Below are 57671 nucleotides of genomic sequence, written 5' to 3'. Positions count from 1 at the left end.
CTTTAGGTAATCCCAGTGATGTTGCGGCGTTGCGTGCAGGGGTGCGTGCGGGTGTGATAGATGCGATCGCTATTGACCATACACCCTACAGCTACGAAGAAAAAGTCCAAGCCTTTGCCGAAGCACCTCCAGGGGCAATTGGTTTCGAGTTAGCATTATCTTTGCTGTGGCAGTATCTCGTTGAAACTGAGGAATTTACAGCTTTAGAATTATGGCGGGCATTGAGTAGCAGTCCAGCTGAGTGCTTGGGGCAAAAAGTCAGTGCGATCGTACCTCATCAACCAGCGGAACTTACTTTATTTGATCCCCAGCAAACCTGGAAAGTCGAACGGAAAAGTCTTTATACACTTTCACAAAATACACCTTGGTTAGGACAACAACTCAAGGGTCATGTTGTGCAAACCTGGTGTTAAAAATGTAAAACCCTCTGAGAGCTATGACCTTTTAGGAAGGTACTAATGCATTGGTATTTCAAACTTATAGCCGTTCCCGCATGGGTAAAGTGCAGAAAAAATAATTAACCACAGATGAACACAGATACAAGGTAGGACACGGCATTGCCCATTGGTGTCAACTTAACGTAAAAGCCTTTTTTACAAAAGCTGAACTAGAAGATGCAAATTTGACCAATGCAGGACTTACGCACGGGTCATGAAAGAACGTAGACGCAAAGGGGCTTGCCGCAGGCTACTACAGAGACACAGAGAAGCCAGTGCGCCCTTGCGGTTCCCCGACTTGTTCGCGCAGCGTCTCCCTTAGGAGAAGCAACTGGCGCAACACGGGGGAATGAGAGTTTGAGAGGTTTTTTGCGTAAGTCCTACAATGCTAATGTGACCGGAGCAACTTTTACAGGAGCAGACTTAGAGCGGGTAATTGGGTTGCGTCGCTAAGGTGCTATCGCTACTGATTAAGCACCTACATCTAAGTCTGACTCCAATTCATTCTCAATTCTGACAGATGACACCTTTCTTCTTTTTTGTTAAACTTTTCTATCACCTGTATGTGAAGAAGTCAACGTCAATAAATAGCCGTCTGGCCCGGTCAAGGTAAATGAACTGTGGATTCTGCCTGGTTCGATCTCAGAAACAGTCAGTCCCCACTTCCTAAAAGTATCTCTGGTGACGGAAACATCATCTACCATCAGATCAAAAGGCGCATTCATTCCAGGAGCGATCGCCTCTGAAGTTGTTCTCAAAACTAAGTGCGTTCCTCCTCGTAATTCTAAAACAGCTAATTGTTCTGATTGGGTGATTAGCCGCAGCCCTATCTTGATAAAAAAATCGCTAGCCTCCGGTACATTACTCACATATAATCTCACATGACCAATCGCCACTGGGGGACGGGTATCCTTTTCTTTTGCAATAGTTTCTGGTAGTGACATAGCTTTAATCCAAAAATATTTAGTTACCGTTCAACTCTGTTGATTTTAGTAGGTTTGCCATCTCCCAAATCAGCTTGGTCAAATTTGCCCAAAACGGCCAAATTTATCTCAACTTTTGATAGATGATCAACTTCTACTTTAGCATTTTGGAATTGTGGCAACTCCATCAGCTTTTACCTGGTAAAACTTGCCATCAAATCTAATCATTTCTCCATCAAGAGAGTTTACTATTCCCAAACCCAAATTAGCGGATTTTTTCAACTGCTTAAAATTAGTATTACCGTCAAAAAATTATCCTGCCAGAGCGCTAATTGTAGATGTTGAAAATAGGATATTTAATAACGGATTTTACTAGCATAATGATAGCTAATAATACAGCGATGGCTAAAATATTTATCCATAAATAACGCTTGAGCTTTATCGGATAAAACAGATAAAATTTATTAATTTTAAATTCTCTCATACTTCACACCAGAATCCATAGACGCCTAAAGGGCGACTTCTCGTAGTTAGGTAGGAGCTTGACAGCGACTAGCTTACAACACACCAATAGATACAAGCATTCATGAAACAAATCTTTTTGCAAGGTGCTTGATTCTTTTGGCTGTCTGTGATAGATTTCTTTTTACATTCTATAAAATACTATAAATTTATTGAGTTACCGTAGTTTATAAAATTTTGTTAACCTAGTTACAGGATTTGCAGTTAAGAAGAAATAGTTAATCTATCGAGCTTATCTATTGCAAGCAGTACATTGCGAACCAACGAACTAGAAATTAATCTCTAAGCCAGGGCAACCTTATGAGCAAAATACGTGCTGTGATTGTTGATCCCAATGTGCCGGGGCGTTTGGCACTGAGTGAAGTGACTGCACCAAAGCCTGCTCCAGATGAAGCTTTAGTGCGGGTAGCAGCAATTTCCCTGAATCGGGGAGAGGTGAAACGTTCAACTTCTGCTGAGGCTGGTTGGCAGCCTGGTTGGGACTTGGCAGGTGTAGTGGAAACCCCCGCTGCGGATGGTTCAGGGCCTCCCCAAGGGGCGCGTGTAGTTGGCTTTCGCCATGCCGGTGCTTGGGCAGAACTCGTGTCTGTTGCCACCAACGCCTTAGCAGAACTGCCACCATCGGTATCCTTTGCTCAAGCTGCCACACTGCCTGTAGCAGGTTTAACCGCTTATCATGCTGTGCTTAAAGGCGGTTCGCTGTTAGGTCGCCCAGTTCTGGTTACAGGTGCATCAGGAGGTGTTGGTTACTTTGCTATCCAATTGGCGCGGCTGTCAGGGGCGCACGTCGTGGCACACATTCGGCAAGCTGGCTATGAGACTCTGGTCAAGGAAGCAGGGGCACAATCGGTGGTGATTAGCGAAGACCTCTCACCCGCAAGCGAGTATGGTCCCTATCATCTAATTATAGAGTCAGTGGGTGGTAAGACTTTGGGAGTAGCCCTTAGCTTACTGGCACAGGATGGAAAAACTGTGTTGTATGGAGTGTCTGGGGGAGCAGAAGTGACATTTAACGCTGCCCAATTCTTTGGGACTGGTAGTGTAAGCCTGTATGGTTTACGTCTGTTCGATGAACTGAGATTTGAATCAGCCGCAGTCGGTCTAAAACGGCTTTTGAGTCTAGTAGAAGCAGGTCAGTTGCGTCCTCACATTGATTTAGAAGCTTCTTGGACACAAATAGCTGATGTAGCGCAACAACTACTCGACAGGCGTTTTCCTGGCAAAGCTGTGTTGCACATTTCCAATTGAGTATTACGAATTATGCTGACTTCTGGTTCAAACTAGATCAGCTTGTAGCCGCTAGTAATCTCAAGATAGATCGCCCAAAAGGGACATCACATCCACATTATCCATCCTTAGTTTATCCACTGAACTATGGATACTTGGAAAATACTCGCTCTGGAGATGGAGCTGATATTGATGTCTGGATAGGTAGTTTGTCTGGTAAAAAAGTCACCGCCGTCATCTGTAGTGTTGACTTGGAAAAACGGGATACAGAAATCAAAATACTTCTGGGTTGTACATCAGGGGAAAGCCAAGTCATCTTGGATATCCACAATACAGGCTCTCAATCGGCAATATTATTGGGTTCGCAAGTAAATTACATTTTTGAGCGTAACTGTGTATGAGTTTAGAACTAAAACTATCAGGTAAAACAGCGATCGTCACCGGAGGAAGTGCCGGAATTGGTTTAGCCACCGCCAAAGCACTCTATAGTGAGGGTGTGAATGTAGCGATGTCTACGACGGGCTACGCCTACGCAGCCCGCAATCAAGAAAGACTAGAAAATGCAGTAGCTGACATCCAGTCTCTACCCACACTAGGGGCGAAAGTAATTGCTATCAGTGCCGACCTGACTAAAGCAGAGGATGTTGAGAAAGTTGTTGCAACAACATTGGCCCAGTTTGGTCAGATTGATATCTTGATTAATAATGCTGGGTCAGCCCGTGCTGGGTCTTTCCTGGAATCGACTGATGATTTATTTTTGGATGCTTGGAACTTAAAATTATTGGGCTACATCCGCCTAGTTAGAGCCGTCGTCCCCCATCAAAAAAGTCGGGGTGATGGCCGGATTGTCAATATAGTTGGTGGTGCAGGACGGACACCTCGTCCTAACTTCCTAGCTGGTGGCACAAGTAATGCAGCTCTGCTCAACTTCACAAAGGGCATTTCTAAAGAATTAGCCGAGTACAAGATTCGTATTAATGCCATATCGCCCGGTGCTACAGCTACTGAGCGTGCCGAGACTTTAGCCCAGCAGAATGCCCAAGCGCAAGGGATCACCGTCGAACAAGTGAAGGCACAAAATATCCAAAGTATTCCTTTGAAAAGAATCGCCCAGCCAGAAGAAATTGCTGCGCTGGCGTTATTTTTGGTGTCTGATCTTGCTGCATCGATTACAGGAACAGAGATTATCGTTGATGGCGGATCTACCCCTGGTGTTTAGCAGTTCAAAGGAATCATTCAATTTTAGATTTTGAATTTTGGATTTTGGATTGAAAGAAAAATCTAAAATCCAAAATTGAATGACTGCTGACTACCTAAATAAAAATATTAGTCTTTGCAAGGTGACTTATAAAATCTCTTTTTTCTCTCTGCGCCCTCCGCGTCTCTGCGGTTAAAAAATCTTTTATTTAACCACAGAGGCACAGAGAAGCCAGTGCGCCCTTGCGGTTCCCCGACTTGTACCCCTGCAGGGAAGCAAGCTACGCGCAGCGTCTCCCTTAGGAGAAGCAACTGGCGCGACACAGAGTTAAGAGGTTAAAGAGGAGTTTTTTGATCCAAATTTTCACCCACCTTAAAAAGACTAGTCTCAAACATAAACTTCTTGGAGATAAAAAACATGGGTTCTCAATACTTTGACATCAAACCAGTTGCAGGACGTATCGGTGCTGAAATCATCGGTGTTAATCTGAGTTCTAACCTCAGCGATGACATCATCAGCGATATTCGCAAGACTCTAGTCAAACACAAAGTGATCTTTTTCCGTGGTCAGCAACAACTCGATGCTGCTGGACAGGTCGCCTTCGCTCGTCGTTTCGGTGAAGTCACTACAGCCCACCCCACTGTACCAGCGCTGCCAGAAAATCCAGAAGTCTTAGACCTGAATTATGGTCGTACCACTTCCCGCGCCAATAGCTGACATACCGATGTGACATTCGTAGACCGTCCTCCTCTCGGCTCTATCTTACGAGCGCTTGACATTCCCCCGACTGGTGGCGACACAATCTGGGCAAACTCTGTAACTGCCTACCAAGATTTACCTACCCATCTGCGTAATCTCGCCGACCAACTCTGGGCAGTACACAGCAACAAATACGACTATGCAACTGCATTCGACCTACCTGAAGATGCCAAGGCTTACCGGGCTGTCTTCACCTCGACTGTATACGAGACTCTGCATCCAGTTGTACGCATCCATCCCGAATCTGGGGAGCGGGGGCTATTCATCGGCGGATTTGTGCGTCAGTTCCGTGGCTTATCAACAACTGAATCAGATGACATTCTCCGACTGTTACAAGCCTACATCACTCGTCCTGAGAACACAGTCCGTTGGCGTTGGCAAGTTGGTGACGTAGCCTTTTGGGACAACCGAGCCACTCAACATTATGCGATCGCAGATTATGACGACCAGCCTCGCCACGTTCAACGAGTCACAATTGTTGGTGACCTTCCAGTTGGCATCGATGGTAAACAAAGTGAAGCTATCAAGGGAGACGCTTCTCAGTACAACCGACGTGAGGCTGTGACTGCGTAATACTTGAGCATCTCGGCTTCGCTCGATGAAGCCGGCGTCGAAGTAGCGAAGTCGAGGTAAGCCGTTGGTTGGCGCAGCCTCTCCAAGAGTTGTATTGGGCATTGGGCATGGAGAATAGGGGATGAGTCTTTGATACTCGTGAACGAGTGTTTAATACTCGCTGACGAGTCTTTGATACTCGCGGATGAGTTTTTAATACTCGCGGATGAGTGTTTAATACTCGTGAACGAGTCTTTGAACTCCGTGAATGAGTCTTTGATACTCGTAAACGAGTCTTTGAACTCCGTGAATGAGTCTTTGAACTCCGTGAATGAGTCTTTGATACTCGTAAACGAGTCTTTGAACTCCGTGAATGAGTCTTTGATACTCGTAAACGAGTCTTTGAACTCCGTGAATGAGTCTTTCAACTCCACTCCCCTGCCTTCTCTCCCTGCTCCCCACTCCCCTTTGCTGGCACAGAGGGCTGAACGAGGCAAATTTGACATGGTTTTCCTCGCAGATGGTTTCGCTATATGGGATAGAAGTTCTGATTGAACAATTGGCAGTGTTTTTGAAGCGACGGCTCTGATTTCCTCAAACTTTATCTGATTTGTTAGGTTTTAACAATACAATCAGGTCGTCTCTAGGGAAACTTTTTATAGTGTTGGGCATCCTAACGGTTCTACTATCCTCCTTTGTTTTAACGTTTCACAACGTTACTGTCCGAGTTTTGTTCTCAGAACATCTCGTACTCGGTTTATTTTTACTCGGTGGATACGTTAAACCGGATTTGCAGAATTCATTCTTGCTGATGTTCATGCGAATGCTGCTTGTAGTTCCCCTCATGGCATCTCTATCATTCAAGCTATATCCATCTGCTCTTAAAGAATTAAAAGACTTATTCAATCGCGATGCCTCCGGCGCACTACATGAACGCAGGGATATTCTAATCCAAGCTCTTGGCTGTGGGGTACTGATGTTTGTGTATATTGCCTCACTCTACATTGCTATTGGCTTGATTCCCACAGGCATTGCCTTGACCCTGTTCTTCACCTATCCCGTATTTACAGCGCTGCTGTCCTGGAGGTTTTTTGGCGATCGCCCCACATTGTTCCGTTGGCTAGTGATCGGTATTATTCTAGTGGGAAGCGCTCTCACCATTCCCCAATCTTCTGCCACCTACAGCAGTCATACCATTGCGATCGGCATTTTCGCTAGTGTTAGTGCTGGGATCGTTTACGCCTTTTATTGCATCATTGCTCAAAAATGTTTAGAAAAATTCCATCCAGTTCCCTTTACCTGGATCAGTTTTGCCTGCACTCTACTGCTCTCCGGTGCTAGCTTACTGTTCTGGCCAGCTAAAAGCACCCAACTTGACTGGACACCCCTATGGATTGGCAGCATATTTTCGGGTCTGGTCAGCTTTATTGGACACACTCTAAACAATGTGGGGATTCGGATGGTTGGCGCATCTACCGCCTCCATAATTGGCTCTAGCAGTCCAGCATTGACGGCACTAATTGCATGGGTAACGATTAGCGAAACTTTAAACGTGATTCAGAGCGTGGGGATTGGTATTGTCACATTGGGGATTGCGTTACTTAGTGCCGAAGGTTTTGTTAAATCGCTCAAAAATAGGAATTAAATTGTGATCAAGCTGGGGACTGGAGAGCGGGGATTGGAGCTTTTAGAATATTTTATGTAATATCAATTATCCAAAATCAAGCTACAGATGCTCTCCTGTAAATCCAGAACAAATTTGACTTTGTTAATTACGAATTTATATAAGATATGCCTTCCTCCGCTGTCCTTTTTGATTTAGATGGGACATTAACAGATCCCAAGCTTGGTATCACTCGCTGCATTCAGTATGCTTTATCTGAACTCGGTTACAAAGTACCAGATGCTGACGAATTGCATTGGTGTATTAGTCCACCACTGAAAGACAGCTTTTCGCAGTTACTGAAGACCTTAGATGGCACAGTAATTGAACAGGCTATTTCACTATATCGTCGTCGCTTTGCCACCATTGGATTATTTGAAAACTCCCTTTATCCCCAGATTCCAGAAATCCTAAAAGCCATTCGTTTTGCTGGTTATAAAACTTTTGTTGCGACTTCCAAGCCATACATTTATGCTATGCGGATTATTGAATATTTTGGCTTGCCGTTGCTTTTTGATGGTGTTTATGGTAGTGAACTTGACGGAAGTCGAAGCGTTAAAGGCGACTTAATTCACCATATTTTATTAACAGAAAAGCTTTTAGCCTCCACTGTGGTGATGGTAGGCGATCGCTCACATGACATCATTGGAGCCAAGCACCATCACATTGCTTCAATTGGCGTTACCTATGGCTATGGAACTGAGGAGGAATTGAAAGCTCATGGTGCTGACTTGATTGCTCATTCTCCAAGTGATATTCCCAGACTTATAATTCGTAAATAATGCCGCCATCTTTAACACTTTTCCATAGTTTACTTCTGTTTAGTACCGCTTTCATTGCAGGCGGGTTAAACGCTGTAGCGGGTGGTGGAAGCTTTATCACCTTTCCAACTCTTGTTTTGATTCCTCTAGGTGGAATTATCGCCGATCGCACCAACCGCCATCGCATCCTGACTATCGCCTAGATTCTGGGGATGCTTCAGTCTTTGGCTCTGACTTGGCTGGCATTGAATGGTACTATTAACGTCTGGCAGATTGCACTTCTTGGTGTGCTGCAAGGGATAATCAACGCCTTCGATATTCCCACCCGACAGGCATTTCTACCAGAAACAGTCAGTAAGGAAAATCTTGGTAATGCGTTGGCGCAGCCCGCCGTAGGCATCGCCTTGTACTCCTCCCTGGTTAGCGTTTCAGTAATGCTTGGCCCTGCGGGAAGCCGCTTTGCGTCTACATTAAAAAAATTGACTTTGATAACAGATTTTTAGCCTTAACCCAAGCGTATCGATTTAGGGACTTCCAAATAAAAAAATGTCCCAAAGCTGACGCAAAAACCCTCTCATTTCTCCTCTCTCTGTGTCGCGCCAGTTGCTTCTCCTAAGGGAGACGCTGCGCGTAGCTTGCTTCCCCGCAGGGGTACAAGTCGGGGAACCGCAAGGGCGCACTGGCTTCTCTGTGTCTCTGTGGTAGCCTGCGGCAAGCCGCTGCGTGTCTACGTTTATTTGGATAATTTATTTCTTGGAAGTCCCTTATGCTCAGGGTGCAATTACGTGTTACGAATTAACAATTACGAATTAGAGCGAAGCGATATGACTACCGTAAATGATCCTACTACTGTAACTGAAGTAACTGATTTGTACCTCAAGTATGAAGAAGCCCTTTGTAATAACAATTTGGAGGTGATGGATAGCTTGTTTTGGGATGCGTCAGAAGTGGTGCGGTTTGGGATCACAGAAAACCTCTATGGCAGCGACGAAATTCGTAACTTTCGCGCCTCTCGTCCAAGCCCGAAAATAGAGCGAGAAATCTCAAATCTCAAGGTTGTAACCTTTGGCAAAGATGCAGCAACAGTAACTTTAGAGTTTCGCCGCAATATTAATGGTGTAGAACGTTTCGGGCGACAAAGCCAGACTTGGTATAGATTTCCCGAAGGATGGAAAGTGGTTTCAGCCCATGTTTCATTATTGCCAGTGGGAATTTCAAAAGTATGACTAGCATTACCGAAATTGCCCTAAATATCTATCGCATCTCAACCTATGACCAAAAAATAGATATGCAATTCATCCAGTTTCTAGTGAAGGACGAAGAATCATTATTGTTTTATGCTGCGTGAAGTTTTAGTTGGCCTCCAAAATGGCATAGACGAATAGATCCGATAAAGTAATTTTGGCTCAAATATCCTCGGATTATTGCCACATAAATCTGCGTGATAGCAAAAAGAGGCTATTCTTACACTGGTGTCGATATCTCTGAAAAAATGCTAGCTGAGTTGCACCAAAAGCTAGAGGGTGTGTCTCACAAACTTACAGCAATCAAGGGAGATGCAACTTCTCTACCATTTGCTGACAACTCTTTCGATGTGGCGTTGACAGTTCATGTGTTTCACTTGGTTTCAGCTTGGAAGCAAGCATTAGCAGAAATTCGTCGCGTCCTCAAGCCAGGAGGAATTTACCTCTACACTCACGGTAATATGAATTTCAGCAAAGTTAATGAAGATGTAAATCAGGGTAGGTTCGATTTTCAGCAACGTTGGCAAGATATTATTGCTAGCTATGATTACCCTTTACCTGGCTATGGTGCAACACAAGAAGAGGTTTTAGGTGAGTTGCGCGAACAAGGAGCAAATTTGGAAACAGTGGTTGCAGCCAAATGGCAATCTGAACTGACTGTAGGTAAATTGCTTGAATATTATAGAAACAAGGTTTATGGCAATACCTGGCACATCCCGGATGATATCTTTGCCCGTGCAATTCAAGATTTGCAAGACTGGGCTTTGCAACACTACGGCTCTTTAGACTACGATTTGTCTGGTGAAAGTAAGTTCAAGATTGTTGTAGTAAGCAACTGGGCTTAATACAGTTTTGCGTAGAAGCGTAGCGTTTTGAATGTAGGGGAACACATTAACATTTGTTTGGAATGCATTGGCATTGTATCGGGATACATTAACAATGCAAGCCGATGCATTAACAATGCAAGCCAACAAATTAAAAATGTAAGCCGATGAATTAACAATGCGGCCGACGCGTTAACAATGCAAGCCGATGCATTGGCATTGCAGGGTATTACCAAATTTAATTCGCTATGAATTAATGAAAAACTTCTTGCAACAAGCAACTTATCAGAAGCAGAGAAGTCAAAATTCAAGGCGTAGCCGCGGTTTTAGATCCTCTTGTTCTCATACAATTTCTTTGTGAGGCTGCGCCAAATTTTCTTTCTTTCTTTTTTTCTTTCTTTGTGTCCTTCTCTACGAGACGCTACGCGAATGCGCCCTTTGCGATTTGTTCCTTATATAGTCCCGAAAATGTTGGGTTTCGTCCCTCAACCCAACCTACACTGGTTTTGGTTTTTGGCTTTAACTGAATGGTATTGGATTTTAGATTCTCTCCTCCCCATCTCCTTTATTCCCAGTCTCTAACAAATAAAGTAACGCCTCCACTAAAGCCTGATTTTGTTCATCGGTGCCAACAGTAATACGTAATTTATCATCTAGTCCAGGCTGCTTGAAGTAGCGGATTAAAATTCCCCGGTCCTTCAGTTTTTGATAGAGATATTCTGCATTTTCTTCTCTTGGCTTTACCAGCAAAAAGTTAGCTTGAGAATCCCAAATATGAAAACCTAACTGTTTTAAGTCTGTTGCTAGCTGATTCCTTGATGTTTTAATCTTTGCGACACAAGCATTTTTATAAGCTTGATCGGTGATGGCAGCAGAGCCAATTGCACAAGCGATCGCATCAATGTTATAGCTATCCTTCACCTTAAACAACCCCTGCAACAGTTTGGGATTCGCCACCCCAAAGCCCAGCCGCAATCCCGCCAATGAGTACCCTTTAGAAAGTGTGCGAATTACGATGACGTTTTCGTATTCCTTTACTAAAGCCAATGCATTCTCTTCGGTAAAATCTACATATGCTTCGTCAATCACTAAAACGCCAGATAACTGGCTGGCTAATTTTCGTAGATCATTTGTTGCCACTACATGCCCCGATGGACTATTAGGCGACGCAATGAATGTCACAGAACCATCGACAGCAACCAGTTCTTTTAAAGGTAAATTGTAGTCCTCGCTGTAGGGAATCTCAATAATTTCCGCAGCTTGCATTTCTGTTAATGTGCGATATAGGACATAAGTTGGCATCGGATAAACTACTTTCTTGCCAGGTTCTGCACAGGCTCGAATTATCACACTCAACAATTCGTCACTGCCATTTCCGACAATGATCCAATCACTAGGAACTCCTAAAACTTTGCTTGCAGCTTGCCCGAACTCCCCACCGAAAGGTTCTGGATACCGGCGCAGCCACTCGCCATCGATATTTTTTAGCACAGCTAGTGCCGCAGGAGAAGGAGGATAGGGGTTCTCGTTACTGTTGAGTTTAATGATCTGTGTACCGCGTTGGGGCTGCTCACCGGGAATGTAGCTAGCCATTGCATTAACATTGGAGCGAAAGTAGTTAGTCATAGGGCACTTGTACTGAGCGGCGTCGAAGTATTGGGTGCGTATCTTAAGCAAATTTCAACCCACAATTTCTGACGATATCGTTTTTTGTCGTTTACATCAAAAAATACGGCTTACAAATTATGAATTATGAATTATCAAGAGATGCCAGATAAATGGAATCCAGAGACTCTTAACGAGGTGACACAAGCCTTTAAGCTTTTCTTACTGCCCAATGCCCAATGCCCAATGCCCAATGCCCAATGCCCAATGACAAATCATTACCGATATATTATTTTTTACAAACCCTATGGCGTTCTCAGCCAGTTTACAAAAGATGCTCCCACACATAGCACCCTGAAAGATTATATTGATGTACCTGATGTATATCCTGTAGGACGCTTAGACTGGGATAGTGAAGGGTTACTGCTGTTAACGAACGATGGGCAATTGCAACATCGCCTCGCCCATCCGCGTTTTGGTCATAAACGTACTTACTGGGTACAAGTAGAGCGAATTCCAGATGCAGATGCAATAAAAAGGTTGCAAACAGGTGTGGAAATTCAAGATTACCGCACTCAATCGGCAGAAGTTAGGCTCTTACCAGAAGAGCCAGAGCTACCTGAACGCACCCCGGCGATTAGATTTCGCAAAAATGTACCGACAGCTTGGCTGGAAATGACTTTGACAGAGGGAAAAAACCGCCAAGTACGGCGCATGACTGCGGCTGTAGGGTTTCCGACTTTGCGACTGGTCAGGATCAGCATAGGCCACCTACAATTAGATGACCTACAATTGGGTCAATGGCGCGATCTAACTACATCTGAGCTCCAATTTCTGCATAATTTCAGTAAATCGAAAAGTTTTCCTCCAAAGGCGAATGCTCTCTAACAGGAATAGGATTTTCTATTGTGAGCCAGCGATTTCCAGTCTGAGGGGCATTTTGCACATTTGGGATGCGATGTCTACGACGGTCTACGCCTACGCATTCTGGCTATATCAACCAAAACTTTGAACAATATAAACTAAATTGAGATTTACTTAGAGTACTCCAAATAAAAAAATGCCCAATTGTCATTGCGAATGGAGCAAAGCGTAATGAAGCAATCGCAAAGACTTTGAGATTGCTTTGCTACACTACGTTTCGTACCCTACGGGAAGGCTCCGCCTACGCAATGACGGATTTTGGATCATTTATTTTTTGGAACACTCTTAGTGGGCATAGAGATTTCCCAAATTCCTTGAATCCCACCGTATTCCAGAACATAAATCTTATTGCCGATAATCTCAGTATCAATGGGATTGCTAAAGCCTTGGACAATGCGCTTGGCTTGAAGTTGATAGTTGGTAGTTCCTACTTTAATCAATTTCAAATCCAACAGATCTTGGCTGGGATCTTTAAAAGGGCCTGCTAGTGTTTCGCCAGTGGGGTCGCCTGGTGTCCAACCCAATACGAATCCATTTCTGTTGAATTCCGGACTCATTGCTCCTTGTGTTTCAAAAATTAACCCCAAAGGAGAACGGTGTGCTGTAAAAGTGCTAAAAGTTTGCCCAAGAACATTAGCGTCTTTGACTTTGCCATCTATAGGATCGCGGAAACTGTCTGCGTCCGGTCCCAAATTACGAATTGGTTCAGTCAGGGTGATGTTAGGCCGAGCCGGAAAGCTTGGATCGTTATAATAGTAGCCTTTTGTAACTGCGCCAAATTTAGGATTTAGCAAAAGGTCTTTGAGAGGATTATAATTCGGGAATTGTTGGGGATTGTCTGTCCCGCCTATACGCCAGGGAAAGCCGTAATGATGACCTAGACGTAGCCAATTTAATTCTTCTGACATGTCGCGATCGGGACCATTTTCGGTGCCAAACAAATCTCCATTAGACGCAAAGGCCATATCGAAAGTATTGCGTGTTCCTTCTGCAAAAATATAGCCAGATGTCTTTAAGGTTGCTCGATTGTTTGCAAGAAAGAGATTTTGGCCATTACTAGGAAGGCGGAGTATACAGGCGGTTAATCCTACTTCGCGAGTATTGGGATATAGACCACCAGCAGACTGAACCTCACCATGATCGGTACGAGAACCGCTATTCACATAGATAAACTTACCATCTGGGCTAACAACCACGCCGTTGAAGCGATGGTCATAGGCTGTTTTGCTTTTGGGATAGCCTGCACTCGTAGCCAAAACAGACCAGATGCGAACTCCTGTACCTGAGTTAATTACGCCTTTAACAATAATTGCTTTGGTCTGGTCATTCACAAGGTCTGCATTGCCAACTAAATAAATTGTCCCGTCAGGACCAATAGCCATACCTTGAGTTTCACCTACCTTATGATTACTAGAGTTGTACACAAGTGTACTAGTAGATAAGGCTAAATTAACTTGATAAATCTCACCATTTCTTTTTAAGTAATAGAGGGTATTGTTTCGTGGATCTTTTGCAATCCGAACAGAAGGAGAGATCGTCGATAACGTAGACATAATCTTGCGAATCTTAATATCAGAACGCAAGGCTTGAGGTGCAGCATTTACTACACTAGTGCCATTATTTAACATCACTATTGTAAATAACAGTGTTTTGGCAACTAAAAAGCACCCTTTGAGAACCAAATTATCAGCAAATCTACGTCTAACTTGGTTGAATGATTTAGTGCTATTCATTATTTTCTTCATAAAATAGTCAGATGATTTTGTGGCTAAATCTTGTTAATCAGGGAAAAAGCTTTAGAAATTACCGGATGAAATGAGCAATGGGTACTGACTTGCTAAACAATACTTCTCGGTTAAGCACTTTTAACTCGGAATCGGGTTTTGGGAAAAGGTTAAAGGGTAAGGGTTAAAGGTTTTTTCTTCTCCCTTTCCCGTTACCCTTTTCCCTTTAACCGAGAAGTATTGACTTGCTAAATAATCTCTTGTTGGGTAAAGGGGAACACGGCAACGTGTTCCCCCTTACCAAGAGGAAAAGTATCCTTGAATCTGCCTTCTGATGTCAGGACTTTCTTAAGTTGACAACGTTCTTATGCCAAACTGACTCCTAGCGTATAAGTAAAATCTGGGTTAGAGGTTCTACCAGAGAAAGTTCCGCCATTTTCAGGCAAGAAAGCAAATTTACTCACTGAAATGGAGTACGTACCTGCACTCAGTGAAGCGGTGATTAATGACTCCAAGTCACGAGGAACGCCATTATCATCGTTACTTTGTAATAAAGTTCCAGCACTGTTAAACAGACCGAGAACTGTATCTCCGGATGTCACCGTACTGATAGTGACAGTTCCCGGATTTGCTAAAGAAAATGTAAAAAAGTCGAAATCGTTATTGCCCCCCGGTTGAAGTGTTACTAACTGGGCTGAAAGATTAACGTCTGAGCATGATGATAAGGAACCCAACGCTTCAGCGTTGCCGAGTGTGTTGTTTGTACCTTCTCCAGCATTTTCCCGCTCATAAAAAAGTGAAGTTGTTACTACTAAGTGTGAGACCCACTACCCCCTGCACAATACCTATGATTTCATCTTGCTCTGCTCCCGGTTTGTCTAAGAATATTCGTGTGTTGCTTCCAACAACTTGCAGACGGTAGTCCTGTGGAAGTCCATTGAGTTCAATTCGATCTTGGCTAGGGTCGAAGTCAGTAATAGTAGCCAAGTCCCCAAAACCAGGATTCGCAGTATTGTTATCGTCGTAGAAAGCATTTACAGCATCCCCCAAGATAAATCTGTCTGCCCCAGGCCCGCCAGTCAAGTTATCAGTTTCCCCTAATCCAGGTGGAAGCGGACTACCAGGGAAAACACCGATGAGGATGTCGTTTCCAGACCCTCCATTGAGTATGTCATTGCCTGGCCCGCCCTGTAGACTATCATTGCCGTCACCACCATTGAGGATATCATTGCCATTATTACCATCTAGAGTGTCATCGCCTCCTCCACCATTCAAAGTGTTGTTAGAAGTATTACCAAAAAGGAGGTTGTTAAGACTGTTACCTGTCCCGCTGATGTCGCTACTTTCCGTCAGCCTCAGATTCTCTATATTGGCGCCTAGTGTGTAGGTGACAGAAGACCGGACGATATCTGTGCCTGAATTAGCAGCCTCAGTAATGATGTCAGTAGCAGTGTCAACAATGTAAGTGTCGTTGCCTGCTCCCCCATTCAAGGTGTCAGTACCTGTGCCGCCATCAAGTGTGTCATTGCCATTATTACTGGATAATCGGTTATTTTGATTGTCGCCAACAATGATGTCATTTGCATTTGTGCCGATGACATTATCAAAGTTGACTACAGTAAATGGCAATCTTCCCAAACCAGGAACGTTATTGGCAGCCAAACTTTGGGTTTGCAGGTTAACGGTGATAAATACCCCAGGCAAAGATTGAGATGCATCTATGGTGTTGTTGGCAACATTAGCATTAGCAATAACCTTTTCTACTTTAAAGAGTTGGTCTTGCCCTAATCCACCAGCTTTTTGAATGGTTCCAACACCTAACAAGGTAATAGTTTGACCTAGTTGACTGTAGTCTGCGGTATCAAAGCCATCTCCACCATTAATGCTGTCGTTACCCAGACTGCCTTTGAAGGTGTCGTTTCCTGCACTACCGATTAAAGTATCGTTTCCTGTGCCTCCATCAAGTGTGTCATTGCCATTTCCACCGATTAGACTGTCGTTTCCTGTCCCACCAGCGAGGGAATCGTTACCATCTGCACCATTCAAGGTGTCGTTACCGGAGGTACTATTGGCATTACCACCAATAGCCCAACCAACTATCGTGTCATTTCCCGAAGTCCCAAAGAGATTGTCAGGACTTGTAGTGCCGAAAATAAATGCCATGTTATTTCTCCTGAATTTCTCACGAATACGTAAGTTCAGCCTCAATCAAAGAACTATTCATCAGTTCAATGTAGATTACTTGCTATTTGGGTAATCCTATTTACAAAACATTAATTATTGATTTGGTTACGGATTTCCAAATAAAAAAATATCTAACTATTTATTGTGGGCTGGGTCGAAAAACCCGGCTTTGGTTACGGGCGAACGAGACACCTACTTTACAAAATTAGACAATTTATTTCCTGAAAATGCCTGAATGGATTACCCAAACGGTAAGTAATTAGGTCAAATATTTTGTTTTTTTCTCCAAATTTTTTTTAACCCAGCTGTAATTATTTAATTATCATGAGCGAAAGGTTATGTAAACTTCTTTACCAAATCTTCAAAATCTTAAATAAATGCAATTTATAATACATTGAAATCTGCTTGTAACCTTTAATCAAATATTTTTTCAAAACTACTGATTTTTTGGTAAATTTTGCGATACTTTTCAGCTTAAGGTGGTATTGTCGTTAAGTTAGATTTCAATATCAAATTTTTTGGTAAAAAAAACACTTTTATATTACAGAAATGCTTTGTCAAATAGATAATTTAAACTTATAGCTTACTTTAGAGAACTTGGTAGCTTAATAATACTTAAGCTTTACATAAATTTTATAAATTTTTACAGCTATTTTCAGGTAAATAGACCACGCCCTATAGGCACAGCAATGCTCATACGTGTCAACTTAAGATAAAAGCCAGTCTAGAATCAGCTTTTAGAAATTGTCTCGTCAAGAGTCTCTGACTGGGAATACCTAATGAGAGCTGGAGCCTCTTAACTAGTGGCAGAGACGCAATGAGGCGACTTACTTAAATAAAAACTGCTGTAAAAAGTCGTTTTGAATACTCGAATCCTTGCTTTTCTCTCGTTCCTATGCAGAGCATGGGTACGAGGAAAACTAATAACTCCTAACTCAGCACTGATTATGACTCAAGAACAACAAACTGCAATTGAAGGGATCTATGAAGTCTGTATCGGCATCCCAGAGCCAATTTCTGCAATTCAGTATTGGGAGCAATTTGGCTATCGCATTGGTCAAGTGGGTGAATTAACCGCAGATGTAGCCAATCAATTATATGGGGTGAATTCATCTTTACGCTCAATCCGCCTCTGCCATCAAAATTCAGATCATGGTTTGATTCGGCTGATGGTTTGGCAAAACCCCACGCATCAAGGTTTGGGAACAGCGTCGATGAAAATTAAAGGAAATCGCTGGGCAACAAGTTTAACGGCGGATGTTTTAACTATCTTAAATCATATAGAGGATGCAAAAGCCGCAGGTTTGTCTATTAGGCACACTAACCCTTATTGGGAAGTCATCTACAACAAAGAGAGGAAAAGCCGTCCTTTTATTGAGCCAGCAGTTGGTGTGCGAGAAATGCTGCTACTGCAACCCTTAGCTCGACAGGTTTTATTTCAACGGTTTGGCTATACACTGCCAGATTACGGACAAGTTAACCATAATGCTGCTCTCAAGGCTAGTCAGTTTACCCATATGGGAATCATCGTTCAGGATGACAGCAAAGAAACCCTAAAGTTTTATGAAGAAGTTTTGGGTTTGCTGCGTGTGCGTGATGGTGTCGAAACTAGTTATGAATCTTCGCCAGCAGGTCGAGAAATTTTTGACCTTAACCCTGGTGAAAAGTTTATTGTCACTACCTTTGATGATCCCCGTTCTTCTAAGTCTGACCTGATGGCTGCACGCAGTGGTAGGCTTTACATCATTCGATTCCCAGAAGATATTAATTTAGAATCGTGCTTTGAGGCAGCCCAACCAGGTAGCTTGGGTATGTCTTTATATACCTATCGAGTTAAGGGAATACAAGAGTATTATGATCGCATTAAAGCAAGTACTGTACAAAAAGTTACAGACATCATTAGTAATGAGTTTGGCGAGACGAGTTTCTCCTTTGTTGCACCAGATGGCTACTTCTGGACTTTGCTAGAAGGTAATTAACTAGTGCCAGAGGGGCAGGGGGCAGAGGAGCAGGGGAGAATAACTAATACTTCTCTACGAGAGGCTGCGCCAACGGCTTACCTCGGCTCCGCTCGGCACAAGTCGCTCAGTACAAGTGCTCAATACCCCATGATTAATGACTATTGAGCAATCCAATTTTTATCTTTAAACACTAAACAGGTAAATTGAGAAGCCAATATGCCTTTTTGCTTGCTGAATCTACCGAAATCAGAAAGCAATCAAGCCTTTTGGGTAAGCAGTATGCATTTTTACTTGCTGAATCTACCGAAATTAGAAAGCAATCAAGCCTTTTGAGTAAGCAATATGCCTTTTTACTTGCTGAATCTACTGATATCAGAAAGCAAACAGGCAATCATAAGCAACCACAGCTTTACCCCATAACGACAGTATCTCCTATTTATGTTGATATCAAAGAGAATATTGATACAGTAAAAGAAAATCCTACAGTTGGCTGACAATTCTTTTGCGATCGTATCAAAGCAAGTACTGCACAAAAAGTTACAGACATCATTAGTAATCAGTTTGGCTAGATGAGTTTCTCTTTTGTTGCGCCAGATGGCTACTTCTGGACTTTGCTAGAAGCTAAGTAGCCATGATTGGTTAATTTGCCGGACATCATATGATTATCTGGACTTGATATTACTTTTCAGATACATAGATTTTCAGTTGAATGCTTTCTCTCAAGCTACTAAGGTAAGCTAGTAGCGCATAAATAAAAATCACAATTCCGACCATTTCCAAAGACTCTTCAACAATTATGCCAGTTAACGCTATTATGGTACGTCGCCCAAAATCTATTCTCAAAACTCCACCCACCATTTCCATACCTAAGCCTCCACCCACATAAACAATTGCGGCAATCAGAAATAAATACCGAGTCTTGTAAGGGAGATGGAGCAAAAATTTTAGATATTTAAATGCAAAAACTCCCACTAAAACAATACCAGGGATAACCCAGGTTTCAAAAAATACAGGATTGAGATGAAGCGATTCTCGCACTGACGGAATGATCAAAATCTCGTGAAAACTAAATGCTTCATCCAAACTCAAATATAAAAATATCAAAGATAGAGTTTTCCAGTAAACAAAATAGCGGTCTTTCGTCTTCATAGCGGTAATTACTTTAAGTAATCCCGAACAAAATAATAGAGTGAATGAAGAATACCAGGCAGGAATATTAAATTCTCCATCTAGGCTAAATAGTTCGTAAAACCATTTGGAAGCTGGGAGGGGAAACTTCGAGAGCCAGAAATAGCCACTTAGAATCCCTGCTAAGGTGAGGCACATAACTGTGACACTTAAACGTCGAGCAACTGTTTTAGCACTGATATGAATTGGTAACTCCACAATATCGCTTGATACTTGCTGCATAGGAATATTGAGCTAATTTTCTCTATGTCGAATAATTAAGAGGAAATTATCTCATGTAGCCAAATGATATAAGCGAACTGTTACAGAACTTTCACTACCGAAAACCCTAGATTTTGAATGGAATTGCTAATACAACTGTATAAAATTTATCTCAATAATACCCTGTAAGTGGGGCAGCCACTTTAACATTACCACAAGCCCCATTTGTCGATTTTCTCGGCTTGGCGATCGCGATCGTTTCAGCCATTTTAGCTATTTGCTTAGGCATCAATGCTGCATGGCTTATTTCCGGCTCCCCTTCTCCCAAATTTGGGAGAAGGGGCTGGGGGATAAGGGTTTTTTCTTTTCATACCGAAAGAACTACAGTTTTCAAGGTGGACGCAGTTTAAATCTTGCTTTCAAACTATTTTCATGTGATAATCACTATTAACTCCGGCAAATTTACAGATTTACCGGAGTTAATAATTAGAGTTTGATAATTCAGGTTTTTCTCAGTTTAAAAGCTATAAACATACCAGTCTCTAGCTTGAGGGCTGCTATCTATAAAAAGTTTGCTGACCTCAAAGGTAAGAAAATCGGCTATGTCAAAGCGACTACAGATCATTACTTCCTGATTAAGATGTTGGCACAAGAAGGATTGACGCTCAAAGATGTTAATGCCGTGGCGCTAACTATTCCAGACGGACTCTCTGCCTTCACCAGAGGTGATTTAGATGCCTGGGCTACCTACGGTTACGCAATCCAGCAAGCCCAGAAAGACGGAGCCAAAGTACTCAAATCAGCGAAAAATATTCTCTCAGGCAATTTTACGATTGTCGCAGCGCCGAGTGCGATCGCAGACTTCCTCTGCCGCATCCAAAAATCGCAAGATTGGCAAGCATCGCATATAGACGCGTGGTCAAAGAATTATGCAAAAGCAATCGGAGTTGATGAAACCCTTGTCCTCAAAGAGGCCAAAGAGGGGTTAAAACAGCGGCGATCACAAGTGCTGCCGATTTACCCACAAGCGATCGCTTCCCGGCAAGATGTAGCCGACACATTTTATCGTGCAGGCGTCATCCCAACGAAAGTTAACGTGAAACCTTTATGGGATGGAAGCTTCACTAATGCGATTAATCAATGCAAATAGTCACTCAAGGGTTTTACTGACAATCGGAGCCTCTAAATTATACATCCTTGTAATGGTTAAAATCTTTCTATCTTATATCGTTGGGATAATGCCTAACCTACAAAAGTTAACTTAAACTCAGGTGAAATATGTCAATTCAAGACACAGTATCTAATTGGGAACAACTGTTAGAAATTGCTCAAAAAAATACCCCTGCTCGACGGGTGCGTAGACCAGGACAGTCCCCTTCTACCGCTCCCATCCCTAGCAGTCTTCATAAACTGCCTCCAGAGACAGAACCACCAGTACTGCTCTACCGGGATACTAACTCTTGGTGTCCATTTTGCGAACGGGTTTGGTTTGCTCTCGAAGAAAAAGAAATTCCCTTTGCGACAGAGTTTATCGACTTGACTAACAAACCTAAATGGTATACCGACCTAGTTCCGACAACCCTTGTCCCGGCTGCCAAAATTGAGGGAAAGTTAGTCTATGAGTCCAAAGACATTCTGTTAGCATTAGAAGAACGATTTGGGCCTACCTTGCTTCCTGAAGACCCACAGGAAAACGCCGTTGCTAGGCAGTGGCTTGAGGATGCTGAAACCAATGGTGTACAAATCGCCTACAAATTCCTCAGACAAGCCCCTGAAGATCCTCATGAATTAGCAAGTTTAAAGGCAGCTTTTGAAGCAAAATTAGACGAACTGGAGCAACTTCTCGGAAAGTATCCTGGCCCCTACTTTTTGTCAACCTTTAGCGTCGTAGATATTACTTATAGCCCCCATTTAGACCGATTGGCAGCTAATTTACCCGTTTATCGGGGATATCAACTCAAGGGAAATCCCCGGTATCCTCGCATCAACGCTTGGTTTGAAGCACTCAAACAGCGTCCCGCCTATCACCGCGTCAAATCGGATGATACGACCAACAATTTACTCTTGCGTCGCAGATGGGGCGTGACACCAATCGGCAATCCCTTAGCCCCTGACCCAGCAGTTAGCCAAGAAATCCAATTTCGGGCAGAAGCGGCTGAGAGGTTGACTGATAACCGAGAAGTTGCTTTAGGAGACATCCTGAAAAACTCCGGGGTGCAAGCATTAGCGGTCAATGACGACACAACAGCCGTTAAAGAAGCGGTTGATTTTCACCTCAGATTGCTGGCTGACTATCTCATCAATGCGAATGGTGCAGCATTACCGTGGGGGCGCGTGGGCGGCAAAGACAATGCCGATCCGATTGTGTCTGCGGTTGGAGCGATCACACTCGCCTATGTGAGAAATCGCATCTGTGCGCCACGCGATATGAGTGCTGGTGCAGCAACTGCATTCCGGGCAGCAGCAGATAAGGTGTTGGCATCTCTTTATTAGCGATCGCTGGTGATATGATGTCCAGTAAATTACTTGTGATTCCTGCGTGACCTCTCAAAAGCAACCCCTCCCCTACTAGCAGGGGAGGGGAGCCGGAGATTGTAACTTTAGCTAGAATTTTGGTGTTGCTGATTGAAAGTAGGAATTAGTCTGATATCACTCCAGATATACCTTGCTGAAACCATTGCTGTACAAGAATTACAGGCAATCGCATCTAATTAGACAGTTTCGGTACGATCACCCCAAATACCAAATTTCCTATCTGTCATATCTGCCGTTTCTGTCATATCTGCCGTTTCTGCCGTTTCTGCGATCGCCAACTGAGAACTCAGCTCGGCAACCATTTCTCACCCAAATACGATTACCCCTATAGCCCCAATTTCCTCTACAACTGGTGTCAGACAATTGCCTAACAAGCCTCACTCTACCTCTAGTAGGTATTGAACAAGTATTCCTGTGATTATTCTGGCTTGAACAAGTGATTATCTCCTGAGCTGAAGCGGGAGCTGCAACGCCCAAAAGTGTACCTATACTAATGCTGGCAACCATGAAGGTGACAGCAACTATGGGAAGACGCATTACCATATTCAATGTTAGACCTCTTCAAAAATTAAAAAATAAAAACTATAGTAATTGTAGCGAACTGTATTAAAAGCCAATTTTCAAATCAGATTAAATGCAAATAATCTTTACATTTTCAACAGCATTAGATGTAACATTTACCATCAAATAAATAACCACTATTGAAGTTTTAATTTAGCTTTTCAAGGATTTAATCTGGTAGTAACCCAATCTCCGAAGATATTTAATAGATTTATTTCAAGGATAATAATGGCATTGATTTAAGCAGATTTATACCAAAAAAAAAGGAGAGTATTGCTACTCTCCTAAGATAATATGAGCGAGAATTTCTTTTCTTAATGATAAAAGCGAGCTTGACGTTCACGCAATTCACGAACATGTCGTTCATGAGCTTGACGTTCACGCCATTCATGAGCGCGTTGTTCACGAGCTTGACGTTCACGCAATTCACGAGCGTGTTGTTCACGGACTTGACGTCTGTATTGAACTTTACTGTTATTAAAAGCTACAGTATTACGATTAAAATGATCATGCTCAAATTTAAATTCAGCAGCATTAGCATTTTGAGAAAAAGCAGCAATTGAAGCAGCTGCTAATAAGCCTCCAAGTAGAATAGATTTAAAGCAGTTCATATATCCTTTAATGTGCCTTGCATTACTTGATTTGTACATTCTCAATGTAATCGGAATAATCAGACACACGCCTGTGATAAAAGTCATGTTTAAATAGTTACTTTTGTCACTACTACTAGGATTTATATTTGATTTTTGAAATCGGATAACGGTCAAAACCTGACCTGAGATAGGTTATACCCTCAGTATGCCTAGTAAAACTCAAGTCGGATTCCTATATTAGAGGTGATTATTCAAAACCATCCCAAGCGATCGTAGGATAGAGTATTGGTCGTTTCAATCCCTAATAGGGATTTTAGGTAATTGCAATTTGCGATCGCCGCCCTACCCGATGCTAGTGATGAACAGTTTCAATCCCTAATAGCATTTTAGGTAATTGTAATAACGGAAGCGGCCGAATTACTGGGATTCACCAGTTTCAATCCCTAATAGGGATTTTAGGTAATTGTAATAAGTCTGGTATTAAGTCTGATATCGCTTCGTTCCGTTTCAATCCCTAATAGGGATTTTAGGTAATTGTAATCGCTGGTTTCTGAAAGCCTTGCCATGTTTGATTTTCAAGGTTCGGTTGCGCGAATGGACAAATCCTAACACCAGGAGTTGTGATTTGGCTAAAGGCAAATGGCTGAAAACTAGTCCCCATAAGGTGCGCGGATGGTTTAGAAATGCGTAGGCGTAGCCCGCCGCAGGCATCGCTCTTAAGTGCTTGCATATAGGGCAATTCAGCCATTTTTGTAGTCACCCCTTCCCCAACACCTACCCATCCGCGCATTCAGCAAAAAAACTTATCTGATTGGAAAGCTGCTTACTATAGATATCTTACTCGATTAGGTTAGCTGACTTCAGGGTAATGCCTGGGTTTGGCTATGCCTACGCAATACCAGCACCCCCCATGACCAACTTTATTTGGCAGCGTCTTCAAAATCTGTTATCGCATAACCAAACTCCCTAAAAGCTGTTTTAATCAGAACTTCTTTCGTTGCTCTCTCCAGTGAAGAATTGCGTATGAGGTCTGTCAATTCTATGAACAGTAGAGAAAACATAAAACGATCTTGGCGGTCAACTTGTTTCAAGCAGGACGATATAAACTGATAAAGCTCTGTTTTTCTAGGTTTGGTTTGTTCTTCCCATATTTGTAAACCAAGCCGGAAGGTTCTCAAGCGGATTTCATTTGTATTGAAGGACGCGTCTTTGTAGCGGACTGATACGCGTTGGGGTAGTTCCATGAGTTTTAGCTATACATATTCAATGTAAAGTAATTATTCACTTATATTTTGGTTCAACCGGAAAAATCTGATATTTAGCTTGAAAATAGGTGACAGGGAAAGAGATTTTCAATCTGATATCTCCGTTGAATTGCCCATAATAAGAGAACCTCACCCCGCCTGTAGCTTTAGCTACAGGCTCCCCTCGCCTACTAAGGCAGGGGCTAGGAGAGAGGTTACGTAGGAATCACAAGTAATTCACTAGACATGAGATGAGTATCAGGTAAAGGCGAAAAGCCTACATCAATTTAGAGGATGCCCCAGAAATGGAGTAAGCCTTGACCAGAAAAAGCTTCAATCAAAATCGCAGATAGAAAACCAATCATTGCAAGACGACCGTTCCAATTTTCACTCTGAGGAGTGAAGCCAAAACGCACAGCATTAGGATCTTCTGAAACAATAGGTGCAGGATTCTTAAAACCTGACATGAGTAAAACTCCAAAGTTCAAGTGTTGTAGCAGTTGTAACTGTCTGTAAAGTAATGTAACAGATGTTTAAGAAAATGCAACATTGAGTGAATAAAGAAAAGCTGAAGAAAAATCTGCTCGACATATCTTCTCCCAGTCCGGTTTTACAGGCGGTGAGTACTAACAGTTCTGCTTGCAGGTTGAGGTTAAAAACATCATGCGATCGCAAAAAGCCATTTTGTGGCATTCCCTTGTCGTCAAATAGCGATAACACTACTCCTGATATCAGTCTGGCGATCGCAGTAATTAGTGAGTTAAACTGCGTTTGATTAGGGAAATTTGCATCAGATTATACTCAGGGAGTACTTGAAATTTTATGCCAGTAGCCATTCACGCCACACAGAAAGCACTATTAAAGGTTTTTAGTAACGACTTTGCATTTTCCATACCGGCTTATCAGCGTCCTTATGCATGGACAAAAGACCAAGCAAGTGAGTTGTTAACTGATTTGTTGTCTTTTTTAGGGGATGGTTCAGAAGCTATAGCTGATGCCAACCCTTATTTTTTAGGAAGTATAGTTCTGATTAAAAGTGAAGATGCTCCTAAAGCAGATGTAGTGGATGGTCAGCAACGTCTGACGACTCTCACAATTCTTTTATCTGTTTTACGAAGTTTATTCATTGAAAAGAATGCATCAAGACTTACAAAATATATTTATCAAGAAGGTGATGAGTTTGAAGGAACAGACGATTGTTATCGCCTCAAGTTACGAGAAAGAGATGAAGATTTCTTTCGTGAGTATGTACAATGCGAAAACGGGTTAGATAAACTTCTTAAACTTGATACTTTCCAGTTAACAGATAGTCAAAAAAATATTAAAGCCAATGCAAGTTATTTTCTTGAGCAATTAGGTCAAATTTCTGAACAACAGCGAATTCGTTTTAGTCAATATTTAATGACGTGCTGTTTCTTAGTAGTTGTTTCTACGCCTGATCTTGACTCTGCTTATCGTATATTTTCTATTCTAAATGCGCGTGGTCTAGACCTCTCGCTCAGTGATTTCCTGAAATCAGAGGTTCTTGGAGCAATTCCTCAATCTCAACAGGAGAAATACACAAAAATCTGGGAATCTGAAGAAGAAGATTTAGGTAGAGAGAGGTTTCAAGAACTATTTGCCCATATCCGCATGATTGATCGTAAGGCTAAACCGCGTAAGACAACTCTCAAGGAATTTCGCGAAGATATATTGCCTAAGATAGAGCCACAGAAATTTATTGAGGAAGTATTAAAGCCTTATTCTGATGCTTTAGAAATTATCAATACGGCAAATTACCGAAGTGATAAAGATGCAGAAACGATTAATTCTTTGCTTCGATGGTTGAATCAAATAGACAACTTTGATTGGATTCCCCCAGCAATTCTCTATTTTTCTAGAAATAGCCATAATCCTGGTAAATTAAACCAGTTTTTTACTTATATTGAGCGATTAGCAGCAGGCTTATTCATTTTGCGGGCAGACATTAACGACCGGATCGGACGGTATGCAAAACTTATTACCGCTATTGAAGGAAATGTCGATCTATATGCACTTGAGTCACCCTTACAGCTAACTCCTCAAGAAATCAATCGAATCATTAAAACGCTTGATGGAGATTTATATCTTATCAAGCGAATTAGGCAATATGTTCTTCTGCGCCTTGACTCTACGCTTTCTCAAGGGGAAGCGAGGTACGACTATTCAGTTATTACAGTTGAACACGTACTTCCTCAGAACCCAAGTTTAGGCAGTACGTGGCTTCAGTGGTTTCCGAATGAAGAAGAACGCATCCAGTATGTACATCGCATAGGTAACTTGGCGTTACTCTCTCGAAACAAGAATGCCGAGGCGCAAAACTACGATTTTGATAAAAAGAAAGAAAAGTATTTTGTTGGCAAAAAAGGTATTTCTCCTTTTGTTCTGACAACCCAAGTTTTACAACAATCTGAATGGACTCCAGCAGTTATTGAGCAGCGACAAGAAGATTCTTTGCAAAGCCTGAGAAAAATATGGCGGCTGTAAGTGCGATCGCTAATCTTGTCGATTGGGTTGACGCTAGAAAGTATCGACTTGCAAAAGTCAATTTTCTGAAAATGAAAACACAGATGGATACAGATAAACACTAATGATTTATCCGTATCCATCTGTGATTATCTGGTTTCAATACCTGGGAATTAAACGATTAGACTTGTTGTATTCCGGGACGACCATCTTCAACCAGAAATGAAGCCCGCTTACTAATCGTGCCAAATGGAGTTGTGACGTTTGATAAAACTAGATAGTCTGTCTTGCAGGTTGTGGGAGTCAGCGCACAGCGAACATATCCCCGTTGACCGTTGAAGAACTTAATGTGTGGGTTATCGGGTAAGTAAGCTTCAACTGCTGGGCTGCTGTCTGCCCCATCTCCACCGGAGGTTATTGAAGTACAGACGAATTCACTGCCGACTGTAGCAGATTCTGGATTATTAAAGTCAGCCTTTAAATTCATTGCCCAGTTGGAATGGATATCGCCTGATAAGACGATTGGATTAGATGGTTTGCGCTTTTCTAAGAAACGCATGAGGCGATCGCGGGAAGCCACATAACCATCCCACTTATCCATACTGTAGGTTCCGCCTTCCCCTGGTTTCATGTCTATCTGAGCAACTACAACTTGCTGGGCCAAAACGTTCCACTTAGCCTGCGAGCTATTTAGACCACCATATAGCCAATTTTCCTGACGCTTGCCAGTAATCGTTGCATTCGGATCTAAATTTTCTGGGCAACGTTCTTTAGTACCATCACCACATGGCTGATCGGTGCGATATTGGCGGGTATCTAGGACATGGAAGGTAGCTAAGTTACCAAAGGAGAGCCGACGGAAAAGTTGCATATCGGGGCCAACAGGACGCGAGAAGGGGCGCAGTGGCATATGTTCGTAGTAAGCCTGATAGGCAGCAGCCCGCCGTTGGAGGAAGATTGCCCGATTCTGATCTGGTTCAGTATCAATTTCTGAGATGTCGTTGGCGTAGTTGTTTTCCACCTCATGGTCATCCCAGGTAACAATCCAGGGAAACGCTGCATGAGCTGCTTGCAGATTGGAATCGGTTTTATAGAGGGCGTGACGGTTGCGGTAATCTTCCAAAGTCACAATTTCTGCACTGTTATGCTGTCTGGGGCGATTCTTTGAGATTCCTCCTTCATAGATGTAGTCGCCAACATGCACTACCAAGTTGAGGTCGTCCTGGGCAATATATTTGTAAGCAGTATAGTACCCCTGCTCATAGTGCTGACAGGAGACAAGGGCAAAGTTTAATTTATCTAAGTAGCCACCTGCTAGAGGAGCTGTACGAGTCCGACCAATCGGGCTAGCCTCTTGGCCGACAATAAACCGATACCAGTACCAAGTATCAGATTGCAGTCCCTCTACCACAACTCGAACTGAGTGAGCTAGTTGTGGAGTTGCCAGTACCGTACCTCTGGAGACAATGCGCCTCATGTCGGGATCGGTAGCTACTTCCCAGCGAATTGGCACATTAGCAGATGGCATTCCACCTCCGTTTAAGGGTTCGGGAGCTAGACGAGTCCAGATCACTACGCTGCTAGGATAAGGATCACCCGACGCTACACCCAAAGTGAAAGGATAATTAGAAAATCTGCTTCTAGCGTAGACGCCTAGCGGCTTGTCGGCAGACATCGCTCTTTGATCAGAAAATTGGTTAGCGATCGCCAAACCAGACAATGCTCCTGCCCCGATAATTAAATTGCGTCGTTTGATTCGACTGTGTAGGAACTGCTCAAAATTCCGGTAATCTACCATTCTCTACTCCTGACTAACAGGTAAGTTAAAACGCAGCAACAGCTAACACGAAGAAGGTAGGGTGGTCTTAGGCAAACTTCGTAACTAACTCCCTTACCAAAATCAGGTTTTAATTCCCAATTTTTTCTTCTGGCATCAATGTCTTAGATGTTGTTTTGCCACATCAAAGCATATTAGGAAGAGATTAATCCTTGGCAAAGAAAGCGTTAATATCAACTTAACCAAGGTTAAAATCTAACCTTTTTCATTGATGTTACTTTTTTCTTCATCATCCAGCCCAGACTACAAGCAAAGAGAGTACCAATTAAGGGCGTAGGTTCAGGTATTTGTGTATACGAAACTCTACCTAATATCGGTTCAGCATCTGGGGAGGTTCTAGAGAAAATTGTAAAATCATCACCAATGATTTCGTAACTTATAGAACTGGAAGGATTAGATTTATCGTTGAACAGATAGTCTAATCCTAAAGATGTTTGTCCGGTTAATAACGTAGTTGGAAATACCAGGGGAAATTCTGGATATTTGGTGTCATCTTTTTCAGTATAAACAGTAGAGTCACCGTCAAATTGGAACGAGAGCGACTTAATGGTGGCTACGGGATTATTTTCATTACTGAAAGTTGAGTCATCAAAGCTAAAAAAGCCATTTCCCTTAGTTACGGGACTATCAACTGTGAAAGCGTAATTAATAATTGCAGCCGATGCATATTTTGCATTTACAGTAGCAAAACCTAAAGTCAAAGTAGCAGCAAGCACTAATCGTGGAACCAATTTCATCTCAGTATTCCTCACCATAAACTTCTGTTGCACACTGCAAGGTATAGAAATAGTTTGTTTCTAACTTACTTATTTCCAAATGGGTATTCATCACTGATTAGAACAGTGATGAAAATCAATACTTTTTCCCTTTTTCAGAAAAATCAATAAGTCTCCAATTATTTGGAGTCACCCTATTTTAGAATCAGGAGTTTAAGCAAACTTTAATTAGAGGTAAAATAAAACCGAATTTAAATTTTCCAATCAAAGACTTAATTAATAACTAATACCAATTATTTGTGAAACCGAATAAAATCAGGCTTGTCCAGGCTTGGGGCTTCAGCAAATTGTTCTATTTAACCTCACAGGTAATCGGTATAAGATATTTAAGTTAAAAATTTTGAAGTGATTGTTAGACATAGAGTTTCAGCCCTATCCTTGAAGGTTGGTAGCGCTGATCCGAAAGGTAAAAAGAGTTGGTGCGTTAGCCTACGGCATAACACACCCTACGAGAATACTGGTCAATCTCTTATTGTTCTAGCATTTGGAAGAATCGGGTAAAGTAATCTGGAAAGGTTTTCGCTGTACACCCAGGATCTTTAATTACAATTCCTGGAACCTTCAACCCAGTGACAGCAAAAGCCATCGCCATTCGATGATCGTGATAGGTTTCAATCGCCGCTGGGGTAATCGGGCCAGGCTCAATTTTCAGTCTATCTGCAAATTCTTCAACCTCAACTCCTAGCCGACGTAACTCTGTAACCACAGCTCGTATTCGATCGGTTTCCTTATATCGAATATGTTCCACATTGCGGATGGTAACAGGTGAACTGGCAAAGGGGGCGATCGCTCCTAATGTTTGCACTAAATCTGATATATCATTCATATCAATGTCGATGCCTTGCAATCGCTTCGGCCCCGTTACTTCGGTGTAATCATCGGAGTCCTTAATTTGGCAACCCATCTGTTCTAAAACATTTAGCCACAGAATATCACCCTGACACGATTGTTTGGTCAAATGTTTGACGCGCACCCGTCCACCCGTGACGGCGGCGGCGGCAAAAAAGTAAGAAGCATTTGACGCATCAGGTTCTACTGTGTAATGTCGAGCTTGGTAACGTTGACCTGCTTTAATCTGAAATTGATTATCGCTGATTTGAATCACCTCTACGCCAAAATCTGCCATTAAACGACAGGTCATTTTGATGTAAGATTGAGAAACTAGTGTCCCCTCAACCTCAATGCTAGTATCTTGTTGAGCATAAGGCGCAATCATCAGCAATGCCGAAAGTTGCTGACTTGTTTGGTTCGCTTTCAAGCGAAAATTTCCACCAGCGAATTGCCGACTATAGACGGTATAGGGCATAAACCCGGAGTTTCCCTCAAAGTTAACGGTTGCTCCACCTGTTTGCAACACAGTCAGCATGTCACCCATTGGTCGTTCTCGCATCCGGGGAACGCCATCTAGGCGATATTCGCCGTTACCCAGTGCCACCAACGCCGAGATAAACCGTGCTGCTGTGCCAGCCAAACCCACAAATAAATCTGCTTGTTTAGCTGGAATGTCGCCTCCTCTTCCCGCCACTTGGATGTGTGCCTGATGAGGATTCAAAGTAATGGGAATGCCCAATTGCTCTAAGCATTTGGCAAAATACTCGCTGTCTTCACTAAATAAGGCATTTTCTAAAATGGAGTCACCTTGTGCCAAAGCAGCAACGAGCAGTGCGCGATTGGTAAGACTTTTAGAACCGGGAATTTCTACCGTGGCATCCACTGGCCGATTTAGAGCAGGAATTGCAATGGTATCCACGTTAAACCTCTACGTAGGCGGTTAGCTACAATTTTATATCTTGCCATATTGTGACCAAAAGGGGCAGCGGAGTAAGAATTTTAGATTTTAGACTTCGGCTCCTTTCGGCAACTCTTAGAGACGCTGCGCGTAGCTTGCTTCCCCGTAGGGGTACGCTCAAGGCAAGTCGCTCAGTCGAACGATTTTGGATTAAAGAATTGAAATTTAATCTAAAATCATCGCACTCCGTCAGCCTGGGTGAGATTAAGGCATCAATATTGAAATGGTAACGAAGGGAGGTGTATGTAAATACGGTCAACTGAAAAAGTAGGTAGTCTAGGTTTTTTTAAAACAGTAGCAATTGTTGCTGATAGAACCAGGCGATCGCGGTAAGATTTTGAACTTAAGCCTGATCCGACTCCAATAACTCCTAACTCTGACCAAATAATTAATAATTCGTAATTTATGGGATAGAGCAACTAACTTGAGTTATGGAGGTAAGAATATGATTTCTTCTCAAGCTGAGATTAAATTACATCCAAAAGACAGATGAAGAACCTAACCAACTTTCAAAGACTAGTAGAACTTGCAAATGATCATGGAATTATTTGCCAGCCCACACCAGAAGAATGTTTGATTGGCTCCTTGCCTGGAGACGATGATTTCTTATTAGCTTTTACTTGGTCTGGTACAGTTGAAGGAGAGCCACCAGAGCATGAATTAATAGCAATTAGTGTACAAGATATAGTCAAAGAAGTTACAGTTGCTGCTTGGCAGATTCCTATTTATTTATTCGGAAACGTTTTAAGGCAGGCTCAGATGCTTGTCGCTGCCCATAAAGATTTTGTTAGTTAGCAGACAAGCTTTAGCTAAAAATTACTATCCTTGTCCACTGTGGCAGGGATTTTTATTTTAACTACTGCGCCCAAAGCAAGAGTTGCTGACACTCGATGTCAGCTTTAAATATTTATAAAATATTCTCTAAGGTTATTGGTGAAAACGTTGCAGTCTAATGTTTCTATACTGCAAGGTTTATGATTGAGCGATGCCTGCGGCGGGCTACGCCTACGCACTTTGCCGTATTAGGTGAGAATAGACTTGTGCTTGTAGTGAGGACTTTAATCCCTGTATTTAGGAACTTCAGTCCCCACTCCAAACTCTCCTCCCTGATTCGGTGAGGCAGCGCAAGAACAGGGGGTTTGCACGCCACTTGACGCCAGTTGCTTCTCCCTATAGCCCTTCCCTAACGGGACGCCTTGCGGCGAACGGGCATCCTACGGCAGGCGTTAGCCTCTCCCAAAGGAAGAAGGGGAGACGCGCAAGGGACAAGTCGGGAAACCGCAAGGGCGCACTGCCTCCTTTATGCCTCTTAACCCGTCCACCGCAGTGGCTCCCCATAAGCGACTGCCTGTCTTCTCAACTCTTGCAGATGCAGCACCAACGAGACGCTACGCGAATAGCGGCGACCACACCATTCAGGCTAGGCATTTTAGATTATTGGATCGACTTTAGGAACTTGCCAAGAATAAATTCTTCCGGGTAAAAACTTCTTTAATAGTTATATTCCAACAGTTTTCACAGTTATTGTCTACCATTTTTACATACGTGAGCAGTGAATTTTTAGAGAAATGAAACAGTTAGCAAAAACGTTACATAAAAAAATTTTGCATCTAATTCAGCAGGTAATAGGAATTACCATTTACCGTAATCAAAATCCAAGCGAAACTAATGTTGCCGAAGGTGAAGAAATTGTAGAAGACCAGACTGCTCAATTAGAAAAGCAAATTACTTTTCAGACATCCTCTAAGAAAGATGAGCAAAAGGTACTATTAAATAACCAGTATCCAACTAAACCCCGACAATTCAAAAAAGCTTCCTTATTTCCTGATCAGACTAGTCTTGCTGCGTTGTCGTTAGTTTTGCATGGAGTTGCTGAAGTCTTATCTCAAAAAATGAATTTATCATGGAAAACTGAAGTAAGTAGTACTTTCAGCTATGAAAAAGAAGTTGAAAGTGGAAAAGGAAAAATCTTTTACTATGTAACAGATAATCCCGAAACCTCACAACCAGAAACTCTGGCCGAAGAGGCTGCTCTAGTTGTTATAGATCAATTTGACCCAAGGGCGTGTGCAATTCACCTAATTTACTGTGCTTTAGTAGCCAGCTTAGATAAACCTTGGTCAGGCAATTTTATTATAGATGACAGGCAACTACTTGAATACACAGGGCTTGTTAAACGCAGGGACTTATGCAAGCATGAAAAATTGAGTATTTTGTACCACTTGTTACGACAACCCGCTCAGGTACTAGCCTGTATCGCATGGCCTAAACAGGGGAAAGTAGGAGCTTTTACTGTTGCTGATTTAAAGATTTGGGACGTTAGCATAATACGAGATTTTGAAACAGATAAAGCTGGCAATAGCAAGCTAGTGGGTTTAAAGGTGATAGGTCAAGCTGGAGTATGGACAAAATACTTCCTCAATAAATCTAAATATCACTACCACGCTGGAATTATTACCAAGAAAACCGTACAGAAACTATTTAGCATTGGGAAGCAAAATGCTGGCGCGGCTAGAATATTAGTTTGGCTAACCTTCCAAATCCAGCCGGAATTCCAGGATTGTGTAATGGGCAAGACTTTGATGGAGATTGCTTACAGTGCAGACAAAGTGTCAACAGCAGAGCAAGACAGACAGCTCAGACGGCAAATGGCTGATGACTTTGAAACTGACTTGAAAGTTGTGAAAGAAGCCGGATGGCAAGCAGAACTTGAAACAGGCCCAGCTTGGTTAGCAAGCAGCAAAAGCACTAAAAGACCTATAGGTTACTGGAGTGAAATACTGAATTCTAAATGGCGTTTTCATCTACCAGTAGAAGTACAGGAACGCTTGACTATGGACTCAAATCAGCTAAGTGCAAACAATATCCAGCCTCTATCAGGTAATGTGATCAGAGAAGCTAGAAAAGCAAAAGGCTGGTCTAGGGCATTTTTTGCTACAGCGATGGGAAAAAGTGTTTCCTGGGTTGATGCAGTCGAGACGGGTACACGTAAGGTTTCTCAGAAGGACTTGCCTAAGTTGCTCAACACACTAGAATTACACCTTAACAGGTATTGATTTCAATTAATAAAATCGCATTGCTCTTGTCCCAAGCGCATTATAGAGATTGAAAAGAAAAAAACAATAAATGAAAGTTAAATAAATACCGAAGGGTAGGCTGGAAATTTATTTACTAGTAAGTAGCTTAGATGTCCGGTTTTTGCAACCATCGGGCAACCATACCCGCCAAAACTCCACCGAAAATTGGGAACACGATGAAAATCCAAAGGTCAGCCAATGCCCAATCGCGAGTAAAGATAGCTGTGGCTAGCGATCGCACGGGATTGACGCTGGCATTTGTCACAGGAATGAGGATCAGATGCGCTAAGGTCAGCCCCAAACCGATAGGGATGGGTGCAGACAGCTTGAGAGCGCGAGAAGATGTAACGCTCAAGATCAGTAGCACAAAACCACAGGTAACAATGAATTCGGCTAATGCACAAGCCCACCAGCTATAGTTACCAGGGGAGTGAATTCCCACCCCATTAGAACCAAAGTTAGCTGTTGTAAACTCAGGCTTCCCTATGCAAATCAAAAACAGGATAGTACTCCCCCAAATTCCGCCGAGAATCTGACTCCCTATATAGGGTAAAACGTCTTTGGAAGAAAACTTCTTGGCTACCCAAAAACCAATTGTGACTGCGGGGTTGATGTGACAGCCGCTAATCGAACCGAAGGTATAAGCAGCAGTCAACAAACTTAAGCCAAAAGCGATCGCCACTCCAGTAACTCCAACCCAAGGTACTGCACCAGAGATCACCGCAGTACCCACGCCCATCAGAACCAACCAAGCTGTACCTAGAGCTTCCGCCAAACATCGTTTTGCTAATGAGTAACGATTCACGATCAATACCTTCGTCAAAAAAAGAGGCAGAGGAAGCAGAAGTCCGATGTAGTAAAGTTATTGTCTTGGGCAACGACAAAGTATTCCCGAAAATTGCCCATGTTTGACAAAAAGCGCACTCTAAATGATGCTTGTTACCGCAAATAAACGCGACAACCGCAGCAGCAATTGAACCGGATGAAGCACAAGACACGAAAAAAATGCCCAAAGGCATTAAAGTCGGGCATTAGTTGACTGTGATTGATTTGGCTTCAAGTTGCGATCGCCCATTATCGTGATACGATAGGGCCGCCATTCCATGTTCTTGGGCACGTAGCTCTTGACCAGAGATTTCTGGCTCTTTAATATAGACCGAACTCAGTAAGATATTCAGGACTCCACCTTCTTCAGCCTGACGCACAGCGCAATGCGTAATCAATTCACCCACATTCAGAATCACGTTGTCTTCTGGATCAAGAATGACGCGGGTAACAGGACGACCCAGTGCAAGTTCAATTCGTTGCTTCCTCATTGCCCGTGTGCTGCGTCTTTGTAGCATTTCTGCCTTTTGTTTCAAGGCTTGCCAGAAAGTGTTGAGGTTCTCTTGGGCGACACTTGCCCCCTGGCGCAGTTGAACTTTGGTTTCTAACCATGTGTCATTTGTAGTAGAACGAACTGCGGTTGCCAGAGCCAGACCAGCAGCGTTGAGTAATTCTGCTTGTTTGCCGTAAGTCTGGGCACGAACAAGGACGGATTCAGTTACAATCTGCCCAGATGCCGCAATAATTAAGCCATCGTCAGCACGCACCGTTTGCAGGACTCTGCGCCCTCTTACCTGCTGGATCGCCTGGGCTGTCAGCGCATTAACGGAGTGACGTAAGTTAGCAGCACTGCTCATCGTTGCGCTCGCAATTCGATTGCTAGTAGATTCTGTTGCTGCTTGCAAATTGCGGCTGATATTGGCAGTCAGACTGCCACCTGTGGCTCGATAGAGTTCATTGAGGATACCTAAGCGCTCGGCCGCTTTTGCATCGACTAGCGTGACTGACTGCCCCTGTAGTAGGAGTACACTACCGTCTGGAGTTAGCACATCTCGCTCAACATGCTTACCAATCACATATACTTTTTGCTCGGCAGGGTCAACCAAATTGTTTGTCAGGGAGGCAGCTGCATCTCGATTCAGGTCTTGCAGTTTGCTGCTAGTAGCATCAGTTGCGGCTTGTAGTTGCTCACTTGCATTCTGGCTTGCTGACTGTAGCCGGCGGTTCACGTTCTCTACTGAGCTTTGCAGTTGCTCACCTGCATTCTGGCTGGCTGACTGTAGCCTGCGGTTCACATTCTCTACTGAGCTTTGTAGTTGCTCACCTGCATTCTGGCTGGCTGACTGTAGCCTGCGGTTAGCCGTTTGAGCCGATTCTTGCAACCTGTCTTCAGTTGCTTGGACGGCTCCCCGGATACCACCGACCTGTTCTTCCATCATCTGAGCAGTTTCTGGAGGCACAAAGGCAACATCGTCACCAATTGTCAGTGCTTCCGGAGCAGGAACGAACGATCGCCCCGAGTAAGCATCGGCAAATACACCGCCAGAAACTTCGTATCCTTCCACCAATCCACTATGCTCATCAAAGAACAAATCCACCAGTCCACCAAGATAAAGTCCCTCAGTGGTCAGAATTCTCGTTCCTCTTAGTACGATATTCTGGTGCAGAATCTCTTTAATTGCAATCACACGATGTGCCTTAACAACAGATTCTTTCGATTTAACTATGATCGCATCTGACCCGATCGCTAGCACCTCTTGTAGAGGAATAACTTTTGCATCCCGAAACAGTCCCTTCTCTTCAACCAGGAAACCCAAAAGTTGATTGCGTTTGTGATCAAAAATTAAATCTAGAATTCGCTGAATTTTCTGACCCTTGTCAGAGGTGACGACTACTTTATCGATCACATCACTACCTTTACGCATTTATCTATCCCTTGCAGTTATTATTGATTGAGTTATTTAGTGACTTGTTCGTTGGTTGGCTGAATTTTTAGCTGAAAATATCGTCCCTCTCTGCCAAAACCGGGAACGATGTCAATAACGCCAAAGTATTCCATAAATACCCCAAAAATGGCGACAAGGATGATGAGAACGGTGATGTTTGCTCCAGTATTAGAGCGCTGTCCTACGAGTCTAGGCATTTTTTTCCTCTTATTTCTTATTTTTTTATCGCCAAGCTTGCTGTGAAAATCAGATAAGGTTGTTTACATCTTTATTAATTTGACGTATATATCTATCTTTCGCCATATGCGATCGCTCAGTTTATTCTTTAAAAATAAATAAATTCTACAAAAATATGGGCATTTGATTATTTTGATTTCCCTAAGCCATTTTAATTAGCGCTCGTCCTAATCATGGCGCAACTTAGTTTAACGCACACCCCTATATATCTGTACAATGAGCAAGTAAAACTCGGCTTTTTACTTGCTCATAAGTATTTCAATATACATATATCTGGCAGTCCTATCTGATTTGTGAAAATTCCCGGTGTTCAGATACCCGACTTCTTTTAGAAGTCGGGTATCTAACTTTTCACGAATAATTTAAAATTGCTATATATGACGAAAAACAAAGTTTTTCCTTCGCTACTATACTGTAGTTAGCTCTAAGTCTGGGATTCTTGTTTGCCTAGAATTTGTTTTTTAAGCAAACGAATTTCTTCTGCTAATTCTTGCCGACTGGAATCTTTGAGCAAATAGCGAAAAGTAAACCAAATTGTGTAACCCAGTCCAATGAACTGTAGAATTGGAGAAACTAATGGAATACCATTGATTGCGTTCAGTACTGCTAAAAATATTCTCAGTGTCGTAACCGTTATTACAAGCAAAGCAAAGCTGATAATTGGTAGTTTGTATTCTTGGTAGAAACTACCTATAGACTCAGGAAGTTGTGCCAAAAATGTAGAAATCTGTCTACCAATTCTTTGCCATTGTTCTTCAGGTTCCGAGGCAGGGGGTAACATTGGCAAGTTTCCAGACTCTGAACCTTTAAGTGCTTCTATCCGGTTTTGGGAGGCAGCATCGACGTATTGCTGTTGCTGTAATTCATTTTCCATAATTCTCTCCTAATTTTCTACAATGAGAACAGTTTTAAAGTTTAGGCTTTGTTGCTATCAATTTTGGCAATGGTTGCTTTAACAACTACATTTTTTACGCCTTTCATTTCCTTAGCTATGAACTTTTGACTCTACACCGTGAGTTGAACAGTTTCATGGCGGCAATAAACAATGAAACAGCAGGGTCTTCACTGTTGTTATCAAAACTCACTGTTTGACGAACTCCTCAGTTGTCACCTGCGGAGGCATCATCAATAATGAAATCCTTAATTCCTCACTGTTTGAGAATCGCTTCCGCACGCTTATTCTCAGTACAGCTACCTTTAATTATTACTAAGTAATCATCTCAATTGAAGCGATCGCTTAATCTATTAGGGCTTTAATAATATTAAGGCATTTTCATATTAGTTTATCATCAATCTCTTGGAGGAAGTTTTTTTCTCTATAGGTAGATCAGGGTTTAAACTCAAACAGTAAGCGCTAAAAAAATATCAGGATATTTGATTTAAATGTAAGGTTTTAAGAAATTTACCTAGCTGAAAGTTCTGAATGTATATGAATTTAGGTGAGTTGTAACCTGACATTTGCGACTAGAAACTAGTCACAAAAATGCTAGACCCTAGTCACAAAAATATTAACAATAGAGGTGTCCTAGTTCATGAATACTACCTTTTAGAGTTTCCTAGTACGACCGTCGTGAGCAAGGTTTAAACCTCCACTTTTTTATGTGGCTTATTTTCATGCGAGGTTAAATCTCCGGCTGAAAAGTGCTACCAGACTGCTTTTAGGAAAAGTTTGGTTATAATTGATTTAATCATCAGAGTCACAAAAGTCAATATATTGAAATAAGACTTCTTTCTAATGGGAGTAAAACTAGATGGGATTACTACTTTTTATGAAAGCTCAACATGATTTAACTTAATTTTGGTCAAAAGGATTTATCTAAATTGAATGTGCTAAATTATAAAAAAGAAACAGCACGTTTTTAAGGAATAGAATAATGCCCCTCCAAAAAATAAGTGAATTTGATACAGACTACCGGGATGCTATTCAAGGTAACGACATCAAAGGAATGGGTGTGTATGTTCAGGGAACTGATGAGAAGATTGGCACGGTAAGTGATGCTGTAGTAGACGAACAAGGAGCGTTCCGCTATTTAATTGTTGACTTAGGCCTTTGGATTTTTGGTAAGAAAGTATTACTACCAGTAGGGAAATCGCGCATTGACTCTAGAGCAAACCGTGTATATGCCGTTGGTCTCACAAAAGAGCAAGCGGAAAAGTTGCCTGAATATCAAGAACACACACCGCTTGATTACGACTATGAAGAACGGGTGCGTGGAGGATATCGTACACCGTCTGTAGGAAGTTCAGCAGATGGTCGTACTGCTCCCACTTATGATCGCAACAACTACACATATGCAAACGACGCGGATCTATATGATGTCAATGCTCATGATGACCAAACCTTCAAACTCTACGAAGAAAGGCTGGTTGCCAACAAACAGCGCCGCAAAACTGGAGAAGTGACAATTGGCAAGCACGTTGAAACAGAAACTGTAAGAGTTTCTGTTCCAGTGGAAAGAGAGCGAGTCGTAATTGAGCGAGTTACTCCTCAAGATGCAGGCAAAGTTGTGTCTGCTGAAACAGCTAACTTCGGTGAGGGCGAGGTAGCACGGATTGAACTCTATGAAGAAGTTGCTGATGTTCAGAAAGAAGCTTTTGTGCGCGAAGAAATCAGAGTCCAAAAAGTTGTAGACAAAGAAACTGTTGAAGTTCAAGAGACGATTCGACGTGAAGAGTTAGACGTTGATGCTGAGGGTCGTACTATTGAGGAAAAAACTGGTAAGCTGCCCAAAGACCGTATTTAAGAAGACTGCTTTTAGCCTTCATCGCTTGTCAGACAACAGATAGATTCCAGGCTGAGTCTGGAATCTCTTCAAGGGTTTTCGGCATTTTTGTGATCGAGCAAATGTATTTGCTTTCTGTATGCGTTCACAAGATTTGTAAAGATCCCCAATTAGATTTAATCAACCGATTTAGCCACAGGAGAGACTTCTGCAAACCAGAAAGCGTCAAGTCTGCGTTGGCTGAACTTGTCGGCACGTTCTTTCTGACGCTTGCTCTACTCTTGAGTGGTACAGCTTATGCTGTTGGGCTGACACTATTAAAAAGAATGCATGAGTAAGTTAAACCTCAAACCTCAAACTTAAGTTTTGCTATGTTACTACAAGAAAAAGAGAGCGGCAATTTAGTAGAAATCCTCGACATTGAGGCACTGTTTAGCCCGAAAGAAACTACTGTTAAAGGCCAATATCAGGTGGGAGAAGAAGAACAAGACCCAGAATCTTTTGAGAAAGGCAAATTAAATTTTCCTTCTGGTGAGAGCTTGCCACAATGTTGGATAGATGCAAATTACAAAAGTGCTTGAACATCTACTTAAAATTCATGCCATGTATGTTACATCTTAGGCTAGAGCTTATTCAAGCAATTACTCAAACCTCTATAGCAGCTCTAAATGATTTATGAACTTTTCTGTTTCTCCTGTTCTCTTCTCTAACGAGATGCTCTGTGTACTCCTACGGGGAAGCAAGCTACACGTAGAGAAGACCGTTTGATAATTTTCATAACTCAAATAAGATTGCTATAGCCTGGGATTGGAGAACTTCCAACTTATTTTTTTAGGAGACAAGTGTGAATATGATTCAACAGTTTCGCAAAATTTTAATGGCTTTAGTCTTGGCTTTAGTACTAACAACAACTGCCGCTTGTAGTGGTACGGTTCAAGCTAAACAACCAACTCAATTACCACCCGGAATCAGTCGTAGTGGTGACTATGCCTTGTTAGAGCGTGGTAACAGCGTCCAAGGTCAAGATTTTGGTAACTGGGTTATCGGTACAGCAAAGGGAATTGTCCAAGATGCTTATGTCCGTGATAACAACAAGTTAGGTGTCGTGATTACGCCTCAAGTTCGTCCGACGGAAGTGCGACCATTAGCAAAATCCTTACTCCAAGGTTTCCACAAAAACTTCCCTAATCAAGACTTAACAGTTTTGATGTATGCACCAGACAAAAAACTGATTTTGACAGGTCTGTATGATGTGCAATCATCTCAAATTGAGTATAAATAATTAACTCAATTTTCCGAAGTAAAAAAGCTGATTTACGTTGATTTGAACGAAAAAAGGAGAAAATTAAAATGAGCAGCAGCGACAAATATAAACGCGAAATTCTGAATGACTTAGCGCATGGGAATACAGAATCTTTAGATGATGTTTCATCTGACCCAAGCAAGGAATACCAAAATTTTGATGATTTTGCTCAACGCTCATCCCACGAAGAACGTCGTCAATTATTTGGTCGGTCTTTCAACCATGACAGCATTCCTCCTACTCAGATGGAGCCAGAATTGCAGAAGGCGATCGCTCAGATTAAACCTAACGAGCGGGATGATGTCGCCGGGTCATTTTTCAAGCACTTAAAGCAAAGAGGTCTAGATGAGCGCCATCTAGAGAAAGACTTGGGACTTTCTTCCCATAATCCTAAGCACATAAATGCAGATGACCTGAGCAAACTGGCATCTTTCACTTATCACAATCATCCTGATATCTTCCGAGAAGTGATGGCTGAACAACCAGCGCTGATTAAGTTTCTCAGTAATCCAGTTGTCGGAGCAGCTTTAGGAGCGATCGCAGCTAAATGGTTTGGTGGTCGGAAATAAGCGATCGTCTTAGGTAAATATATCCACAGATGGATGCTCAAAAGATTAATGACAATCTCCAAAAAGTCATGATTGCTTTGGGGAATTGTCTTGCTCAAGCTCTTTGTATTCTAGTTGTGAGAGAAACTCAACACTAATTTAAGTGACTTTTATTTAGGAATACAAGAGCTTGTTAGCAAAGATTGTAAACAAAGCTTTAAGTGAGAAAAATCTGATGTTTCATAGTGTGATTACTGCATTGAAATTGGAGAATTTCCAAGGAATAGCACAAATTCCGGTAGGAAGTGAAGTTCTAACACCAGAAGCAGCATCACTTGTTTTTTCTGGCCCGAAATTTTTGGTAGCATTACTTGCTGGTGTATTGATGGCATTTGCCTTTCAATTACTATTAACAAACTTCTCAATAGCTGTAGGAATTTCAGCTCTAGGCGGTAGCTCAAGTTCTGATGAATCTGAAAGCTTGGGTGGTACAATTCGCAAAGTTGAAACAGCTGCCGGTCTGTGGGCACTTGTTACCGTAACTATTGCATTATTCAGCGCTAGCTTCTTAGCGGTAAAACTCAGCTTAATTGAAAGTGCGCTTTTAGGAGCAATTATTGGTGTAGTTATCTGGTCTGCCTATTTCTCACTGATCGTTTGGGTAGGTTCCAGTGCAGTCGGCTCCTTAATTGGTTCTGTCGTTAACACTGTTACTAGCGGTTTGCAAGGAATTACAGGTGTAGCAACTACAGCTTTGGGTGCTAATGCTGCTAAAAATCAAATGGTTTCTACTGCTGAAGAAATTACCGCCGCCGTCCGTCGGGAACTCACATCTGGTTTTAACCCAGATAGTATCAAAAATACATTACAAAGTTCTTTAGCTACTGTAAAGTTACCGCAACTTGATACCAAACAAATTCGCTCTCAATTTGATCAACTGCTTAAAGAGGGAGACTTACAATCGATTGCTGATAGTGATTTACTAAAAAATGTTAATCGCCAGACTTTTGTCGATTTAATTAGCTCTCGGACAGATTTATCCAAATCAGATGTCAATGGAATTGCAGACCAATTGCAAGGTGCTTGGAACCAAGTTACTCAAGGGCAAAATCCCACCGACCAAATAATTAATTTACTCCAACAAGCCACTCCCGAAGAACTGCAACCTGAGCAATTAGGTGAGAAACTTCAGCAATTAACGGCAGTTGTTGGTGTCAATGGTCAGCTAGGTAATGGAATAATTAAGCAAGCTATTAAAGTGGGCTTAGGTGCGGCTTTACCAGGAGTGTTGAAGGGGGTAGACTTTTCACAAATAGATGTAGAAAAAATTACCAAACAGCTACAACAATTGTCTGGAAAAGTTCAGCAAGTTGATGTTGAGAAAATTACACAGCAGTTGCAACAATTTAAAGACCAAGCAACCCAGCAAGTTAATAAACTTGGTAGTTCTGTAGGTCAAAAATTGCCTGAACTTCCGAATAACACTGTCAAGGCAGATATAGAAGAATACATCTTGAATTCTTTTCCTTGGCACTTTAACCGGATTACAATTCAAGATGAATTTAAAGAAGTCATCTATGATCTGAATGCTAACCCAGGAACTGTAAGACGGCAATTGGAGGAATTAAACTTAGAATATTTCACCAACTTACTCAAGCAACGGGAAGACATCAGCGAAGCCAGAGTTCAAGAAATTTCCGAGCAGATGGAAAGCATTCGCACGGAAGTTTTAGAAACTGTTAAGCAGGCAGATACAACAGAAAAATCGCAAAATCTTCGCACCCGTCTAGAAGATTACCTGCGTTCAACTGGGAAGGACGAACTCAACCCTGAAGGTATTGAGCGGGATTTGACAAAGTTGCTGGAAGACCCAGAAGCGGGCATTGAAGATTTAACTCAGAGATTTTCGGAAATTGACCGCGATACTTTAGTTAAGCTCCTGGCTAACCGCGAAGATATATCAGAAGAGGAAGCTAATAATATTGTTGGTCAATTTGAGCGGACACGCGATAATGTCTTAGGGCGAGCAAAAGAACTGCAAGAGCAAGCTAAAGCTAAAGCTGATGAAGTGCGGCAAAGTGTAGAAGAATATCTGCGAAATACCAACAAAGAAGAACTCAATCCTGAAGGTATCAAGCGCGATTTTGGCACTTTGTTAGAAGATCCACAAGCAGGACTTTCCGCTTTAAAAGGAAGATTATCAGAATTTGACCGCGATACTTTGGTTAAATTGCTAAGTCAGCGGCAAGATTTGAGCGAGGAGCAGGTAAACCAAACCATTGACCAGTTGCTCACAGTCAGAGATAGCGTTTTGCAAGCTCCGCAAAAAGCAGCCGAGACAGCGAAACAGCAGTACGAGAAAACCACAAGTGCGATTAGTGAATATCTCCGCAATACCGATCTGGAAGAACTCAACCCAGAAGGTATTCAACAAGATTTGCAAAAATTACTCGCTGATCCTAAAGAAGGTGCTGATGCACTCAGAGAGAGGCTTTCACAAGTAGATCGTGAAACTTTAGTCAAGCTGCTGACGCAACGGGGAGACTTGAGTGAGGAGCAAGTAAACCGCACCATCGACTCAACACAACAAGCCATTAATAACATTGTCAAAGCACCGCAACGCTTGGCAAACCGTGCTACTCAAAAAGCGCAGGAGTTTGAAGCTAATCTGGAAAACTATCTGCGTAATACCAATAAAGAAGAACTCAACCCCGATAGTATCAAACGTGATTTGCAATTATTGTTGTCTTCTCCTAGTGCCGGTGTGTCTTCTTTAGGTGAGCGTGTTTCCAAATTCGACCGTTCTACAATCGTGGCTTTGCTGTCCCAACGTGAGGATATTTCAGAAGAAGAGGCTAACCGGATTGTGGATCAAATCGAATCTGTGCGTAACTCGATTGTGGAACAATATCAGCAGATTCAGCAAAAAGTGCAATCAGTGCTTGATGGTGTTTTTGGGAATATTCGCAACTCTCTCAACTCACTCGATCGTCCTGAACTTAATTATGAAGGCATCCAGCAAGATTTTTCTCAATTGTTTGATGACCCGCAATCTGGATTTGAGGCTTTGCGCGATCGCCTTGGTCAATTTGACCGTGATACTCTAGTTGCTGTGCTCAGTTCGCGTGAGGATATTTCTGAAGCGCAAGCTAACAAGATTATCGACAGAATTGAAGCTACACGGGATAGCGTACTGCATCGAGCCGAACGCATCCAGAAAGAAACTCAAAAACGCCTGAATGCAATTAAAGAGCAGGCACAAAAGCAAGCTGTTGAAACCAAAAAAACTGTTGCAGGTGCTGCTTGGTGGTTATTTAACACAGCTTTTGTTTCTTTGACGGCTTCAGCAATAGCCGGTGCTTTGGCTGTATCAGGTTTTAGCTTATTTGGTTAAAAGTTGTACAAGTTCATAGTTAAGCCTCTCTTTTGAGAGGCTTAACTATATTCTCCCGTTACTCAGCAATGAAAACTTTCAGAAACTATAGCAGTCTTAAATGATCCGCGATCAGGAATTAAGGTTGGAATGTTTGTAAAATCAAGATTTTTCTCTTAATATCTTCTGCGCGTTTGATTCCTGATTGCTATATGAATAGAAAGGAATGATCACAAGTCTCGACGATAGTCATGTACCAATTAGATAGCAGCAAATATTTTTCTGACTACTGACGATTGGCTACTCAATTCTTAGGCAGTTAGCTTACTCTTTCACTTCTGTACACTTCGCTTCTCTGTACGCGGGGGCTACGAGCTCCAGCAGCAGCTCCAATCATGGAGGCGACTAAGCCTAATAAGGAACCGAATACAAACGACCACAATCCTTGACGGACATTTGATGCAATATCACGAGTTTCTTGAGCAGATACATTCGGTGCGTTTTGCGGTATATTCAGACCACCTGACTGTTGCACCTGGTTAATAACTTGTCCAGCATTTGAAGCCGCAATCCCAAAAGCACCTGATACACCACTTGCTAAAAGCCAAGAGCTTAAAGCCAAAGTTGTCGCCCAAAGAATTGCGCCGTTGAGAAGAGCTGTGTTGCGGTTCATTGGACCACAAGCACGGGCTGTTAACCAGCCCCCAGTCAATAGAGAAATCAATAAACCAATAATTGACCAAATTCCCACATGACCAGCAACGTCAGATGCAATTGTTCTAGGTCTACCTGATTCTGCTACAGAACCTGCACCGATTGCACCAAACAAAGCGCTCAAAACTAACTGAGTTGCTACAGCAATTAATAGTCCAGATATTATCGGGCCCCAACGAACACGGTCATGATAATCGACTAATTGATTAGTAACAACTGGTTCACTAACGATATTATCTCCAGTTCGATCTACGTATGACATAGCCTATCCCTCCTCTACTTGTTTGCTTATTTTTGAAGTTTCTTTATTGACCATTCTTCAGTGAAGTCAACCAATTAATTATTTATGATTTGATCTCCACTGTTATTTGCAATGGTGATCAGAAACTTTCCTCTTTATTATATATCTTTCAATATTGAATAAATCATCAAAATTTTGAGTTTTTTTTTAGCTTTTAGGTAAAGTTTGGATTATCTCCAATTTCATATTCATAAACTTTTTGTAATAATGAATTTTAGGAGTATAATCTGGAAAGTAAGCAGATTTTGATTACAAAGTTTTAGCTGATGTAGTTTTCGTTTTTCTGAAAATATTGTCTTGTTATTATTCATTTCATCAATACCGTCGCCATGAAAAAAATTTTTCCACTATTATTGAGTGCTATTCTCTTGAGTAGCACAGTCGCCTGTAATAAAACTAGTAGCCAGACCAACAGCACTCCTACTAATAACAAAACTGCAATAACTGATAGTAAATCTAGTCAGTCTAACAATCAAATATCCGTACCAACAGGAACAAGTTTTGATACTGTTCTTCAAGAAAATATATCTACAGGGAAAAATCAAAATAATGACAACTTTATATTAAAAATTAAGAATTCTTTGAAAGGAGGAGATCAAGTTCTTAAAGATGGTCAAATTCAAGGACATCTGGAAGATGTAGTCAAAGCTGCCAAAGGTAAAAAAGCGAGTTTACATTTGGTTTTTGATGATATTTCACTAAAAAATGGGGCATCTTATCCCATTGATGCTACTTTAACAAACACTCTCTTAGAAACAAAAACCAAAGGTAAATTCATTCAAAATGCAGGCATTGTTTTAGGCGGTACAGTTGCCGGACATTTTCTTGGTAATCAAGCTAAATTCAAGCATGGTGGACTAGCAGGTGGTACAGCTGCGGCTGCTTTTGTTTTATCTAGCCCTGGTGGAGAAGTTGCTCTCAAAAAAGGTACGAATATTAAACTTAAACTTAATTCTCCTATTGGTAATACTCAATAAACCATGTATCCTGGTTCTGAGCAGATTGAAGTGTTGGGCGAGAAATTATTGCCGGAATTTCATCAAGTATTCGTGCTATTCTATCTCGCTGTTCACAAATCAAAATCCATCAGAACTCACCAACTTATGCATCTGAGCAGTGCAGAGAAATGTTATTGAGTCAGCCACCTAAAAAGTGCAAAAAAAACCAACTTTTGCAGGACTAGCTTCGCTGACCGCAGCAGTATTTCTTTTAACATTGCTAATAGTACGGCTGCTTAATAGCTGCGGCAGGGTGACCAAAATGCTGCGCTACCTTCGCTTGACAATAGTCTTGGTAGAAATAGCAAATTACTAGCTAGTTATAGCATTTATCATGAATCGTTACTCATTAGCAAAACGATGTTTGGCAGAAGCTCTAGGTACAGCTTGGTTGGTTCTTCAGTGGAGTTTTGGCAGGCATGATTGCCCGATGGCTGCGAGAACCAGAGATATAATGTAGTATTATATTTATCTAAAAAAGCTGCACTTTAACCATTTTTGATTATGATTCTTAAACAAGTGTTCAAACCCAGGTTTTGAATAAGATTTAAAGTTATCATCTTATTTTTTTCTCACCAGAGACATAAAAGAGCGATAATCCCAGCAATGTAATTACGAATCCTTATTTCACCTAAGAGAATCTGTTAGTTTAATCCCATTTGGGTTGTACTTCCTAGATGAACAAGCTTTTTTTTTACGCTATTAGTATATACATTACGTCCTTCGTGTTTATCGTGGTCTTTCCTCTCAACACGGTAGACTGTCCAGTTCAATTCATCATGAGTGAATCTAGCGATCGCATATCCATTAACCTGTGAATCGAATAAATATAACTATGTCATTGCGAGTGCAACAAACGTGAGTGCGTCTCGTAAAGTTCCAATACACTTGTGGTTCGGAGATTGCAACTCTACAAGACGCTACCGTGTTCTTACCCTTCTCCTGGAGAGCAAGGCGAACGCGTTATCCTTTGGAGTATGCAATAACAATTAATCAGTCGGACATCATATAAGTCGTCTTATCCCTATCGTTATTAAATTGTAGGTATTTTTTTTTACAATCAGTCCTCAGAAGTTTTATCGGCTGCTGTGTATTATCCAGAGAATCTAGCGATATACAACGTGAATACGCTGGACGTTTGCTCATGCTTACAAGTAAAATACGGTAAGTGCATCGCCTTACGGGCTTTTACATGTAAAACCACAGAAAAAACAGTTAGAAGTTGAGTTTAGCAGAACAACTGACCCCTAAGCAGTTATCAAAGTCTGTTTCGGCTAAGTGCCAGTTGTCATGCTTCCAAAAACTTTCAGACAGGTTTTAAGTTGTCCAGGAATCCTCTCTCTGCCCTAACTTTTAGCTGTATAACCTTTGTGTCACTCATCCTTTGAGAAACACAATAACTTGCCATGACTAGCTCTATCTACCACTGGGCTATAGTTTGGCGCAGTTGCTGCTCTCTAGCAGTGAAGCTTTAGCTGACTTTCAGTTCTAGCTGCTCGTAGTTAAGTCAGTGAACAATTATCAAGGCTTCGTTTGGGGATTTAAACCCTAACCTACGCTGCTCACTTTATAGAAGTGGGAGGCTCAACAGGACTCTGATAACTGATAACTGATTGTTGAAACCTCACAAGAGTATGCACTATTTATTACTACCGTTCTTAAGCTTTTTTGTTGGCATCATCGTTGGTTTGACGGGAATTGGCGGAGCCTCTCTCATCACCCCAATGTTAATTTTTGTTTTTCAGGTTCCGCCTTCCATCGCTGTGAGTTCTGATGTTGTGGCTGCCACATTGATGAAGATTGTTGGTAGCGTCAAACATTGGGAACAGAAAACCCTTGACATAGAAGTTGTCAAATGGCTGGCATTTGGGAGTGTTCCAGGCTCACTGTTCGGGGTGGGGATTTTGCACTTTATTAAACGTACAGGTGAGTATAACCTAGATAACATCTTGTTCCGTTTGCTTGGCGGGATGATTTTGCTAGTCACAGTATTAGCACTAGTGCAATTGTTGTTATTGACTTTTTTCCCGACATTTAATTTACCTGAACTCCCAAAGTTAGACTTAGAAACTAATTTGGGTCGGATCATGACAATCAGTTTAGGAGCAATTTTAGGCTGTTTGGTTGGTCTAACTAGCGTCTCCTCAGGTTCAATGTTTGCCCTAGTGCTGATTGGGTTTTTCCGCCTTGATGCACGGAAGTTAGTGGGTACGGATATTTCACACGCAGCAATTTTACTGCTGTTTACAGCCCTCGCTCACCTCAGCCTGGGAACAGTTGATTGGAGTTTGGTAGTGCCTATATGGCTAGGCTCTGTTCCAGGAGTGTTATTAGGCGCTAAAATCTGCCAGGTAGCTCCACAACGCCCACTACGGTTTATCATTTATGCCATCTTGATGATGGTGAGTTGGAAATTAGTTCATCAGGTATGACAAATTTTAGATTTTAGATTGGGGTTCTAAATCCAACATTCAACATCCAACATTGATTAACTTCTCAACCAAGGTAGTAGGGTGAATGTACCTCGTTCATAGATAATGAATAGACCCAAGCCTATTAATACAAAAGGTACAACAGCTTTACCGTAGCGACTTAAAATATAAGCAATGGTAGGTTGACGGCTTAAAAAATAGGCGATCGCACACCAAACCCCTACCATGACAAAAAATATACTTAGAATTACTCCCAAGCTGGCAAGATCATGACCAGCGAATAGAGGGATATATATACTAATATTGTCACCACCATTAGCAACAGTTACTGCTGCCACTTTATAGGTTTGGGGATGCAAAACACTCAAAACAAAAGATAATACCGGGTTGGTAGCTGTGGACTCCCTAAAATCACTGCTGACTGTCTGAACTGTTATAGTTTCTTCTTTTCTATATATTAATTGTTGAATCCCAATTGCTATTGGTAGCAGTCCTAGCAATCCTATCCATTCTCGCTGTACAACCAATCCACCAAAAAATCCTGGTAAGCTAGCGATAATAATGGCTGTAAAACCCAGATATTGACCGAGTAAGATATGCCGTCGTCGAAAATTAACATCTACCTGTGAAAAAAATATTAACAAGATAATAATGTCATCTATGTTAGTGGCTATGAAAGCAATTATCCCTTCACTGAAGGTTGTCCCTAGCTTACTCATGCTGGATTTTTAGAACCTACAATTTATCACCATACCAAATTAACTAATTACTAATTCGTAATGACGCTTGCAGACTCGCTAACGTCTTTATCAATTACGAATCATTTTAACCTTCTGGCACAACTAAGTTTTAAAATGACAAAGTAATTATTCTCATAGAGAGGATTTTGTCAATGCCTAGACTTACAGTTCCACCTAATTTCATTGGTACTTCTGATATCGATACTTTAGTCGCAGAAGAGTCAAATGCATCTGTGGCGATTGGTATTAATATTTTAAATCCAGGCGTGATTAGTACATTTTCAGGAAACGACAGTATTACTGGTAAAGCTACTGGTACTGCCACGTTTAGCAAATTTAGCAAAGCTGGTACTGGCATCGGCATCAACAACAGTGGTAGTCTCAATGCGGGGAGCGGAAGTGACACTATCACTGGCACTGGTATTGGTGCCAACTTTTCCAAAAACAGCAAAGGTGTAATAATTGGCAGCATCTTTGGGGGAGGCACTGCTGGCGGTACTGGAACCGGCATCAGCAACAGTGGTAGTTTTGATGCAGCGGAGGGAAATGACATTATCACTGGCACTGGTAATGGTGGTAGTGGCGCCAGTGGGGGAGGCATTACTGGTAAAGGCGGTAAAGGCGGTACTGGAACCGGCATCAGCAACAGTAGCAGTTTTGATGTAGGGGACGGAAATGACACTATCACTGGGACTGGCACTGGTGGTACTGGTGGCGAAGGTTCTATCATTGGCGCTACTGCTTCCATCCCCCCCAGCATAATCAGAGGTGAAAGTGGCGACGGCGGTGCTGGAATCGGCATTAGTAACAGTGATAAACTCAATACTGGCAAAGGCGAAGATACGCTCATCGGCACTGGTACTGCCGGCAGCAACAATAAAACGGGGAGAAAAAGCAGCACAGGTGGTACTGGCATCGGCATCCAGAACGTTAAAAAAGCTATTATCACTACTGGTGAGAACAACGACAGGATTACGGGTTCTGCAAACAGCTTGGAAGCGAACACCCTAGCTTATGGCATCTTCAATGACGGCATCATTGATACTGGTAATGGCCATGACATCCTCACTGGACAAGCAACAACCACAATTGGTGGTACTGCCTATGGTATTTATGGGCAAGGAATCATTAGGACTGGCGATGGGAATGACAAAGTTACCGCTACCAGTAATATCGATAAAGTTCAACAGAAAGTCACTATTGGTGGTGGTATCCGCTTTGAACTAGGGACTGGGGATGACTACTTCAAAGGGTTCGGGTCTGCAATTGTTGATGGCGGGAATGGTTTTGACACCCTTGATGTGAGCGCTTTCAAACGTTCTGAAGTTAGTGTATCTGGTGTTATTTCTGGCAATAGTCTAAACCCTGCCAACATTACCTTTAACAATAATGGAAACCTGATTACCCTTTCGACAACTGGCTTTGAGAATTTTATCTTTGCAAATAGCTCTTTCTCTTATAGCAATTTGAACTGAAACGAGAATTACCACAATTCAATTGTGAGTAAAGTAATGTAATTTCGGCTTTTGATGCCTTGCTTAATGATTAGTGAAAATTAGTTTTTGAACGAATCGCGTCAGAGAAAGTAGCTGACCGTAGGGTAGAATGCTCCCCAAGATGTAAAAGCATGTCTATGTTTCTCTTAAAATATGAACGAGTTAGTTACTGCAATTACTACAGGGGCAATTGCATTCATTGCCACTAACATTGATGATATTGTCATTCTATTGTTGTTTTTTTCTCAAATAAATGCTAACTTTCGCCCCCGGCATATAGTTGCTGGTCAATTTCTAGGTTTTACGCTTCTGTTGATCCTTAGTCTTCCTGGTTTATTTGGTGGATTAGTTTTATCAAAAAGCTGGATTGGATTACTTGGTTTACTACCAATGTCCATAGGTATCAGTAGCTTAGTGAATCGGGAAGAAGATTCATCAAAAGAATTTGTAGCTGTAACAGAAGAAACTGAAGCATCAACAATTACAAGTTTTTTTTCTCCCCAAGCTTATAGTGTGGCAGCCGTTACAATTGCCAATGGTAGCGATAATATTAGTGTCTATGTGCCTTTATTTGCTAGTAGTAACTTAGAGAGTTTTGTGGTAATTATCGGATTATTTTTTCTATTGTTAGCAGTTTGGTGCTACGCCGCATACAAATTAACTAACAACAGAGTCATAGCTGATGTATTGACTCGCTACGTTAATAATCTTGTGCCTTTTGTTCTTATAGGATTAGGCGCTTTTATTGTATTAAAAAGTGAAGCTTTGAGCTTAATAAAGCTAGCTGCTAGCTGTTTTTGTTTGATGATTTTGGTGAAAAATAATGAAAGTACCGATGAAATTGGCGAAAATTCTAGTAGATAATTAAGCCCATTTGAGAAGTTTCCCCCTTGGTGTTTGATTTTCTGATGACAAACTGTGGTCTTACGTTTCCTTTGGGTGTGTAGATATCTTGAGTTTGTAAGGTACAGCATTCACGGATTCTATAGGCACTAAACAGGCAGACACTGAACAGTCCCTAAAATCTAAAATTTCAAATTGGTATATGGAATCAAACTTTACTCAACCACTCATTCTCCTCTGGGTCTTTGAACAGTGAGGTACTGAGGTAGCGTTCGCCGAAGCTAGGCTGGATCATGACGATTAGGCGACCAGCATTTTCTGGTCGCTGTGCCACTTGAATAGCCGCGTATAAAGCAGCGCCAGTAGAAATGCCAGATAGCAATCCTTCTTCTTTTGCTAGGCGACGGCTGTAAGCGATCGCCTCCTCATCCGCTACCTGAATCACTTCATCTACCAGTTCTGAACGGTAAATTGCTGGGACAAATCCCGCGCCGATCCCCTGAATTTTGTGAGGCCCCGATTTTCCACCTGCTAATACTGGGCTGTTGCTTGGCTCAACTGCGATCGCTTTAAAACTCGGCTTCCGCCTTTTTATAACTTCTGCAACTCCCGTAATCGTTCCACCAGTACCCACTCCTGCCACAAGAATATCTACCTGTCCATCGGTATCATCCCAAATTTCTTCTGCTGTGGTTTGGGCGTGAACTTTCGTGTTAGCGGGGTTGCGGAACTGCTGCAACATATAAGCATTGGGTGTTTGAGCTAAAATCTGCTCTGCACGACCAATCGCCCCTCGCATCCCTTCTACCCCTGACGTTAACTCTACTTGAGCGCCATAAGCTTTGAGCATGGATCGTCTTTCCTGGCTCATTGTGTCAGGCATCGTTAGAATGAGATGGTACCCCTTAGCGGCCGCCACCATCGCCAGCGCAATTCCTGTATTCCCAGAAGTCGGCTCCACTAAAATGGTTTTTCCGGGGTGAATTAAGCCTGCTTCCTCTGCCGCTTCCACCATACTCGCGCCAATCCGGTCTTTCACAGAAGATGCTGGATTCATGCTTTCTAGCTTCACCACAATCTGAGCAACCGCTCCCGAAGCTTGGGGAATCTTGTTTAATTGAACTAAAGGAGTCCGTCCGATTAACTCTGTGATATCTTTGGCTATCCGCATGTGAGTACTCCGTCGTGTCTAAATATAATACATTGGACTTTGCTGGGCGCGAGTTTCTCTTTCCTGGCACAAGTCTTGGAGTGTATAGCGCCCCAAAACTTCAATTGAGGCAGCGTTGGCTTGCTCCCAAACTTCATATACCAGAGTCTTTTCCAGAGTGGAAGAATCAGAGGTATCTTTCTCTTTCCGCTCGCCTTCGACCAAAGTGACAATTTCAAGTATTGTGATCTGCCAGGGTTCACGAACTAAAACGAAACCTCCTTTAGAGCCGCGTTGACTCTGCACCACACCAGCACGCCGGAGGTTGGTCAAAATTTGTTCCAAATAGCGTTCAGGTATGGGTTGCTTGGCAGTGATCTCGCTCATGGTCAAAGGAAGTTTTTTTCCGTGGTGGCTTGCCAGTTCTAAGAGTGCCAGCAGCGCGTATTCCACTTTGGAAGACAGATCCAAGAGAGCGTAGTTTTGGCTATTCAAGACTGTACTCAATATACTACGGTGAATTGAGGGACTTATCGCAGTTTATGCGAAATTAATTTTTCTGAAAGTGTGGAATGTGATAGCATCCCACTTACTACCCACAAAAACACTTTACTCTATCGACTTACCGTAGATTATTATCTTACACAATTCCCATGATTGACTTAATCTTTTTGTGGGAATTATCCTGAGTTTCTGTTTTCAGAGCCTCACTTACCAACGAAAATCTCAACTGAGTATGCTACTAACTGATTTGCGAACCATTTTTGAGCGTGATCCAGCAGCCCGTAACTGGCTAGAAGTATTGTTCTGTTACCCTGGACTTCATGCCCTAGTGTTTCATCGATTGGCACACTGGCTGCATAAAATGGGAATTCCCTTCATACCTCGGTTTATCTCTCATATTAGTCGGTTTTTAACCGGAATTGAAATCCATCCTGGGGCATTAATTGGTCAGGGAGTGTTTATTGACCACGGAATGGGAGTAGTGATTGGTGAGACAGCGATCGTGGGCGACTATGCCCTAATTTATCAAGGCGTCACCCTCGGCGGGACGGGGAAAGAAAGCGGCAAACGCCATCCAACTTTAGGTTCTCATGTAGTTGTGGGAACGGGTGCGAAGGTTTTAGGAAATATTCAAATTGGCGATCGCGTCCGGATTGGAGCCGGTTCTGTGGTGCTGAGAGATGTGCCTAGTAACACTACTGTAGTTGGGATTCCAGGGCGTGTGACTCGTCAGAACAACTTACCTACCAATGTTCTGGATCATGATAAAGTCCGTGACGTAGAAGCTGAAGTAATCCGCGCTCTATTTGAACGCGTCAAGGCTTTAGAGAAAGAGTTCGAGCAGCTAGAAGATCAATCAAGTTTGTCCCCAACTGAGCTTGGCGACCAACAAATTGACAACCCTAAGAGCAAAAATTCTGATGGGATAATTGAAGATTTTCTTGATGGTGCGGGAATTTAATTTAAAGCATTGGGCATTGGGCATTGGGCATTGGGCATGGGGCATGGGGCATTATTTAGTTATTCTTTCTCCCTCAGCCCCTCTGCCCCTCATCTCCCCACTCCCCTCTTTAAAATACTCATAAACTCTTAGAACCTGATATAAATATATAATACTACGGTTAATTTATCGGAAAATAGTTTTATATATGGTGTCTTTGTACACAAGCTTTGCTAACTTAATCAGTAATAATACTAAGCAAGTTTTTGCCCGTCGGTCATTCCTACCAGAGCATCAAAACGGACTTTGGAAGATTGAAACGGGTTTTGTCAGGACTTTTACCTATCTGGAAGATGGTACAACTGTCGCTCTGGGATTGTGGGGGCCTGGAGATATCGTTGGTAAGGCTTTGTCAAAATTAGAACCTTATCAGATGGAATGCTTAACTAAAGTGGAGGCGACGGTCTTACGTTTAGAGGAATGGACTCAACTAACAGAAACTCTACTTGCTCATATCCAACAAGCTCAAGAATTGATGGTTATTCGTAGCCATAAAAAAGTGGATAATATGCTCATCAAGCTGTTGGCATGGTTATCCAAAAAGTTTGGTTCGGAAGTTGAGAAGGGACGTTTAATAGATATGCGTCTGACTCATGAAGACCTGGCGGAAATGCTCGGTTCAACTCGTGTAACCATCACTCGTGTTCTTGGGCAGTTTGAGCAAGAAGGCTTGATTGATCGCCTTTCCCTACATCGAATTGTGCTGCGAGAAGAAGAAATTTGGTACTACGAAATTTAGATTATTTCAGCAAAACCAGCCATCGCCGTCAGCATAATTCATAATTACCCTACTAATAAATTTGATGGTTACAAAAAATATTGATACTAGGTTTTTTGTTTTCCATGAATTAATTCAGTAATCATTCGTCAGAGGTCATTTATAAAGTAAAAATCAAATTACTGTAGGGGAGCCAGGGAGCATCTCAAAGTTAAAAAAACATCCCATCTTAGGGGCGCAAGGCCTTGTGCCCCTACAAATGTACAAATAATTTTGGATAATTTATTTTTTGTCAATCCCTAAAGTCTTAACACACCCTAACTTTTGATTTACTTTATAAATGGTTTCTGAACAACCAGATCCTCAACTTATCTAACAATTCATGGATCTGAGGATTGCGATAATTTTAATTATTCAGTTAGCGATCGCTATAAACGCTAGACAAATCCAGCCAAATTGGTAGCCCCAGGTTTTCCAAATAACTCAGACTAGAGTAGAGTTGCTTTGTTCTCCCCCACAAATCCAAGTCAAACCAGCCGTCATCTTGCGTATCGGGTTGAAGTCTAGCACTGGTGATATTGACTGTTAGTCCATAACGAGAAACTAACTCGGAAATTACAGGTTCCTCATAATAAGATTTTAAGACGCACAGTTGCAAGCGCAATCGATTGGTTTGACCTGTAGAAATCCATTGCTGGAATTGTTCTTGCCATTGATTTGTCAGCCATGCAGAGTCTTTGGGACTCAGTTTGCTAGCTGGATTTGGGAAAGGTAGAGAGTGCTGGTTGAGTTGAATGTTGTTGGCGATGGCTAGTTGCAGCAAATTCACTCCCAATCCTTGCAAGTAAGATAGGCTATTTGTCAGTTTTTGGGGATTTCCTGAAAGTTCCAAATCAAACCAGCCATCGCTGTCACTATCTGATGTCAGGGATGCATCTTTCATATGGGCGTGCGATTCGTTGGTTAGTGAATCACGGTAATCAGTCCGTAAATAACTAACCCAGCCCGACAGCAGATTACTGTCATT

56 protein-coding genes and 3 pseudogenes (1 of these 59 running past the window's edge) are annotated in these 57671 nt (G+C 42.1%); 32 read left to right on the top strand and 27 right to left on the bottom strand.

Going from position 1 to position 57671, the window contains the following annotated elements:
• A protein-coding gene (locus V7K49_RS01365; protein ID WP_334869626.1) for a dihydroorotase crosses the window boundary here: on the top strand, window positions 1–413 show its 3' end. Its footprint begins 892 nt before the window's first position; 413 of the gene's 1305 nt are visible here — the last part of the coding sequence; its start codon lies off the left edge, out of view; its stop codon occupies window positions 411–413.
• Window positions 414–677: 264 nt separating this feature from the next.
• Entirely contained in the window at window positions 678–890 is a 213-nt protein-coding gene (locus tag V7K49_RS01360; RefSeq protein WP_334869624.1) for a hypothetical protein, read from the top strand.
• Window positions 891–979: 89 nt separating this feature from the next.
• On the opposite strand, the gene V7K49_RS01355 is transcribed toward V7K49_RS01360, so the two are convergent.
• From V7K49_RS01355 to V7K49_RS01345, 3 genes are read right to left on the bottom strand one after another with little or no spacing between them, the layout of a single operon-like run.
• Complete coding sequence (locus V7K49_RS01355) at window positions 980–1381, bottom strand: VOC family protein (protein WP_335204216.1); 402 nt, start codon at window positions 1379–1381, stop codon at window positions 980–982.
• A 23-nt stretch (window positions 1382–1404) separates the two neighbouring features.
• A complete protein-coding gene (locus V7K49_RS01350; RefSeq protein ID WP_335204215.1) occupies window positions 1405–1548 on the bottom strand; it encodes a hypothetical protein in 144 nt (47 codons plus the stop codon).
• The gene (locus tag V7K49_RS01345; protein ID WP_335204222.1) at window positions 1520–1618 is read right to left on the bottom strand and encodes an acetolactate decarboxylase; all 99 of its coding nucleotides are present in this window, start codon (window positions 1616–1618) and stop codon (window positions 1520–1522) included. Before V7K49_RS01345 ends, V7K49_RS01350 begins: the two co-directional genes overlap by 29 nt.
• A gap of 564 nt (window positions 1619–2182) precedes the next feature.
• Here V7K49_RS01345 and V7K49_RS01340 point away from each other — a divergent pair.
• The 11 genes and pseudogenes from V7K49_RS01340 (at window position 2183) to V7K49_RS01290 (ending at window position 10131) form a co-directional block, all read left to right on the top strand.
• On the top strand, window positions 2183–3130 hold the full coding sequence (locus V7K49_RS01340; RefSeq protein ID WP_334869617.1) for a zinc-binding dehydrogenase: 948 nt from the start codon (window positions 2183–2185) through the stop codon (window positions 3128–3130).
• Window positions 3127–3510: a hypothetical protein gene (locus tag V7K49_RS01335; RefSeq protein WP_334869615.1), complete on the top strand. Its 384-nt coding sequence runs from the start codon at window positions 3127–3129 to the stop codon at window positions 3508–3510. The genes V7K49_RS01340 and V7K49_RS01335 overlap by 4 nt, the downstream gene beginning before the upstream one ends.
• The gene (locus V7K49_RS01330; protein WP_335204214.1) at window positions 3507–4328 is read left to right on the top strand and encodes an SDR family oxidoreductase; all 822 of its coding nucleotides are present in this window, start codon (window positions 3507–3509) and stop codon (window positions 4326–4328) included. The genes V7K49_RS01335 and V7K49_RS01330 overlap by 4 nt, the downstream gene beginning before the upstream one ends.
• Before the next feature lie 396 nt (window positions 4329–4724).
• Window positions 4725–5639, top strand: a pseudogene (locus tag V7K49_RS01325) (TauD/TfdA dioxygenase family protein).
• A gap of 640 nt (window positions 5640–6279) precedes the next feature.
• The gene (locus tag V7K49_RS01320; protein WP_335204213.1) at window positions 6280–7263 is read left to right on the top strand and encodes a DMT family transporter; all 984 of its coding nucleotides are present in this window, start codon (window positions 6280–6282) and stop codon (window positions 7261–7263) included.
• Window positions 7264–7409: 146 nt separating this feature from the next.
• Window positions 7410–8063 carry an HAD family hydrolase gene (locus V7K49_RS01315; RefSeq protein ID WP_335204212.1) on the top strand — a complete coding sequence of 218 codons (654 nt, stop codon included), beginning with the start codon at window positions 7410–7412 and terminating at the stop codon, window positions 8061–8063.
• Entirely contained in the window at window positions 8063–8245 is a 183-nt protein-coding gene (locus V7K49_RS01310) for a hypothetical protein (protein WP_335204211.1), read from the top strand. The genes V7K49_RS01315 and V7K49_RS01310 overlap by 1 nt, the downstream gene beginning before the upstream one ends.
• 9 nt (window positions 8246–8254) lie before the next feature.
• On the top strand, window positions 8255–8545 hold the full coding sequence (locus V7K49_RS01305; RefSeq protein ID WP_335204210.1) for a hypothetical protein: 291 nt from the start codon (window positions 8255–8257) through the stop codon (window positions 8543–8545).
• A gap of 321 nt (window positions 8546–8866) precedes the next feature.
• The gene (gene hpxZ, locus V7K49_RS01300; RefSeq protein WP_335204209.1) at window positions 8867–9268 is read left to right on the top strand and encodes an oxalurate catabolism protein HpxZ; all 402 of its coding nucleotides are present in this window, start codon (window positions 8867–8869) and stop codon (window positions 9266–9268) included.
• Window positions 9265–9390: a hypothetical protein gene (locus tag V7K49_RS01295; protein ID WP_334869601.1), complete on the top strand. Its 126-nt coding sequence runs from the start codon at window positions 9265–9267 to the stop codon at window positions 9388–9390. Before hpxZ ends, V7K49_RS01295 begins: the two co-directional genes overlap by 4 nt.
• A 93-nt stretch (window positions 9391–9483) precedes the next feature.
• Window positions 9484–10131 (top strand): class I SAM-dependent methyltransferase, encoded by a 648-nt coding sequence (locus V7K49_RS01290; RefSeq protein ID WP_335204208.1) that lies wholly within the window; start codon window positions 9484–9486, stop codon window positions 10129–10131.
• 519 nt (window positions 10132–10650) lie between these two features.
• On the opposite strand, the gene hisC is transcribed toward V7K49_RS01290, so the two are convergent.
• Window positions 10651–11736, bottom strand: a complete 1086-nt coding sequence (hisC, locus tag V7K49_RS01285; RefSeq protein ID WP_335204207.1) for a histidinol-phosphate transaminase — start codon at window positions 11734–11736, stop codon at window positions 10651–10653.
• A gap of 246 nt (window positions 11737–11982) precedes the next feature.
• On the opposite strand from hisC, the gene V7K49_RS01280 reads away from it, so the two are divergent.
• On the top strand, window positions 11983–12603 hold the full coding sequence (locus V7K49_RS01280) for a pseudouridine synthase (RefSeq protein WP_335204221.1): 621 nt from the start codon (window positions 11983–11985) through the stop codon (window positions 12601–12603).
• A 299-nt stretch (window positions 12604–12902) separates the two neighbouring features.
• On the opposite strand, the gene V7K49_RS01275 is transcribed toward V7K49_RS01280, so the two are convergent.
• The 3 genes from V7K49_RS01275 to V7K49_RS01265 all read right to left on the bottom strand — a co-directional run bounded on the left by V7K49_RS01275 (window position 12903) and on the right by V7K49_RS01265 (window position 16526).
• On the bottom strand, window positions 12903–14372 hold the full coding sequence (locus tag V7K49_RS01275) for a PQQ-dependent sugar dehydrogenase (protein ID WP_335204205.1): 1470 nt from the start codon (window positions 14370–14372) through the stop codon (window positions 12903–12905).
• A 356-nt stretch (window positions 14373–14728) separates the two neighbouring features.
• Window positions 14729–15097 (bottom strand): PPC domain-containing protein, encoded by a 369-nt coding sequence (locus V7K49_RS01270; protein ID WP_334869591.1) that lies wholly within the window; start codon window positions 15095–15097, stop codon window positions 14729–14731.
• A 52-nt stretch (window positions 15098–15149) separates the two neighbouring features.
• On the bottom strand, window positions 15150–16526 hold the full coding sequence (locus tag V7K49_RS01265; RefSeq protein WP_335204203.1) for a calcium-binding protein: 1377 nt from the start codon (window positions 16524–16526) through the stop codon (window positions 15150–15152).
• A gap of 968 nt (window positions 16527–17494) precedes the next feature.
• Between V7K49_RS01265 and V7K49_RS01260 the strand changes: the two genes are divergently transcribed.
• Together V7K49_RS01260 and V7K49_RS01255 are read left to right on the top strand one after the other, a co-directional pair.
• A complete protein-coding gene (locus V7K49_RS01260) occupies window positions 17495–18526 on the top strand; it encodes a VOC family protein (RefSeq protein WP_334869587.1) in 1032 nt (343 codons plus the stop codon).
• 185 nt (window positions 18527–18711) lie between these two features.
• Window positions 18712–19002 (top strand): hypothetical protein, encoded by a 291-nt coding sequence (locus V7K49_RS01255; RefSeq protein ID WP_335204202.1) that lies wholly within the window; start codon window positions 18712–18714, stop codon window positions 19000–19002.
• A 184-nt stretch (window positions 19003–19186) separates the two neighbouring features.
• Here V7K49_RS01255 and V7K49_RS01250 read toward each other — a convergent pair whose 3' ends face one another.
• Window positions 19187–19918: a hypothetical protein gene (locus V7K49_RS01250; protein WP_334872841.1), complete on the bottom strand. Its 732-nt coding sequence runs from the start codon at window positions 19916–19918 to the stop codon at window positions 19187–19189.
• A 526-nt stretch (window positions 19919–20444) separates the two neighbouring features.
• Here V7K49_RS01250 and V7K49_RS01245 point away from each other — a divergent pair.
• Window positions 20445–21047: an ABC transporter substrate-binding protein gene (locus tag V7K49_RS01245; protein WP_335204201.1), complete on the top strand. Its 603-nt coding sequence runs from the start codon at window positions 20445–20447 to the stop codon at window positions 21045–21047.
• Between the two features lie 128 nt (window positions 21048–21175).
• Window positions 21176–22390 (top strand): glutathione S-transferase family protein, encoded by a 1215-nt coding sequence (locus V7K49_RS01240; protein ID WP_334872836.1) that lies wholly within the window; start codon window positions 21176–21178, stop codon window positions 22388–22390.
• Between the two features lie 218 nt (window positions 22391–22608).
• Here the strand turns inward: V7K49_RS01240 and V7K49_RS01235 are convergent, their stop codons facing one another.
• The 7 genes and pseudogenes from V7K49_RS01235 to V7K49_RS34460 form a co-directional block, all read right to left on the bottom strand.
• Window positions 22609–22734: a hypothetical protein gene (locus V7K49_RS01235; protein WP_335204200.1), complete on the bottom strand. Its 126-nt coding sequence runs from the start codon at window positions 22732–22734 to the stop codon at window positions 22609–22611.
• A gap of 40 nt (window positions 22735–22774) precedes the next feature.
• Window positions 22775–22939: pseudogene (locus tag V7K49_RS34465) on the bottom strand (DUF3011 domain-containing protein); the annotation flags it as partial.
• A gap of 368 nt (window positions 22940–23307) precedes the next feature.
• Complete coding sequence (locus V7K49_RS01230; protein WP_335204199.1) at window positions 23308–23691, bottom strand: hypothetical protein; 384 nt, start codon at window positions 23689–23691, stop codon at window positions 23308–23310.
• A 421-nt stretch (window positions 23692–24112) separates the two neighbouring features.
• Window positions 24113–24376 carry a hypothetical protein gene (locus V7K49_RS01225; protein ID WP_335204198.1) on the bottom strand — a complete coding sequence of 88 codons (264 nt, stop codon included), beginning with the start codon at window positions 24374–24376 and terminating at the stop codon, window positions 24113–24115.
• 130 nt (window positions 24377–24506) lie between these two features.
• Window positions 24507–24830 (bottom strand): hypothetical protein, encoded by a 324-nt coding sequence (locus V7K49_RS01220; protein WP_335204197.1) that lies wholly within the window; start codon window positions 24828–24830, stop codon window positions 24507–24509.
• 287 nt (window positions 24831–25117) lie between these two features.
• Complete coding sequence (locus tag V7K49_RS01215; protein WP_190892099.1) at window positions 25118–25297, bottom strand: chlorophyll a/b-binding protein; 180 nt, start codon at window positions 25295–25297, stop codon at window positions 25118–25120.
• A 121-nt stretch (window positions 25298–25418) separates the two neighbouring features.
• Window positions 25419–25562: pseudogene (locus tag V7K49_RS34460) on the bottom strand (CHAT domain-containing protein); the annotation flags it as partial.
• Between the two features lie 90 nt (window positions 25563–25652).
• On the opposite strand from V7K49_RS34460, the gene V7K49_RS01205 reads away from it, so the two are divergent.
• Entirely contained in the window at window positions 25653–27335 is a 1683-nt protein-coding gene (locus V7K49_RS01205) for a DUF262 domain-containing protein (RefSeq protein ID WP_335204196.1), read from the top strand.
• Window positions 27336–27495: 160 nt separating this feature from the next.
• On the opposite strand, the gene V7K49_RS01200 is transcribed toward V7K49_RS01205, so the two are convergent.
• The 3 genes from V7K49_RS01200 to aroA form a co-directional block, all read right to left on the bottom strand.
• A complete protein-coding gene (locus tag V7K49_RS01200) occupies window positions 27496–29112 on the bottom strand; it encodes an alkaline phosphatase D family protein (RefSeq protein ID WP_335204195.1) in 1617 nt (538 codons plus the stop codon).
• A gap of 227 nt (window positions 29113–29339) precedes the next feature.
• The gene (locus V7K49_RS01195) at window positions 29340–29888 is read right to left on the bottom strand and encodes a PEP-CTERM sorting domain-containing protein (RefSeq protein WP_335204194.1); all 549 of its coding nucleotides are present in this window, start codon (window positions 29886–29888) and stop codon (window positions 29340–29342) included.
• A gap of 508 nt (window positions 29889–30396) precedes the next feature.
• Entirely contained in the window at window positions 30397–31677 is a 1281-nt protein-coding gene (aroA, locus tag V7K49_RS01190; RefSeq protein WP_335204193.1) for a 3-phosphoshikimate 1-carboxyvinyltransferase, read from the bottom strand.
• Between the two features lie 528 nt (window positions 31678–32205).
• Here aroA and V7K49_RS01185 point away from each other — a divergent pair.
• Both V7K49_RS01185 and V7K49_RS01180 read left to right on the top strand, forming a co-directional pair.
• Window positions 32206–32511 carry a hypothetical protein gene (locus tag V7K49_RS01185; protein WP_273762492.1) on the top strand — a complete coding sequence of 102 codons (306 nt, stop codon included), beginning with the start codon at window positions 32206–32208 and terminating at the stop codon, window positions 32509–32511.
• 773 nt (window positions 32512–33284) lie between these two features.
• The gene (locus V7K49_RS01180; protein WP_335204192.1) at window positions 33285–34772 is read left to right on the top strand and encodes a helix-turn-helix domain-containing protein; all 1488 of its coding nucleotides are present in this window, start codon (window positions 33285–33287) and stop codon (window positions 34770–34772) included.
• Between the two features lie 127 nt (window positions 34773–34899).
• Here V7K49_RS01180 and aqpZ read toward each other — a convergent pair whose 3' ends face one another.
• The 4 genes from aqpZ to V7K49_RS01160 form a co-directional block, all read right to left on the bottom strand.
• On the bottom strand, window positions 34900–35598 hold the full coding sequence (gene aqpZ / locus V7K49_RS01175; protein ID WP_334872814.1) for an aquaporin Z: 699 nt from the start codon (window positions 35596–35598) through the stop codon (window positions 34900–34902).
• Window positions 35599–35824: 226 nt separating this feature from the next.
• Window positions 35825–37543, bottom strand: a complete 1719-nt coding sequence (locus V7K49_RS01170) for a PRC-barrel domain-containing protein (protein WP_335204191.1) — start codon at window positions 37541–37543, stop codon at window positions 35825–35827.
• Window positions 37544–37575: 32 nt separating this feature from the next.
• Window positions 37576–37761 carry a hypothetical protein gene (locus V7K49_RS01165; RefSeq protein ID WP_298906380.1) on the bottom strand — a complete coding sequence of 62 codons (186 nt, stop codon included), beginning with the start codon at window positions 37759–37761 and terminating at the stop codon, window positions 37576–37578.
• A gap of 464 nt (window positions 37762–38225) precedes the next feature.
• Window positions 38226–38675, bottom strand: coding sequence for a CAAD domain-containing protein (locus tag V7K49_RS01160; protein ID WP_335072228.1), 450 nt, complete (start codon window positions 38673–38675; stop codon window positions 38226–38228).
• Between the two features lie 1000 nt (window positions 38676–39675).
• On the opposite strand from V7K49_RS01160, the gene V7K49_RS01155 reads away from it, so the two are divergent.
• From V7K49_RS01155 to V7K49_RS01135, 5 genes are all read left to right on the top strand, one after another.
• Window positions 39676–40545 carry a DUF2382 domain-containing protein gene (locus V7K49_RS01155; protein WP_335204189.1) on the top strand — a complete coding sequence of 290 codons (870 nt, stop codon included), beginning with the start codon at window positions 39676–39678 and terminating at the stop codon, window positions 40543–40545.
• A 350-nt stretch (window positions 40546–40895) separates the two neighbouring features.
• Window positions 40896–41105: an acetyltransferase gene (locus V7K49_RS01150; RefSeq protein WP_335072224.1), complete on the top strand. Its 210-nt coding sequence runs from the start codon at window positions 40896–40898 to the stop codon at window positions 41103–41105.
• A gap of 263 nt (window positions 41106–41368) precedes the next feature.
• On the top strand, window positions 41369–41806 hold the full coding sequence (locus V7K49_RS01145; RefSeq protein ID WP_334872785.1) for a hypothetical protein: 438 nt from the start codon (window positions 41369–41371) through the stop codon (window positions 41804–41806).
• Window positions 41807–41874: 68 nt separating this feature from the next.
• Window positions 41875–42396 carry a hypothetical protein gene (locus V7K49_RS01140; RefSeq protein WP_273762476.1) on the top strand — a complete coding sequence of 174 codons (522 nt, stop codon included), beginning with the start codon at window positions 41875–41877 and terminating at the stop codon, window positions 42394–42396.
• A 214-nt stretch (window positions 42397–42610) separates the two neighbouring features.
• Window positions 42611–45769, top strand: a complete 3159-nt coding sequence (locus tag V7K49_RS01135; RefSeq protein WP_335204188.1) for an MFS transporter — start codon at window positions 42611–42613, stop codon at window positions 45767–45769.
• A gap of 298 nt (window positions 45770–46067) precedes the next feature.
• Here the strand turns inward: V7K49_RS01135 and V7K49_RS01130 are convergent, their stop codons facing one another.
• The gene (locus V7K49_RS01130) at window positions 46068–46724 is read right to left on the bottom strand and encodes a hypothetical protein (protein ID WP_335204187.1); all 657 of its coding nucleotides are present in this window, start codon (window positions 46722–46724) and stop codon (window positions 46068–46070) included.
• Between the two features lie 368 nt (window positions 46725–47092).
• Between V7K49_RS01130 and V7K49_RS01125 the strand changes: the two genes are divergently transcribed.
• Window positions 47093–47740: a hypothetical protein gene (locus tag V7K49_RS01125; RefSeq protein ID WP_335204186.1), complete on the top strand. Its 648-nt coding sequence runs from the start codon at window positions 47093–47095 to the stop codon at window positions 47738–47740.
• Window positions 47741–49395: 1655 nt separating this feature from the next.
• Entirely contained in the window at window positions 49396–50193 is a 798-nt protein-coding gene (locus tag V7K49_RS01120; protein WP_335204184.1) for a sulfite exporter TauE/SafE family protein, read from the top strand.
• Window positions 50194–50249: 56 nt separating this feature from the next.
• On the opposite strand, the gene V7K49_RS01115 is transcribed toward V7K49_RS01120, so the two are convergent.
• Window positions 50250–50912 carry a cadmium resistance transporter gene (locus V7K49_RS01115; protein ID WP_335204183.1) on the bottom strand — a complete coding sequence of 221 codons (663 nt, stop codon included), beginning with the start codon at window positions 50910–50912 and terminating at the stop codon, window positions 50250–50252.
• A gap of 173 nt (window positions 50913–51085) precedes the next feature.
• Between V7K49_RS01115 and V7K49_RS01110 the strand changes: the two genes are divergently transcribed.
• Both V7K49_RS01110 and V7K49_RS01105 read left to right on the top strand, forming a co-directional pair.
• Window positions 51086–52408: a hypothetical protein gene (locus V7K49_RS01110; protein ID WP_335204182.1), complete on the top strand. Its 1323-nt coding sequence runs from the start codon at window positions 51086–51088 to the stop codon at window positions 52406–52408.
• Window positions 52409–52582: 174 nt separating this feature from the next.
• Window positions 52583–53293 (top strand): cadmium resistance transporter, encoded by a 711-nt coding sequence (locus V7K49_RS01105; protein WP_335204181.1) that lies wholly within the window; start codon window positions 52583–52585, stop codon window positions 53291–53293.
• A gap of 187 nt (window positions 53294–53480) precedes the next feature.
• Here the strand turns inward: V7K49_RS01105 and cysK are convergent, their stop codons facing one another.
• Complete coding sequence (cysK, locus tag V7K49_RS01100; RefSeq protein ID WP_335204180.1) at window positions 53481–54443, bottom strand: cysteine synthase A; 963 nt, start codon at window positions 54441–54443, stop codon at window positions 53481–53483.
• 18 nt (window positions 54444–54461) lie between these two features.
• On the bottom strand, window positions 54462–54944 hold the full coding sequence (locus tag V7K49_RS01095; RefSeq protein ID WP_273769587.1) for an RrF2 family transcriptional regulator: 483 nt from the start codon (window positions 54942–54944) through the stop codon (window positions 54462–54464).
• Window positions 54945–55158: 214 nt separating this feature from the next.
• On the opposite strand from V7K49_RS01095, the gene cysE reads away from it, so the two are divergent.
• Together cysE and V7K49_RS01085 are read left to right on the top strand one after the other, a co-directional pair.
• On the top strand, window positions 55159–55887 hold the full coding sequence (gene cysE / locus V7K49_RS01090) for a serine O-acetyltransferase (protein WP_442942314.1): 729 nt from the start codon (window positions 55159–55161) through the stop codon (window positions 55885–55887).
• Window positions 55888–56074: 187 nt separating this feature from the next.
• Complete coding sequence (locus tag V7K49_RS01085; protein ID WP_335204179.1) at window positions 56075–56665, top strand: Crp/Fnr family transcriptional regulator; 591 nt, start codon at window positions 56075–56077, stop codon at window positions 56663–56665.
• A 397-nt stretch (window positions 56666–57062) separates the two neighbouring features.
• On the opposite strand, the gene V7K49_RS01080 is transcribed toward V7K49_RS01085, so the two are convergent.
• Window positions 57063–57656: an NIL domain-containing protein gene (locus tag V7K49_RS01080; RefSeq protein WP_335204219.1), complete on the bottom strand. Its 594-nt coding sequence runs from the start codon at window positions 57654–57656 to the stop codon at window positions 57063–57065.
• Window positions 57657–57671 lie beyond the last annotated feature (15 nt).

This window comes from Nostoc sp., assembly GCF_036919675.1.
In the GTDB taxonomy this organism is placed as follows: domain Bacteria; phylum Cyanobacteriota; class Cyanobacteriia; order Cyanobacteriales; family Nostocaceae; genus Nostoc.
Note: the sequence above shows the minus strand (reverse complement) of the source record. Positions and strands in the feature narration are given on the sequence as shown.

Excerpts from the sequence above, each read along its gene's own strand:
- V7K49_RS01125 (WP_335204186.1), top strand. The coding sequence starts at position 47,093 with ATGAAAAAAATTTTTCCACTATTATTGAGTGCTATTCTCTTGAGTAGC.
- V7K49_RS01315 (WP_335204212.1), top strand. The coding sequence starts at position 7,410 with ATGCCTTCCTCCGCTGTCCTTTTTGATTTAGATGGGACATTAACAGAT.
- V7K49_RS01280 (WP_335204221.1), top strand. The coding sequence starts at position 11,983 with ATGACAAATCATTACCGATATATTATTTTTTACAAACCCTATGGCGTT.
- V7K49_RS01155 (WP_335204189.1), top strand. The coding sequence starts at position 39,676 with ATGCCCCTCCAAAAAATAAGTGAATTTGATACAGACTACCGGGATGCT.
- V7K49_RS01140 (WP_273762476.1), top strand. The coding sequence starts at position 41,875 with ATGAGCAGCAGCGACAAATATAAACGCGAAATTCTGAATGACTTAGCG.
- V7K49_RS01275 (WP_335204205.1), bottom strand. The coding sequence starts at position 14,372 with ATGAATAGCACTAAATCATTCAACCAAGTTAGACGTAGATTTGCTGAT.
- V7K49_RS01195 (WP_335204194.1), bottom strand. The coding sequence starts at position 29,888 with ATGAAATTGGTTCCACGATTAGTGCTTGCTGCTACTTTGACTTTAGGT.
- V7K49_RS01110 (WP_335204182.1), top strand. The coding sequence starts at position 51,086 with ATGCCTAGACTTACAGTTCCACCTAATTTCATTGGTACTTCTGATATC.
- V7K49_RS01310 (WP_335204211.1), top strand. The coding sequence starts at position 8,063 with ATGCCGCCATCTTTAACACTTTTCCATAGTTTACTTCTGTTTAGTACC.
- V7K49_RS01215 (WP_190892099.1), bottom strand. The coding sequence starts at position 25,297 with ATGTCAGGTTTTAAGAATCCTGCACCTATTGTTTCAGAAGATCCTAAT.
- V7K49_RS01350 (WP_335204215.1), bottom strand. The coding sequence starts at position 1,548 with ATGGAGTTGCCACAATTCCAAAATGCTAAAGTAGAAGTTGATCATCTA.
- V7K49_RS01135 (WP_335204188.1), top strand. The coding sequence starts at position 42,611 with ATGTTTCATAGTGTGATTACTGCATTGAAATTGGAGAATTTCCAAGGA.
- cysK (WP_335204180.1), bottom strand. The coding sequence starts at position 54,443 with ATGCGGATAGCCAAAGATATCACAGAGTTAATCGGACGGACTCCTTTA.
- V7K49_RS01120 (WP_335204184.1), top strand. The coding sequence starts at position 49,396 with ATGCACTATTTATTACTACCGTTCTTAAGCTTTTTTGTTGGCATCATC.
- hisC (WP_335204207.1), bottom strand. The coding sequence starts at position 11,736 with ATGACTAACTACTTTCGCTCCAATGTTAATGCAATGGCTAGCTACATT.
- V7K49_RS01150 (WP_335072224.1), top strand. The coding sequence starts at position 40,896 with ATGTTACTACAAGAAAAAGAGAGCGGCAATTTAGTAGAAATCCTCGAC.
- hpxZ (WP_335204209.1), top strand. The coding sequence starts at position 8,867 with ATGACTACCGTAAATGATCCTACTACTGTAACTGAAGTAACTGATTTG.
- V7K49_RS01185 (WP_273762492.1), top strand. The coding sequence starts at position 32,206 with ATGAAGAACCTAACCAACTTTCAAAGACTAGTAGAACTTGCAAATGAT.
- V7K49_RS01130 (WP_335204187.1), bottom strand. The coding sequence starts at position 46,724 with ATGTCATACGTAGATCGAACTGGAGATAATATCGTTAGTGAACCAGTT.
- V7K49_RS01200 (WP_335204195.1), bottom strand. The coding sequence starts at position 29,112 with ATGGTAGATTACCGGAATTTTGAGCAGTTCCTACACAGTCGAATCAAA.
- V7K49_RS01260 (WP_334869587.1), top strand. The coding sequence starts at position 17,495 with ATGACTCAAGAACAACAAACTGCAATTGAAGGGATCTATGAAGTCTGT.
- V7K49_RS01085 (WP_335204179.1), top strand. The coding sequence starts at position 56,075 with ATGGTGTCTTTGTACACAAGCTTTGCTAACTTAATCAGTAATAATACT.
- V7K49_RS01265 (WP_335204203.1), bottom strand. The coding sequence starts at position 16,526 with ATGGCATTTATTTTCGGCACTACAAGTCCTGACAATCTCTTTGGGACT.
- V7K49_RS01355 (WP_335204216.1), bottom strand. The coding sequence starts at position 1,381 with ATGTCACTACCAGAAACTATTGCAAAAGAAAAGGATACCCGTCCCCCA.
- V7K49_RS01225 (WP_335204198.1), bottom strand. The coding sequence starts at position 24,376 with ATGCGCGGATGGGTAGGTGTTGGGGAAGGGGTGACTACAAAAATGGCT.
- V7K49_RS01180 (WP_335204192.1), top strand. The coding sequence starts at position 33,285 with ATGAAACAGTTAGCAAAAACGTTACATAAAAAAATTTTGCATCTAATT.
- V7K49_RS01165 (WP_298906380.1), bottom strand. The coding sequence starts at position 37,761 with ATGCCTAGACTCGTAGGACAGCGCTCTAATACTGGAGCAAACATCACC.
- V7K49_RS01240 (WP_334872836.1), top strand. The coding sequence starts at position 21,176 with ATGTCAATTCAAGACACAGTATCTAATTGGGAACAACTGTTAGAAATT.
- V7K49_RS01340 (WP_334869617.1), top strand. The coding sequence starts at position 2,183 with ATGAGCAAAATACGTGCTGTGATTGTTGATCCCAATGTGCCGGGGCGT.
- V7K49_RS01295 (WP_334869601.1), top strand. The coding sequence starts at position 9,265 with ATGACTAGCATTACCGAAATTGCCCTAAATATCTATCGCATCTCAACC.
- V7K49_RS01205 (WP_335204196.1), top strand. The coding sequence starts at position 25,653 with ATGCCAGTAGCCATTCACGCCACACAGAAAGCACTATTAAAGGTTTTT.
- V7K49_RS01230 (WP_335204199.1), bottom strand. The coding sequence starts at position 23,691 with ATGACTTTTATCACAGGCGTGTGTCTGATTATTCCGATTACATTGAGA.
- V7K49_RS01235 (WP_335204200.1), bottom strand. The coding sequence starts at position 22,734 with ATGGTTGCCGAGCTGAGTTCTCAGTTGGCGATCGCAGAAACGGCAGAA.
- V7K49_RS01305 (WP_335204210.1), top strand. The coding sequence starts at position 8,255 with ATGCTTCAGTCTTTGGCTCTGACTTGGCTGGCATTGAATGGTACTATT.
- cysE (WP_442942314.1), top strand. The coding sequence starts at position 55,159 with ATGCTACTAACTGATTTGCGAACCATTTTTGAGCGTGATCCAGCAGCC.
- V7K49_RS01115 (WP_335204183.1), bottom strand. The coding sequence starts at position 50,912 with ATGAGTAAGCTAGGGACAACCTTCAGTGAAGGGATAATTGCTTTCATA.
- V7K49_RS01160 (WP_335072228.1), bottom strand. The coding sequence starts at position 38,675 with ATGGAAAATGAATTACAGCAACAGCAATACGTCGATGCTGCCTCCCAA.
- V7K49_RS01170 (WP_335204191.1), bottom strand. The coding sequence starts at position 37,543 with ATGCGTAAAGGTAGTGATGTGATCGATAAAGTAGTCGTCACCTCTGAC.
- V7K49_RS01220 (WP_335204197.1), bottom strand. The coding sequence starts at position 24,830 with ATGGAACTACCCCAACGCGTATCAGTCCGCTACAAAGACGCGTCCTTC.
- V7K49_RS01105 (WP_335204181.1), top strand. The coding sequence starts at position 52,583 with ATGAACGAGTTAGTTACTGCAATTACTACAGGGGCAATTGCATTCATT.
- V7K49_RS01250 (WP_334872841.1), bottom strand. The coding sequence starts at position 19,918 with ATGCAGCAAGTATCAAGCGATATTGTGGAGTTACCAATTCATATCAGT.
- V7K49_RS01330 (WP_335204214.1), top strand. The coding sequence starts at position 3,507 with ATGAGTTTAGAACTAAAACTATCAGGTAAAACAGCGATCGTCACCGGA.